We start from the raw sequence: 55,809 nt of genomic DNA, 5'->3' as shown, positions 1-55,809 counted from the left end.
CTCCCAAAAACGCTCTGCCTGTTCTTCAAGAACATCCGGTTCGGTAATCCATTTGCCTTCGTGTCCATCGCTGTAGCCGGGCGGCTTCATCTGCATGAACTGCGCAAAGAATGCGCCGTCAGCAAACAGTTTTACACGGTCGGAGAAAAAGAATTTGTCGCTACCATATTTCGCGCTTGTTGCTGCTAGCCACGCATTCGGGTCACCTTCAACAACCGGGGCAACCGGTATTGCGAGGATACGAGAAGGTGTGTCGTCCCGATCATAAAGGCTTTTGAACAGCGGCGCCTCTGCATCGATTCCACCAAAACCACCAAAAGCGAGATCGGCGCTTGTTGTGACGCCGTTCTCCAGCATCATCTGGCGCATTTCGGCCAGACCTTGTTTCACTTTCTCCGGAGAGAAAAGGTAAGGGCGCAACTTCTCGACGCCATTGAACAAGGCGGTCTCATGGATCACGCCGGTTTCAAAGTCGGCATGGGACGGATCAATGCCGGGCCGATTGAACTCGGCTTCAAAAGCATCGCGCGTTCCGATTTCGAGCATTTCGAGCGCCTTGGTATTGGCGATGATCTCGTGGAAGCTACGCTGCCAAATAACCACGGCGCGTTCGGACGCGATTGCATCGAGCTTCTGCCTGGTCATTTCCCCATGAAAAAGGCGGTGATGCCCCCAGGTGATGAATAATTTCTCTTCGCTCTCTGCAAGCGCTTCGCGCAGCCGTGCCTCATACTCTTCCTCGCCTGTTACGCGAGGATAATGGCGCCCCGGTAAGTCCCAAGCCTCTGGACTGATAAACGGAAGCGGCAGCATCATGATCGTCTGCATCGGATGAATATGAGGCTCGACAAAGCCGGGCATGAGGACTTGCGATGCAAATTGGCGGTCGACCGTTACACGCCGTCCATCGGTCCACGCCGCGAGTTCTTCCAGATTCTCCGCAACAGCGAGTACGATGCCATCGGAAACAGCGACATACTTGGCTTCGGGATAGCCAGGCTCCATCGTGATGATTTTATCAGCCTCGTAAACGACTACGTTGTCGTAGGTTGAGCCGATCGGCCCGCTCTCCGAATGAACCGGACTGACGCTCCCAACACACACTAGCAGTACGGCTAAGAACCAGTATTTCATGCCCCAACTCCTCTCACGTCTTAGCTAGTCGATCGCGCGATGCTGGGCAAACTTGCATGGAACATAATGGATCGGGAGCGGGTACAAGATTGGATCTTCTGTTCACCTTCCGCTTTCCACCCCAAAAACGGGCGCTGAGCTAGCTTAGTTTAATGTCGATAGCCGCCACGCTTTAAAAGTACCGTTCGCTTTGTCCCGGTCCGCGCTTCATCGCAGCGTCTCTTCCACCCATGCAGGCACTAGTTCGCCTGCCAGCCCCTGGCGCGATTCGTCGAACCAATGTGAGCCTTCGCTCCGCTCCAGATTAAGCTCCAGCGTTTGCGCACCCAGCTCCCTTGCGTCGCGCACAAAGCCCGCTGCAGGATAAACCGCGCCGCTGGTGCCAATGCTGACGAACAAGTCAGCCTCTCGGATCGCCGCGTATATCATCTCCATCTGATAAGGCATCTCGCCAAACCACACGACATCGGGCCGTAGCGACGGAGCCTGACAAACTGGGCATGGAGGGCGATTAGACATTGGCGCATCCCACGGGCTGCGCATCTCGCATGAAAGGCACAGCGCACTCTTGAGCTCGCCATGCATATGGAGCACGCGCTTTGCGCCGCCCCTTTCATGCAGGTCATCGACATTCTGCGTGACGATCAACAATTCGCCAGACCATTCAGCATCCAGCCGGGCGAGAGCTTGATGCGCCGCGTTTGGCTTCACCTGGCTCAGCGCTTCGCGCCGTATGTCGTAGAAACCCAGCACGAGGTCGGGATCGCGCGCAAAACCCTCTGGCGTGGCGACGTCTTCCACCCGGTGCTGCTCCCATAATCCGCCGGCATCGCGGAACGTATCGATCCCGCTTTCAGCCGATATGCCGGCTCCGGTCAGGATCACGATATTGCGAATGTCATTCATCTGCCGCATGAAGCACGCGAAACGGAGGCAAGGCAATGACAGATTCTGCAAAGCGGTTCGGCGTGATCGGGTACAAGGGACGGATGGGCCGCGCTTTGGCAGCTGTGATCGCGGAGGCCGGCCATACTATGCAGATTGGTGTGGATGCCGGCGGCAATCCGGTACCGTTAGCGACGCAATGCGATGTGCTTGTCGACTTTTCCGCACCCGAAGCGCTGCAGGAAAATCTCGACGCAGCCAAGACCGCGCGTATCCCGATCCTGGTCGGGACAACAGGGCTACAACAAGACCATTGCGTAATGCTGGCAGAGGCTGCCGATACCATCCCTGTGCTGCAGACGGGCAATACCTCGCTGGGCGTAACGCTGCTCGCGCATCTCGTGCGCGAAGCTTCGGCGAAGCTGGGCCAGGGCTGGGATATCGAGATTCTGGAGATGCATCACCGGGCCAAGGTTGACGCACCATCGGGTACGGCCAAGCTGTTGGGCGAAGCGGCAGCCGAAGCACGCGGGGTTTCCCTGTCCGATACCATGGACAGCGGGCGACATGGGCAAACCGGCGCACGGCGCGAGGGTGCGATTGGTTTTGCAACCCTGCGCGGCGGGACCGTGGCTGGGGAGCACAGCGTTATCTTTGCCGGCAATGAAGAGCGCATTACGCTGTCGCACACCGCAGAGGACCGGATGATCTTTGCCCGCGGTGCAGTGCGCGGTGCGGAATGGCTGATCGGCAAAGCGCCGGGCCGTTACACCATGGCGCAAGTGCTGGGGCTCTAATCGAACCACCATGACGAAAGACCAGATTTTTGAGTTCTTCCGCCGCTTGGCCGAAGACAATCCCGAACCAGAGACAGAGCTGGAATATGGCAATGCCTATCAGCTGGTCGTGGCCGTAGCGCTATCCGCGCAAGCCACCGATATCGGGGTGAACAAGGCAACGCGCGCGCTGTTTCAGAAGGTGAAAACGCCGCAGCAAATGCTCGACCTCGGGCTCGACGGATTGATCGAGCACATCAAGACCATCGGGCTGTTCAATTCCAAGGCAAAGAACGTGATCGCACTCAGCCAACTGTTGATTGACGATTATGGCGGTGAAGTGCCGGACACGCGCGAAGATCTGGTGCGGCTGCCCGGTGTGGGTCGCAAGACCGCCAATGTCGTGCTCAATTGCTGGTTCAAGCAGGAGACCTTCGCGGTCGATACGCATATCCTGCGGGTTGGCAATCGCACGGGATTGGCCAAAGGCAAGACGCCAGAGAAAGTGGAAGAGAAGCTAGAAAAGCGTGTACCGCAACCGTTTCGCCTACACGCACATCACTGGCTGATCCTGCACGGCCGCTACACCTGCAAAGCGCGCACGCCCGAATGCTGGCGATGCCAATTGGTTGATCTTTGCAGCTTCCGCAAGAAAGTGCTGGAGAAACCGAAGGGGCGTTGATCTGGCGCGCCATTTACCAAGTCTGCGCGCAAGGTCCACAATCATCCCCCTGGACGAAGGGCGGATTGCCCATGATTGGCCGCATTATTCTCGCCGCGGTTTCCGTCACTGTTGCGAGCGCCACTGCCAGTTCAGCTCATGCGCAGGCCGCAGCTGAAGGAGCTGTGGCGCTGGCACCGGGCGGGCGTCAAGCGGGCTAGGCAACGCAGTTCGCGGCAGTATCAACGGCGCCACGATCCGGGTCAGTGGGCGGCTACGTAATTCGGCTTCTGCGCGGTGCAAGCTGAATTGCCCGGGAGACGAGCCCGCGGCTCCTGAAGAAGCACAGTTAGAGGCGGTTGGCCCCGAAGAGGAGCTGCCTACCGAAGAGCCAGGCAAAGCCGATGAAACAGCCCGGCCTGAAGCCGAAGCTGCCGAACCCGACTAGGCCCTAGACATCATCCGCGCTGATCATTTCGGCACGGTCAATCTCGTTCGTCAGGCTGGCAACAGTCGTTGCCACTGCCGCGTCACCACTGACATTGGTGGTGGTGCGCATCATGTCCATGATCCGGTCAACGCCCGCCACGAAAGCGATCGTTTCGAGCGGCACACCCACAGCGCCAAACACGAGAGCCATCATGATCAGGCCAGCGCCCGGAATGCCGGCTGCGCCGATTGCGCCAAGTGTCGCAAGGATCGAAATGAGGAAATAATCGCCCCAGCTTAGATCCACACCGAAGATCTGCGCCCCGAATAGTGTTGCGAGCCCCAGATACATTGCGGTGCCGTTCATGTTGATCGTCGCACCCAATGAAATCACGAAACTGGCAACCGAATTGCTGATCCCCAGATTGCGCTCGGCGCAGCGCAGCGTCACCGGCAGCGTGGCGTTGGAGCTAGCAGTCGAATAGCTGACAGCGATCGCATCCACGATCCCGCGGAAGAAATCGATCACAGGCAGTTTGGCGATGAATTTGATCATCGAGGAATAGATCAGACCAATGATGAGCAAACAGCCGAGGTAGTTCAGGAACACCAGCTTGCCGAGTGCGCCAAGCGCGTCCAGGCCAAGCGTGCCGGCCACCCAAGCCATCAGCGCAAAGACACCGAACGGCGTTAGCTCCATCACAATCATCGTGACTTTCTGCATGATGACCGCACCGGAATCGAAGATCCGCTGAACCGGTTCGCCTTCTTCCTTCGCCATCAGGATACCAATGCCGAGCAGCAGAGAAAACACGATCAACGGAAGTACGTTGACGTCCGCCATTGTCTGAACGGGGCTCTGGGGGACGATGCCCAGCAACATCTCGCGCCAGCTCGTATCGTTCGGTGGGGGAACGGCTCCCATATCGATAGAGGAAGTATCAACGCCCGCCCCTGGCTGCATAAAGGTGCCAAGGCCAAGGCCGAGCCATACAGCCATCTGGCCTGTCACAACGAACAGCAATAAGGCGCGCCAGCCGACGCTGCCGAGCTTGCGCAGATCGCCAATGCTGGCCACGCCCGCGACCAGACTGAAAAAGATCAGCGGGACGACCAGCATCTTGATGAAAGCGATAAAGATATCGCCAATGATCTTGATACTTTCCGCGCCCGGCCCCCAGAACCAGCCAGTCAGGGTGCCCAGGATCAACGCGCCAATCACGCGCTGCCAAAGTGGAATTGCAAACCAGGCTTTCATGAGCGCCCCTCTCGTTGTGTTTTATGCCAGCGCGGCTTGCGCAATGCGTGCGTAAATACGGCTTAGCGTGTCGAGGTCAGCCACTGCAACCGCTTCGTCGCGCTTGTGCATGGTGGCGTTGCAAAGCCCGAACTCGATCACCGGGCATACAGCGCGCAGGAACCGCGCATCGGATGTGCCACCCGTAGTCGAGGCTTCGGGCTTCAGACCCGTTTCGGCCTCAACCGCTTGTGAAATGATGTGGGAGAAAACTCCCGGCGGGGTCAGGAAGGGTTCGCCGGAAATAACCGGCCGCGCGGTACCGCCGTGCTTCGTTGCAATCTCAACCACGCGCTTCGAAAGCGATGCGCCCGAATGCTGATCATTGAAGCGGATTGAAATGCGTGCCTTGGCCTTGGCCGGAATGACGTTGTGCGCGCGATTGGGCACATCGACTTCGGTGATTTCGAGATTGCTTGGCTGAAACCAGTCCGTGCCGTCATCAAGATGCAGCTTGTTAAGCTCGGACAAGATTGTGACCATGCGCGGCAACGGATTGTCGGCCAGATGCGGATAGGCGACATGCCCTTGTGTGCCGTCGACCTCGAGCCAGATATTGACCGAGCCGCGTCGTCCGATTTTCATCATATCGCCCAACTGATTCACGCTGGTCGGCTCGCCCACCAGGCACAGGTCAGGCTGAATGCCTTGCTCGTGCATGTAATCGATCAAGGCGCGTGTCCCATGCAGCGCGGGGCCTTCTTCATCACCGGTGATGATGAAACTGATCGTTCCGGACTCTGGCGGGACATCGGCGACCGCCGCAACCATCGCTGCGATCGCGCCTTTCATGTCCACCGCGCCGCGTCCGTAGAGCAGATCGCCGCGAATTTCAGGCTCAAACGGCGCGCTCGCCCAACCTTCACCCGGCGGTACAACATCAACGTGCCCTGCGAAGGCGAAATGCTTCGCGCCTTCCGGTCCGTGCCGGATGGCGAACAGGTTTTCGACCGGTGCCTCGTCTAATCCTTCCTCGCCATCGCCGCGCGTGAAACGGTGCACGGCAAAACCAAGCGGCGTCAGCATCTGCTCCAACACATCGAACACTTCGCCCCTTGCTGGCGTTACGCTCTGAGCGCCGATCAGCCGCTGCGCATAGTCGAGAGCAGCGCTCATCGGCGATCCTCGACTGGCAGGGGGCCGGGCGCAAAGGCGCTCTCCAGCAGTTCCGCGATACGAATGCCCGCTTGCTGCACCCGGCGGCGCGCTACCGGCCCTGCTTCGACAATGTCATCCTGCGTCAGTGCGGTTTCACTGGGCAAATCGCTCGCGCAGGGATCATCCACATCGAAGGCATTGGGGTAGACTATATCACGCGAAATCTGCCAGCTTTCGCGGCCCCAGTCCGCCGGGGTTCCTCCGCCCAGTTCTTTGCGTTCCTCAGCCGAATAACGCCGCAGCACCTTGTCCGGCCCGGTAGTGATGGCGCGTTCTGCCAGTGGGCCATCCCAGATCGAATGCAGATTGCGGTCCGGCACAATTCCATAATCGGTCACGCGGTCATTGCCGCCGCGGTCATCCTTGTCGCCCGAATGGAGCGGCATGTGAATATCGCCTGCGAAATGCACCATGAAGGCAAGTGCTTCGAGGCGAATATGCGCGGGCAGCCTTTCATCTGCCAGAATGCGATGGCTGCGTTCGATCTGCGCCGTCACACAGTTCCCGCCCGAACAATTGGCGCGCGGATTGTATGCTTCGCAAATCGGTGTCGTGCGATAGTGCCAGGCTGCGGTATAACCCCAGCGCCACAAGGTGTTGCGCACACAATCGGGCCAAACCGAAGCCTCCGCGATCGTGCGTATCCGGCATTCAGGCGTGCCCAGCATAGCCTCTTGTCGCAAGAGTTCGTTGATCTTGGCGCGAGTTTGCGGGCTGACATTGGCGTAGGCGATGTCTGCCGTCACACCATGCGCATAAAAACCCCAGGCTCCGGCCTGCACAGGAGCGACAAGTAACGCCAGCGCCGCTACCAAGCTACCGATGGCGCGCTGCATCATTCGCCGACTGTCTCGTATTGTTCGATCACCCATTCTTCATTCTCGGAAGCAGAAATCCATTCCTGCGTCCACTCATGCTCCCAAATGGCTTCCATATAGGCTTGCGCGAAGCCGGGAACGCCAATGCCATAGGTTATGAAGCGAGAAACGATCGGCGCATAGAAGATGTCAGTCGCGCCATATGTGCCGAAAAGGAAGGGTCCGCCGCTGCCATGGCGAGATCGGGCCTCTGCCCACAGTGATAATATCCGCACAACGTCTTGCTTGGTTTCATCGTTGACCGACTGCAATTCGAACCGGCGGCGTACGTTCATCGGCAATTCGCGGCGAAGCGAACCGAACGAGCTGTGCATCTCTGCCACAATAGCCCGCGCCATTCCCCGAGCGCTTTCGTCCTTGGGCCAGAAGCGGTCGCGGCCAACCTTGTCGCTGAGATATTCCATGATCGCGAGACTGTCCCACACAACAGTGTCTCCATCCCACAGGATCGGAACCTTGCCATGCGAGGGCATCATCCCGCCATCTTCGCTTTGTTTCTTCTGCTGCCATTCCTCACCGAACATCGGGACGATGATCTCTTCGAAATGGAGCCCTGATTGTTTGGCCGCCAGCCAACCGCGCAAGGACCAGCTCGAATAATTCTTGTTGCCGATAATCAGTTTCATGAATGCTCCACCTTGCGCTTGAATGCTCGCTTGCCCTAAGTGTTCATTTATTCGCTGTCGAGCCTGAACAGGCTGGGATGCGCAAAAAGGAGCATTTGTCAGATGTCATTGCGCCCATTTCACTTGGCCTTTCCGGTCGACGATCTTGCCGCAGCGCGCGATTTTTATGGCAGTGTGATGGGGTGTGCGGAGGGGCGCAGTTCAGACGAATGGATCGACTTCGATTTTTACGGACACCAGATCGTCACGCATCTCGCACCGGGGCAAGCAGGAGACCGTGCCAGCAATCACGTTGATGGGCTCGGTGTGCCTGTGCCGCATTTCGGCATCGTACTGACGATGGAGGATTGGCAGGCGCTGGCGGATCGTTTGCGCACCGCAGGAACCGAGTTCGTGATCGAGCCAACTGTGCGCTTCAAAGGCCAGCCGGGCGAACAGGCAACGATGTTCTTTCGCGATCCAGCAGGCAATGCATTGGAGTTCAAAGCCTTCGCGGACGATGCCCAGTTATTCGCAAAATAGCCGGTTTGCGACCTAGCTGTCGGCCCAATCAGCGCCCAGCGCATCCTCAATCACTGCAGCGCGTAATTCAGCAATCCCCATGCCCTTCTCACTGCTGGTCACGTGCACTCGCGGGAAAGCCGCGATGTGTTTCTTCGCTTCTGCCGACACGGCAGCAACCGTCTTGTCGAGCTCTGACTTCTTGATCTTGTCCGCCTTGGTCAGGACGATGCGATAGCCGACGGCGCTTTCATCGAGCATCTTTATCATCTCGCGATCGACGTCTTTCAGCCCGTGGCGGCTATCGACAAGCACAAGATTGCGTTGCAGCACCTGGCGCCCGCGCAAATAGTCGCGAACGAGCCGCTTCCATTTCTCGACCACTTTGGGTGGAGCCTTGGCGAAACCATAGCCGGGCATGTCAACCAGACGGAACAATGTGGGTTCGCCAACTTCAAAGAAATTGAGTTCTTGCGTGCGGCCCGGCGTCACCGAAGCGCGCGCAATCGCCTTGCGCCCGGTCAGCGCATTCAGAAGCGAGCTCTTGCCAACATTGGAACGCCCGCAAAAGGCGATCTCCGGCACAGTCGGTTCAGGCAGGAACTTGAGCTGGGGGGCAGACAGCAGGAAGTCCACACGCCCGGAAAACAGCTTGGACGCTGCCCGTTCGCGGTATTCCTGCGCTTTCTGCTCCTCCGGGCTCACTGCCTATTTGCCTTCGCGCGCTTTGGTTCGCTCTTGCTCGGCCTTGTCCTTCTCTGCCTGCGCCCGCAATTGCGGATGCTTGGAATAGAGATATTTCTGCTGCGCGAGTGTGAGCAAGTTGGACGTTACCCAGTATAGCAGCAGTCCAGCCGCGAAAGGTGCCATCACGAACATCAGGATCCACGGCATGAAGTTGAAGATCTGCTGCTGAACCGGGTCCATCGCAGTCGGGTTCAACTTGAACGTTGCCCACATGGTAATGCCCAGCAACACGGCCAGAACGCCAATTCCAAGGAAACCCGGTGGGTCAAACGGCAACAAGCCAAACAGGTTCAGGATCTTTGCCGGATCGGGCGCAGACAAATCTTCGATCCAAAAGATAAAAGGCTTGTGGCGCATTTCGATCGCAAGGATCAGTGCCTTGTAAAGCGCGAAGAAGATCGGGATCTGGATCAGCAGCGGCAAACAGCCGGCGAGCGGGTTGACCCCCTCATCCTTGTACAGCTTCATCACCTCTTGCTGCTGCTTCTGCTTGTCGTCCTTGTAGCGATCCTGGATCGCCTTCATCTTCGGCTGAACAGCTTTCATCGCGGCCATGCTGGCGAATTGTTTTTGCGCAATCGGGAACAGGAGACCGCGAATAATGACCGTCAACGCGATAATCGCGACACCGAAGTTACCGAGGAATTCGTACAGCGTACGCAGCAACCACAGCATCGGTTTCACGAACCATTCGAACCAGCCCCAATCGACCGCTTTGCCGAAATTCTGGATCCCCAGATTGTCGCGATAACTATCGAGCAGCGCGCTTTCTTTGGCACCTGCGAAGAGCTTTGACGAACTGGTCACGCTGCTACCCGCAGGCACCGTCACCGGCGCGTAAATCAGGTCTGCACGGAAGATGTTGTTGCCGAGCGAACGGTACCCGGCTGTGGCATCGCCGCCCTCGCCAGGGATCAGCGCACCGAGCCAATAGATATCGGAAAAGCCCAGCCAATCTGGCGCACCGCCTTCAGGTGTGTGCGTGCCATCTTCGATCAGATCGTCATAGTCAGGACCATATTCGATCGTGTCACCAAACCCACCCATCGGGCCAGCATGCGCAATAAAAGTGCTCGCACTGGCGGTCGCCGAAGTACGGTTGATCAAACCAAACGGGCGAACCACAATCGGACCAGCACCGTTGTTGGACACCGCCTGCTGTGCAGTGATCATGTAGTTGTCATCGATTGACAGCGTGATGGTGAAAGTCTGCCCTTCACCATTGTCATGCGTCAGCGTGACCGGGTTATCAGCCGTCAGAGCTTCTCCTGAAGCCTGCCAGACAGTGTTGGCGGTTGGCAGCGTTACGCCCTGCCCGACCCAGCCGAACTGGGCGAAATACTGTTCCGGCGTGCCTTGCGGCGCGAATAGCTGAACCGGGCCGCTGTCTTCATCGACAATCGCACGGTGATCTTTCAGCTCGATATCGTCGATCCGCGCACCGACCAGATTGATCGATCCTTCGACGCGCGGTGCAGCAATGCGGACACGTTCGGGCGCAGCAAGCGCGGTGGCCAAATCCACAGGTGCAACGGACGCCGCAGTGCCTGTTTCAATGCTGCCCGGAGCGGTAACAGTGGCTGGCGCTTCGTTCCCGGTCGCGACCACTTCGGTCTGTCCCGAAAGCGAGGCTTGCGGATAGAAATACCGCATGCCCAGGTCCCAACCGAGGATGAGCAGGCCGGAAAGTGCTACCGCGAGCAATAGATTACGCTGATTGTCCAAGATGAATGTCCGTGCGTCTGAAAATCAATGGCGTCTTATATAGGTATTACAGTGGCGCGTTCTAGGGTACTGGATCATACCCATGCCCGCCCCAAGGATGGCAGCGCATTAGCCGCTTTGTTGCCAACCATCCACCCTTGATCGCACCATATTTGCTAAGCGCTTGAATAGTGTACTCGCTGCATGATGGAGCGTAGCGGCAAGTCGGCGGCAATATCCGGCTTGGGCCCCATTGCCAGGCCCGTGCGATAAATATGAAAACATGCTTCATTTGCGCTGATCCTTGCGATTGGCCCTGCGTGCGCGACGCCGCGGTGGATCGCCTTTGCCGGCCCTTGCCCGTTCCAGCGCATCGTTCAGCTCTTCGGTCAATTGGGTGAAGTCCCGCTCAATCGCGCCATCGCGCGCGATCAGCACATGGTCGTGATCGGGCAGGCCTTTGTCGGGAAGAGCCGCCCAAAGCAATTCGCGAAAGCGCCGCTTGATCCGGTTGCGTACCACGGCATTGCCGACCTTCTTTGTGACTGTAATGCCGTAACGCTTGCCCTTGCCGCCATTGGGCTGAGCCAAAAGCACGAAACCGGGGCGTGCTACGCGCAGGCCCCGGTTCGCAGAAAGAAAATCGGCGCGGCGACGCATCACCGCGATTTTCTGAGTGTTAGTCGATGCGCTTACGCACAAAGGTTCTTGCGACCACGCTTGCGACGCGCGCGCAGGACCTTGCGGCCACCGGTGGTTGCTTTACGTGCGAAGAAGCCGTGACGGCGGGCACGTACGAGATTGCTGGGCTGAAAAGTCCGCTTCATATCGTCCTCGAATTCAAAAATCTGCTGCCCGTTCCGAGCACCAATAAAAAGGGCCGCCTGATCGGGGCGACCGGAAACATGGCGCGCGGTTAGGCGATGGTCTGCGATGAGTCAAGATATATGCTGCATAGCGGTATGCATCGCGCGTCCGGCCCACAACCCTCGACAACAATATAAAATCCATCCACTACTTTATCGAATTCAAGTATTGGGGGCATGTAATTGGTCGCTCTTGTAAATACCGTTGCCTATTTGGGCCTCGAAGCACGTAATGTAGAAGTGCAATGTCAAGTTGCGCCCGGCCTCCTCCGCTTCATGATTATGGGCCTGCCGGACAAGGCAGTGAGCGAAAGCCGCGAAAGGGTTCAGTCCGCACTTTCCGCCATGGGGCTTGCGCTGCCGCCAAAGCGAATCACCATAAATCTTTCGCCCGCAGACCTTCCCAAGGACGGATCACATTATGATTTGCCCATTGCGCTTGCGTTACTCGCGGCGATGGGCGTGACCGATGCAGAGCAACTGGCGGAGCTATTGGCGATTGACCCAGCGCAGTGGTGATAGTGCGACTAGCTGGCCGCGCCCTTACGGGTCTCTTGCAAATTAGTCACAGAGCCAGAGGTCATACGCTCCAGCGCAATGAAGTCTGGATGGTCCGGACGCTTGCCGACATTCTGCCGCATTGTGAACCATAAGTCCTCATACGTTAAGGTACGCCCATCATGCGCCAGAATCGAAACCGGGCCTATAGGCAACCGGTCCCGTTCATCGACCAGAACCGGGTTCTCTTCAAACTCGGCGCCGTATTTCTGGCCCCATTGACGCAGGGCAAGCATTGCCGGCAGCAAGTCGAAACCTTTTTCTGTCAGACGATATTCGATCTTGCGGCGATCATCCGCGCAAGGTTCGCGCTTCAGAATCCCATGTTTAACCAGCTTGGCGAGTCGGCTCGAAAGAATGTTGCGGGCGATCCCAAGCTCGCTCAGGAATTCTTCGAAATGATGAAGGCCGTTAAAGCTCGCTCGCAGGATCATGAAGGACCAACGTTCCCCCATTACTTCAAGCGCTTGTGGCAGACCACATTTCAGCAGCTCGCTTAGTGGTTCTCTCAATTCGCCCATAGATCAGCCCTCTTCCCGAAACCTATCTAGCGCGGTTTTGCCGATGCCGCAAAAAGATATAAGTTTTTAGTTGCAACCTGAAACCTAATAACATAAGTAGTGATTCGCTACTGGTTTTGATTCGAAACCTGATCGCAGAAAATTGAACACAAATAAAGGAAGCGACGATGACCCTCTCTCTCAATCGTTCAAATCGTCTCGGTATTCTCGCCCTTGCTCTGGCCTATACAGGCGTAACATTTGGCGCGCTCACTTCACCGGCTCCGGCCTTGGCGGCCAATGACGGCCCATATTATGTAGCTGAACTGGCTGCCCCGGCCAGTGAAAGCCGCACTGTGGCTGGTGGCGTTGCCTGGTTCTGCGAGGGCACCACGTGCCGCGCTGCCAAAGGCAATTCAAGCCCGCTGCGGATTTGCCGTGGCTTGCAGCGCGAGTTCGGCGAAGTAGTGAGCTTTACCGCCAAGGGCGAGACCCTGGCCGAAGACAAGCTGGCTCGCTGCAACGGCGAATAAGCAGCTCCCCATCCCCTGCCGGACCCTCTCCAAGAACCGGCATTCTCCAAACCCTCGGCCTCCCCCAAGGCCGGGGGTTTCTTTTTGCCTGCTAGATCAGCCCGCGGCTGGCCAAATCTTCCTCAAGCAGGGCTGCATCAGCAAAATGATGCGTTTGCCAGCCAAGCGCATTCGCTGACGCGATATTGGCGGGATTGTCATCAATGAACAGCATTGCGCCTGCATCTGTCCCAAAGCGTTGCTCGGCCAAATGGAAGATCGCTGCATCAGGTTTCACCAACCTCTCTTCGCCGGACACAACGATGTCGCGGAAATGATCAAGCACCGGCTCAGTCGGGCGGAATTGCTGCCAAAACTCTGCGCCGAAATTGGTGATCGCGAATAGCGGCACATCGCGCGCTGCCAACCGCCGAATCAAATCTGCCGTCCCAGGCACAGGTCCCGGAATCGTGTCGAGAAACCGGTTGGCATAGGCATCGATCAAATGGGCATGGTGGGGAAATTGCGCCTTACGCTCTGGCACCATCTCTGCCAACGGACGCCCTGCATCATGCTCGAAGTGCCAATCTTCGGTCACAACATTCTCGCAGAACCAGTCCAGCTCTTGCTGATCGTTAATCAACTGCCCGAACAGGTGCCGCAGATCCCATTGCACAATCACCCGACCTACATCGAAGACGACCGCTTCCACCTGTTTTCTCAATTCATTGCTCCCCAAACAGCAACGGCCCGCACTCCGGCTTGGAGGCGGGCCGATGATGTTGCTCGATCACCGTTAGGCAACCGGCCAGCTATCGCAAACTAGCCCTGACGAGCCTTGAAGCGACGATTGGTCTTGTTGATGACATAAGTCCGTCCGCGGCGGCGAATAACACGGCAATCGCGGTGACGGCTTTTCAGCGACTTGAGGCTGTTACGGATCTTCATGGTTCAAAATTCCAAAAGTAAACGCGCCGGAGATGCCCCCGACGCGGCCTGTTCGTTGGGCGCCCGTTAGCGTGCGAACAGATTCGGGTCAAGCTTAACCCCCCAATTGCGAAAGCTTTCGTTCCCACGCCAAAGCATGTTCGATGATAGTATCCAGATTGTCATACTTGGGCGTCCAGGGAATGGTCGCTCGTACGCGCGCGGGGTCGGAAACGAGCGCAGGGACATCTCCTACCCGGCGCGGCAATTGCCGGCGTTCGATTTTGGTCTGTGCAACCCGGTCGACAGCATCAAGAACTTCGAGGACTGAAAAGCCGCGACCGTATCCGACATTCATAGTCAAAGAGCGGTCAGGTTCTGCAATCAATGCCTCCAAAGCCAGGACATGTGCCGACGCCAGATCGCTGACGTGGATGTAATCCCTCAAGCCGGTTCCATCCGGGGTCGGATAGTCATCGCCAAAAACAGCCACATGGTCGCGCTTGCCCAGCACTGCTTCGACCGCAACTTTAATCAAGTGGGTGGCGCCTTCGGTTGACTGGCCACTGCGCCCCTGCGGATCGGCTCCGCAAACATTAAAATAGCGTAAAACGCAATGGTTTATCGGATGGGCCTTGCTGACATCGTTGAGGATGCGCTCAGTCATCAATTTACTCATGCCATATGGATTGACCGGCATTAGCGGGTCATCCTCTGTCAGCGGTTTGACCTCGGGCTCGCCATAGACGGTCGCGGTTGAACTAAACAGGATATGGTCAACCCCCTGCTGCAACGCATTCTCGATCAGAGTGCGGCTCTTCGAAGTGTTGTTGTCGTAATATTTAAGCGGGTTTTCGACTGATTCAGGAACGATGATCGAACCAGCAAAATGCATGATCGCCTTGGAACCTTGCTCTGCGACAATGTGTGCGAGCAATTCGGCATCTACGATATCGCCTTCGTACAGCGGCACACCGCCCGGGATTGCGAAGCGAAATCCGGTTGACAGATCATCAAGGACGGCCACGTTCCAGCCGGCATCGAGCAAAGCGAGCACAGCATGGCTGCCAATGTATCCGGCACCGCCGGTCACTAATACGGGGACTTTGCGTGGGACTGTCATTCCATAGCCGTTAGCAACTCGATCACCGGAAGCACTAGCAAATTATAACACCTCGCTCAGATTCGCACGCTAGGCGCAACACCGAAGGCTGGCATGAGGATAGTGAGGCAGCTACAAGCTGCAACAAAGGAGAGCACTATGGCTCAAATGGTTCGCAATTCTTTTGTCGCTCTGGCCCTTGCAGGATTGGCTGCGTGCGCGTCGATCCCGGCCCCCAGTCCGGTAGAGGTCACTCGCTTCCATGATGCAGCAGCGCTACCTGTTACGGAAACTCGAACGGTCTTCATCGCGATTGCGCCGGGCGCAGAGAAAAATGCGCCTGAGCTGTCGCCATACAAATCTGCCGTGGCGCAAGAGCTGTCTCGGCTGGGTTACAGTGAAGAAAGCGCCGATCAGGCAATGTTTGTTGCCCAGGTCAGTGCGGACAGTTTTCGAATTGGCGAAGATGGCGGCAAGCGTGGTCCAGTCAGTGTTGGTTTGGGCGGCTCGACCGGATCCTATGGTTCGGGCGTTGGCCTGGGTATCGGCATCAACCTCCGCGGTGGAGGTTCGAACGAACGCATTGGCCACGAAATGCGTGTCATGATCCGTAACAAAGAAACCAATCAAACCATCTGGGAAGGCCGTGCGCAATTCACAGCCTCGCCCAAGTCTGAATTCGTCAGCCCCGCGCAAAGCGCGACGGTCCTCGCTGAAGCGCTCTTCAGCGAATTCCCCGGCAACAATGGTGAAACCGTAAAAGTAAAGGCTTCTGAGTGACCAACATATCTATCGACGCCGCATTCGACAGCGGGAATATCGAAGTCCTTTCGATTGATGGCGCATGCGCGAAGCTTGCGATCCGGCCGGATAATATGAGTGAATTCGCACAGTGGTTTCACTTCCGCATAGCAGGCGCAGCAGGTGAAGCTCTGACGCTCAAGATCACCAATCTCAACAATTCTGCCTACACCGGTGGCTGGCCGGATTACGACGCATGTGTATCGGAAGACCGCGAATATTGGGCGCGGGCTTCGAGCAATTTCGACAAGGACGAAGACAACGGCACGCTAACAATCAGCTATACACCTGCCAGCAATCTAGCGTGGTTTGCCTATTTCGCGCCCTACTCGATGGAGCGGCACTATGATCTGGTAGCGGAAGCAGCTGCGTGCGAAGGCGTAGAATACCTCCGTCTGGGTGCGACACTTGATGGCCAGCCAATTGATTGCCTGAGGATGGGTGAAGGGCAAGCCGAAGTTTGGTTGACCGCGCGCCAGCATCCCGGCGAAACGCAAGCCGAATGGTGGATGGAAGGGGCGCTGGAATGTCTGACCGATCCGACCGATCCGGTGGCGCTTGCACTACGAAAACGCTGCCGCTTCCATATTGTACCGAATTGCAATCCCGACGGATCACGCCGCGGTCATTTGCGCACAAACGCGCTGGGCGTAAATCTCAACCGCGAATGGCACGAGCCGACTGCGCAAAGCTCGCCTGAAGTCCTCGCAATCCGCAATCATATGGACGAAACCGGTGTCGATTTCGCGATCGATGTGCATGGCGATGAAGCCATTCCCGCGGTCTTCCTGGCTGGTTACGAAGGCATTCCCAATCTGACCGAGGATCATCTGGAGGGATACAACAGCTATCAAGCGATCCTCGATCGGCGCACGCCCGATTTCCAGACCAAGTTGGGCTATCCCAAGGCTGCACCCGGCAAAGCCAATTTGTCGATGTGCACAACACAAGTCGCGCACCGGTTCAAAGCCACCGCGATGACGCTGGAAATGCCATACAAGGATCTGGCTGACGCGCCTGAACCCGAACAAGGCTGGAGCCCCGAACGCTGCAAACTTCTGGGACGTGAATGCATGGCCGCGCTTCTAGAGTGGTTGGACCGCAAAGGCTGAGCGTTGACTCACGCCAGCGTGACCGATGAGGCGTTCGACGGCATCTTTGCCTATATGGGCCGCGAAGAACGCAAATTTCGCGACAATCCACTAGGCAATGTTAGAAAGGCGCTTGGCGACCTCTTTTGATAGATCAATCGTCAGACAGGCTTGCGGGGCCAAATGCCCGCGGAAGCAGCTCGGATAGTCGGGTCTCGACCACATCATCTGAACCCGCGCAGTAAACTATCGGATCGGTTGCCCCCAACTCGGCCAACTCGTTCAAGACCTGCCTGCACCGCCCGCAGGGGGTTACAGGCGCATCGGTATCGCCGATGACCGCTATTTCGTCCAAGCCGCCGCGATGACCATCATCCATTGCCTTCACGATTGCGACGGTTTCCGCACATAGCGTCAGGCCATAGCTGGCATTCTCGATATTGGTCCCTGTCACCACGGTGCCATCCGCAAAACGCAGCGCCGCTCCAACGCGAAACTTGGAATAGGGCGAATAGGAATTCTCCAGCGCCCGTTTCGCCGCAGCGATCAGGCTGTCGCGATTATTGTCTTCACTCATAGTGCGCTTTCCTTCACGGCTGGACCACAACCCATTCTACCGGCACATCTGAAATCTCGCTGCGGCGCGCGGTATTGGCTGTCCATAGCAACCAGGGGCGCCCGGCATAGCGCGGCTGAAACCGGTCGCGGACCAGCCACAAATCGCGCTCAATCCGGCCAGCCAATCCATAACGGGCTTCGAACTCTTCGGAGATGCGCAGGATCACGGGTTTGCCCGAATGCATTTCAACCTGATTGATGAACGTCAGAAGCTCGCTTTCCAACGCCGCGTCGCTGACGGGTGTCTCGCAGTCGTCGGCTACCCATTCAAGCGCAATGGCAGGCGGCAAAAGATCGGGATCGCGCGGTACCATTGTGACAAAGTTGGCCGATTGCCCGTCTGCACCGCTGCAGGGATCAAACCGGTGCACACCGCCGGACAAAAGCCCTGCGCGCCGGGCGGAGGCCAGATTTGCGGCGAATTGTGCGTCCCTTTGGCTCGTTCCCGCACTGGCTTCCAGATAGGCAAAGCTAGCACCCAAAGCCCGTGCCGTATCGAAACCCACATGGCCATGACGCTCACCGACGGAGATGCCTTGTTCGGAAAATGTCGCCTCGTCTGGTGCGAAATGCTGGATATCCCACCAATACCAGATGGCGAAACCCGCTAGTCCCAGAAGGCCAAGCGCGAGAAGCCGGACCCACCATCGATGCTGCAAAGGCTTGCGCTTGCGGTCCATCCTAACCCTTGATGTGCAATACGCAGATCAGCGTGAAGAGCCGTCGCGCAGTTGGAAAATCAGTCTCGATCTTGCCATCAAGCCGCTCCAGCAACAGCTCGGCTGCCTGGTCATGAATTCCGCGGCGCGCCATATCGATCGTCTCGATCTCACCAGGCGTGGCTTTGCGGATCGCTTGGTAATAACTGTCGCAAATCGCAAAGTATTCGCGGATCGGCCGCCGAAAACGCGCCAGACCAAACAGCAGTGTCTCCAGCATCTCCTCCGCCTCGTCACGGATTTCCATCAGCAAGCGACCGTCCTGCACCGACAGCTGCAATCGGAAAGGTCCGGATGCGCCGCGCTGGGCACTGCGGATGGGCTTGAAACTGTTCTCTTCAATGAGATCATAAATCGCCACACGGCGCTCTTGTTCGATATCTGCATTGCGCCAGATAATCGTCTCTTCATCGAGAGCGACATGCGCGATGCGGTAGTCGGCAGAGGAATCGGATGGCTTGGCGGTCATGACGGATATCGCCTTCGCAGATGCAGCGCATAAGTTTCAAGCATTTCGACAATCCATCCACGCTATCCACAAGGCTGTGCGCCAATTTTGCAATCAATCTGCATCATTGCCTCTTGCCTTCTAACCCTGCCAGCGCGCAATGAACATGCATGTCGACCAGCGATATTCTTGAGCGGCCAGGAGCCAATGCAACAAAATCTGCCCGCCTCCCCGCAAACATTGAAGCGGAGGCCGCCTTCCTCGGCGCAGTTCTGATCGACAACCGCGTGATCGAGGAATTGCAAGCTCCATTACGCCCAGACCATTTCTTCGAGCCGCTGCACGAACGGATTTACGAGCGCATTCTCAAGCTGCTTGAGCGCAATGCGACCGCGAGCCCTGTCACACTCAAGCCCTATTTCGAGGCTGACGAGGCACTCAGGGAGCTGGGCGGAACGACCTATCTCGCCGGGCTGACGCAAGACGGATTGGGATTGCTGGCGGCAGGCGAGTTAGCGCAGCAGATCTATGATCTCGCATTGCTACGCGAACTAGTCAGCGTCGGGCGCGGGCTGGTAGAAGGCGCGCTCGACACCAGCGACGATGTCGCGCCGATGGAGCGCGTGGCAGAAGCAGAAGCCCAGCTATACAAGGTTACTGAAGGCGCGGCGACGGGCAACGAGGCTTCCAGCTTCCGCAAGGCCGCGATGGAAGCCATCAAGATGGCCGAAGCCGCGATGAATTCGGGCGGCGGCCTGTCAGGCAAGACAACCGGCCTGGAAGTGATCGATCGGAAAACCTCGGGCCTTCACAATTCGGATCTTGTGATCCTCGCTGGTCGGCCGGGCATGGGCAAAACATCGCTGGCGACCAATATCGCTTTCAATTGCGCAGAAGAGCATTTGAAATGGCAAAGCGACGGCGGCGAATTCCAATATGGCGCACCCGTGGCGTTTTTCAGTTTGGAGATGAGCGCGGATCAGCTCGCGACGCGTATTCTGGCCGAGCAGGCAGAGATCAGCTCTGAATCGCTGCGCAGCGGCAAGTTGACGCGTGACGAGTTCCAGAAACTTTCCTTTGCCAGTCAGCGATTGGCGGAACTTCCTTTATACATCGACGATACCCCCGCGCTGACAATTGCCGCGCTGCGTACCCGCGCGCGCCGGATGAAGCGCAAACACGATATTGGCCTGATTGTGGTCGACTACCTCCAGCTGCTGCAAGGCTCTGGCCGCGCGAATGACAACCGGGTCAATGAAATCTCTGAAATCAGCCGGGGTTTGAAAACGCTTGCGAAAGAGCTGAGCGTGCCAGTGATTGCACTATCGCAGCTCAGCCGTGCGGTTGAGCAACGCGAGGACAAGCGCCCGCAGCTTTCGGACCTGCGCGAATCCGGTTCAATCGAGCAAGACGCCGATATGGTGTGGTTCATCTATCGCGGTGACTATTACCACCTCTCGTTAAAGCCGGACACGCCCGATGGTAGCTCTTCCGAAGACGCGAAGCAAAAATATCGCCAATGGGAAGAAAAGCATGAGGAGCTGGTAGGCCGAGCCACTTTGATTGTCGCGAAGCAGCGTCACGGCTCAACCGGTAATGTGCCGCTGCATTTCCAGGCCGAGATCACAAAGTTCACTTCGCCCAACATCCGCGATTATTCGGACTGGGGTGAAGGCTAAGCCAGCTTACAACCCAAGATTGAGCCTGCGCGCGACTGTGTAGTCGAGCACTGAGACCAGAAACCACGACAATCGCCAACGGATACGATTGATCAAGCTGCCGCGCTCGCCATGCCATTCCTGAGTGATCGGCACGGAACCCTTGGTCATATGCTCGATAACCTCGCGCATCTTCGCAGCAAGTCCGGCATCTTTCACGCGCACCATCAGCTCGAGGTTGAGACGGATTGAACGCAGGTCAAAGTTCGCGCTGCCGAAATAGGTAACATCATCAACCACCAGTAATTTCATATGCAGTTTGCTGGCGTCGAACTCATAGATCTCGACATTGTCGCGCAGCAGCGCTCCGTAAAGTGCGCGCGATGCGCCAATCGTGGTCGTGTTGTCAGACTTGCCCGCGGTTATCAGCCGCGCCTTCCCTTTGCGCGAGACCATGCGGATCAATCGCCTGATGCTCCGCGGAGGAGAGAAATAGGCCATGACCAGATTGAGACGCTCCGCCTGGGCCAGATCCTGCTTCACGATTCTTGCCCACGCACTAGTGATCTTCGATGGGCCACCGAGCAGGAGCTCCACATCGCCCCCGTCTTCATGCCAATCGCGTACCATGCGGCGGATTGCAAAGAATTGGGAGCCTCCATTGCCGACCCATTTTTCCAGTTCGGCAAACCATTCGACAAATCGGCCGACGGCCGCTCCTTCAAGCGCGACGCCCAGATCACACCAGCCGTTTTCCTTCGGAGTCGCGAAGTAATGGTCAGAGACATTGAAACCACCAGTGATAACCCGTTCATCATCGGCGATCACGAATTTCTGATGATTGCGAATAAGGTAGCGCACATTCCAGCGCGACTGGAACACGCTAACCTTTCCGCCGGCACGAATGATCGGATCCATGAAACTTTGCGGAGCATCGCTGCCGAAGGCATCGATAATCAGATGCACCTGCACACCGCGCTGCGCGGCCCGGATCAATGCGCCCCGCACTATCGTGCCCGAGTGATCCGCCTGAAACATGTAGAAACACATTTTGAGCGAAGTCGTGGCACTGTCGATCAGCGCAATGAGCCCGTCCAGCCGCTCTTGCCCTGACAACATGAAACGCAAGTCATGGCCTTTGGCTTGTACCGCGAAACCCGGCAGATCGCGGTAATCAACCTCGGGATCAGGATTGGTCAGTGTTCCGCCAGGTTCGGTCATTGCGTTCACTTTAGCCAAAGGCGGGCCGTTTGTGCAATTTCTTGACTCAATGCGCCGCGCAAACTATCTGGCGCGCTTCCCCGCAAACCTATTTGCATGAGAGGCCTTCATGGCACGCGTTACCGTTGAAGATTGCGTAGACAAGGTTCCGAACCGTTTCGATCTCGTTTTGCTGGCTGCCCAGCGCGCCCGCGAGATTTCCGGCGGTGCAGAAATGACCATTGATCGCGACCGGGACAAGAACCCCGTTGTTGCTCTGCGCGAAATCGCCGAGCAGACCATCAAGCCGAAAGAACTGCATGAAGCGATTGTGACCAATCTGCAGAAGATTTTGCCTGATGACGAAGACGAGGCCGATGATATCGGTTCGTTGAGCCAGTCGGCTGAGGCGATGCGTATCACGGCCTCCGCGCCGACGCGGACCAATTCGATTGCGACCGATTTCGACGGCTGATTTTTCAGCTACTCTGGTTACGAAGAGGCCGCCCCGCAACGGGCGGCCTTTTTGTTTGCGCGAAACCTGCTTATCATTGTTCCCGCGTTCGAAATGCAGGCAGGGGACTGATGAGCGACATTACCGAAGCGTTAGGAACAGCGGCTGAAGGCAGACTGCTCGCTAGAGCTATATCGAGGGAAGGCACGCCAATTGAGAAAGGCCACTTTGCCGAAGGGGCATGCCTCAATTGCGGTACAGAGCTGACCGGCAAGCATTGCCAAGAATGTGGCCAGAAGGCGCACTTGCGCCGCACGATAGGAGCATTTTTCCATGACCTGCTGCACGTTTTCATACTCATGATCCTGCTGCTGTTCTTCCAGGTTCTACTGCTGCTTGGTGCATTTTGAATTAGAAAAAGGCGCCCGGATTGCTCCGAGCGCCTTTAGATAATTCAATTGAACGGCGGGTAGGGTGCTATGCCCCCTGAGGTGCTGCACCACCTTCGCCACCGAACTTCTTGCCGGCCTTCGGAACTGTAGATCCGGAAGTCGGCGCAACAGGTGTCGGGCCGGAAGGGTGATCGGGACGATCAATCTTGCCGTTCTTCATCAGCTGATCGATCTCTTCACCGGTCAGCGTTTCGTATTCGAGCATAGCTTGCGCAAGCAGGTGCAACTTGTCTTCCTGACTTGTCAGTATTTCAGTCGCCCGCTTTAACCCGCCTTCGACCAATTCCTTGATCTCTGCGTCGATCATCTTGTTGGTCTCTTCGCCGGACATCGTGCGCGCGGTCTGCCCCATACCAAGATAGCCTTCCTGGCTTTGCTCGTACTGGAGCGGACCAAGCTTGTCCGACATTCCCCATTTAGTGACCATATTGCGCGCCAGATCAGTCGCATACTGGATGTCGCCAGAGGCGCCGGACGAAACCTTGTCGTGCCCGAAGATGATTTCTTCAGCCACGCGTCCACCCATGGCAACCGCCAGGTTCGCGTGCATCTTGTCGCGATGGTATGAGTAATTGTCCCGTTCCGGCAGGCGCATCACCATGCCCAGCGCGCGGCCGCGCGGAATAATCGTCGCCTTGTGAATCGGGTCAGATGCCGGCTCATTGATGCTGACCAAAGCATGGCCAGCCTCATGATAGGCCGTCATCTTCTTTTCCTCATCAGTCATGACCATAGAGCGGCGCTCTGTGCCCATCATGACCTTGTCTTTGGCGTCTTCAAACTCCTGCATCGCAACAAGTCGCTTGTTGCGTCGCGCAGCCAATAGAGCCGCTTCATTGACGAGGTTTGCAAGGTCTGCGCCTGAGAAGCCCGGCGTACCGCGCGCAATTGTGCGGGGGTTCACATCGGGAGCCAGCGGTACTTTCTTCATGTGCACGCCGAGAATCTTTTCGCGGCCATCGATGTCCGGAATGGGCACAACAACCTGACGGTCAAAACGGCCCGGACGCAGCAATGCGGGGTCCAGGACATCGGGACGGTTGGTTGCGGCAATGATAATGATGCCTTCATTGGCTTCAAAACCATCCATCTCGACCAGCAGTTGGTTCAGCGTTTGCTCGCGCTCATCGTTCGAGTTGCCAAGGCCATGGCCACGCGAGCGGCCGACCGCATCAATTTCGTCAATGAAGAGGATACATGGCGCGTTCTTCTTCGCCTGCTCGAACATGTCGCGCACGCGGCTCGCGCCGACGCCAACAAACATTTCTACGAAGTCTGAACCTGAAATGGTGAAGAAAGGAACGCCTGCTTCGCCTGCGATCGCGCGGGCCAGCAGGGTCTTACCGGTACCAGGGGAACCGACCAGTAGCGCGCCTTTCGGGATTTGACCGCCAAGCTTGGAGAAACGCTGTGGATCCTTCAGAAATTCGACGATTTCTTCGAGCTCTTCACGCGCTTCATCAATGCCGGCAACATCGTCAAACGTGACCCGCCCCTGCCGCTCTGTCAGCATCTTGGCTTTGGATTTGCCGAAGCCCATGGCTCCGCCGCCGCCGCCTTTTTGCACTTGCCTCAAAGCGAAGATCGCAATGCCGAGGATCAACAGGAAAGGCAGCGAATTGATCAGGATATAAGCGAAAATGCCCATCTCCTGCTTTTCTGCCCCGGAATATTTTACGCCATTGTCATCCAATAGAGCTGTCAAACCGGGATCATTCGCCACGGGAATCGTGCTGAAAGTCTCATTGTTCTTCATCACACCGGTAATGCGATCCGGCGCGACCTGAACTTCCTTGACTGTCCCCTCGGCAACTTTCTCACGAAATTCCGAGTATGCGATTGCCGTTCCCGCCGTTTGGCCAGTGTTGCTGAACATCGAAACAGTCAGCAGAAGCGCCATGAATATGCCGCCCCAGATCATCAAAGTCTTGATCATCGGGTTCGGCCTCTCAGGGCCTTGGCCGCCGTTCGAGTCGCGTGGATCGTTCTGGTCGCTCATCGGACAAAGATTCCTTTCGTGCCGCCTAATGTAGGCGCGCACAGGTGAATGGCAAGATAACCGCGCCTCATTGATTTGATACGGTTAGCTGGCACCTTTGGTTGCATAGGCACGCAAGAAAACTTTTACAGCGTTCTCCAGGCGCGCGTGGTCGACCTCTTCGTCGAGATCCATACCGAAACGACGCTCAAGATCGCCCATCCCTTTGACCATCGAAACGAATTGTTCCGCAGCGATGGAGCAATCGTCAATATCAAGCTCTCCTGAACCGACCAGGCTCTCGAGCAAAGCTGTGAAGGCCCCTTTCATCCGGTAGGGCCCGGCATTCAGAAACGCTCTTCCAATTTCGGGATCTCGCTCCGTTTCGGCGGCTACGCGCCGGTCAAACCTGACCAGTTCGGGACGGGCAAGAAACTCGCTCATCCCGGCACCAATCAAGGTCAATCGCTGAGCCAAAGACCCCGCAGAATTCAGGTCTATCGCAAATAGGCCGCGCAGGCGTTCACATTCATGCTCAACAGCCGCACCGAATAGAGAGCGTTTGTCGCCAAAGTGGTTGTAAACCGTAACCTTTGAAACCCCGGCGTCTGCCGCGATCTGTTCGATTGAAGTTGCTTCATACCCGATATCGAAAAAGCTCCGTGCCGCTGCGGCAACCATCGCTTCGCGCTTGGCAAGATCGGCCGGGCGCCCACGCCCCTTCGGCGCAGTAATATCTGCGCACACGGAACTCGCTGGCTCTTTGTCAGTTGACAAGCTAAATGCCTCCGTTCAATTAAACGTTACCGTTCAATAATGGTGTTGTTTCGCACATTCGGCAACCCCACCTAGTCGCAAAGGTTCCTCCCATGCTGTGGATCGCTATCCGCATGCTCACCGGTGACAAGACCAAATTCTATGGTCTTTTGTTCGGTATCGCCTTCTCTACCCTGCTGATCACCCAACAGCTGACGATATTCGTCAATCTTATCGAGCGTGGCGCCAGCGGCGTGTATAATGAACCAAATGCGCAAGTCTGGGTGATGGACCCGGTCAGCCGCACGACCGACGTAAATTACGCCATGCCTGCCACTGCCTTGGATCAGGTGCGAGCAGTTCCCGGCGTCGAATGGGCAGTTCCGCATCTTCGCTCGGTTGCTTCAGTGCGAACGCGGGAAGGTGACCTTGAACAAGTGGCGATCATCGGCGTGGACGATACTACGCTGATCGGTTTGCCCAAGAGCCTGTTCAAAGGATCGCGAAGTGTTCTTTCAGAACCCGACGCCGTGATTATTGATGATGGCGGCACCATCAACATGTTCGGGGCCGGCTTTGATCCCGTGGACGAGCGGTTGGAGCTCAATGACCAACGCGCGGTCATACTGGGTATGGCCGATACGATCCCGGCCTTCACCAGCACCGCGGTTCTTTATACCAAATATAGTCGGGCGCTGAATTTCGTCCCGGGCACCCGCAACCGCATGAGCTTCGTCCTGGTGGGCATCACCGAAGGCGAGACACCCGAAGCGGTCGCTCAGCGTATCGAGGCCCAGACAGGCCTCAAAGCCGAAACCCGTGAGGAATTTGCCAGAGCGGGTGTCAACTTCATCATTCAGAACACCGGCATCCCTACCAATTTCGGGATCACGGTTATTTTGGGATTCGTGGTGGGTGTAGCGATTGTCGGCCTAACATTCAGCCTGTTCATCCGCGACAATATCAAGCAATTTGGCGCGCTGAAGGCGATCGGTGTGACCAATGCCAAGATCCGGCGGATGGTTGTAGCGCAAGCGTCACTGGTTGGTTTCATTGGCTACGCTTTGGGCGTGCTCGGCACAGTCTGGTTCATGTGGTCCTTCAGCGGAAACCCGTTCTTCAAAGGTTTCTATATTCCCTGGCAAATTCCGTTGATCAGCATGGTAGCGGTCGTGATTATCCTTGCGATCACAGGCTGGCTCAGCCTGCGCAGCGTCCTCAAAACAGAACCAGCGGCGGTGTTCAGATGATGATTGATACCAGAGCCATCGGGGGCTGTGACCCGAATGCCGCGATCTGCGCGCGCAATATCTCGCGCGATTTCCAAACCGGTCAGCAAACGCAACGCGTGTTGCACAATATCGATGTCGATATCGAACCAGGCAAGATGACTTACCTTGTCGGCGAGAGCGGTTCGGGCAAGACCACGCTGATCTCGATCATGTGCGGCATTCTCTATCCGACCGAAGGCGATGTTCGCGTGTTCGGAACTGAGATTTACGATCTGGAGGACACCAAACTCGTCAACTTCAGGCTCGACAATATCGGCTTCATTTTCCAGCAATACAATCTGATCCCATCGATCGATGCCGCATCCAACGCGGCTGTTCCGTTGATTGCACGTGGCGAGGATCGCCATAAAGCGCGTGAAAAAGCGGTCGCGATGCTGGAAAAACTGAACATTGGCGATCAGGCGGGAAAGCTTCCCAACCAGCTCTCTGGCGGGCAACAACAGCGCGTCGCGATTGCCCGTGCGCTTGTGCACGAACCGCGTCTGGTTGTGTGCGATGAACCGACCGCTGCGCTTGATGCCACATCAGGGCGGCGCGTCATGGACTTGCTGCGCGAAGTGGCGGTCTCAGAAGACCGGGCCTGCATCATCGTCACACATGACAACCGAATTTTTGACCTCGCTGACCGCATCCTCGTTCTGGAGGACGGACGCATAACCCATGACGGCACAGAGATGCCGAAGGACCACTGATATGGCTATCCTCCCAGAAAATATCAGCTTCTCTCGGAAGGCGCTTCCAATAATTGCCGTGATTGGCTTGATCATCGCGGTGTTCTTCATCTGGAGCAATCTGCCGGATCGAGACTTGGCCGAGCCGGAAGAAACTCCCCTGAAAGCAAGCGGCGAGCTGGCAGATTCGCCGCGCGTTGCTGGAGCTGGCGTAGTCGAGCCTTCGAGCGAGATCATCGATATCGGCACCGCACTATCGGGACTAGTCACAGACCTGCGCGTGGTGCCGGGTGACTTTGTTGACATGGGCGAGCCTCTTTTCGTGGTAGACCAACGGGCGGCGCGCGCGCGCCTCAGCGAAGCGAATGCCGCCATCGCTGAAGCGCGTGCTGCCATCGCTGAAGCGCAGACCGCGCGCGATACCGCTCAGCAGCAGCTCAACCTTTATACCGCAATCGAAGACCCAGCAGCCGTCAGTCGTACAGAAGTGATCCGCGCAGAGGGCTCGGCTGCATCTGCCGCGTCACGCCTGCAGCTTTCGCAAGCCCGCCTCGCGGCGGCGCAGGCTGCTGCCGGCAGTGCACGCACAGAGCTGGAGCGCCTGACTGTGCGCGCACCGATTGCGGGCGAGATACTGGCAGTCAATATCCGGCCAGGCGAATTCGTTTCGACGATGGGCGGGAACAGCGAACCCTTCATTCGCATGGGCGAAACCCGCCCGCTGCACATCCGCATCGACATTGATGAGGATGAGGCGACACGCGTCGCTCAAGGAAAACCAGCAATTGTTTCGCCAAGAGGCGCCGCCGAACAACGTTTCGAAGCCACTTTTGTAAGAGCAGAGCCACTTGTCGTTCCCAAGAGATCACTTACCAATTCAGCGGCCGAACGGGTTGATGTGCGGGTAATGCAGATGATCTTTGCCCTACCCGCTGAGGCTCGCGAGGTCTTCCGTGTCGGCCAGCAAGTCGATGCCTTCATTCTGGCGGCGGAAGCGAAAGAGCAATGATGCCTCGTTCAACATCCTTCTTGGCTGCTGCTTCGCTTGCGCTTGCGGGCTGCGTTGCAGGTCCACCGCCTGAAATCGCGACCCCGGCACCCGAACTGCCGGAAGAATTCATCTATTCGCCAGAAACAAAAGAAGCGGCCAGCTTGGCGCAGTTGTTACCAACGAATGACCCAGCGTTCGAAACGTTCGCTGAACTCGCGCTTCAAGACGCGCCTAGTCTGGCCGAGGCTATGGCACGCGTTGATGCCGCCCGCGCCAATGCAAGCGGAGCCGGAGCCGCCCGTCTTCCGTCTGTCGGCGCATCTGCATCGGTCACAGCGAACCGAACCAATCCTGCACAATTCGGGGTCGATTTACCCGGTGGTGCGGCGTTTGACACTGAGCGAACATCGTATGCAGGAAACCTGACGGCTAGCTGGGAGATCGATATCTTTGGGCGCCTGAAGGCGAGCGAGCGCGCTGCCCTTGCGCGGCTTGATGCAGCCAGCGCCAACTCGGAAGCTGTTCGAATTACCTTACTCGCCGAGATTGCCGGCGCTGTCATCGACTGGCGAACCAACGATGCACGCACGCGGGCACTGGCGCAGGACCTTTATGCAGCTGAACGGTTGGCTGAACTTGCCACCAAGCGCGAAGAAGCTGGACTGGCCCCGGGCTTCGATCGCGTTCGTGCAGAGGCAGCGGCGAGCCAGTCACGCTCGCGCATCGCTGCGCTGTCGGGCGAAAGAGCACGAATTCTCGGTCGGCTGGTAGCACTGACTGCTCAGTCGCCGCTGACTATTGGCAGCCAGCTTCTCGAAGAACCAGAGGATGATCGGGTGTCGGCAGCCCCGGTTGCGCTTCCTTCGCTTCTGCTGACCCACCGACCCGACGTGCGCGTTGCCGCAGCTGAGCTTGCCGCCGCGGATGCTGACCTTGCCGCTGCGGCAAAATTGCGCTTTCCTCGGCTCACTTTATCGGGTGCGCTGGGCCTGTTGGCCTTCGATTTCAGCAAGCTGTTCGACGACGGTAGCGATGTCTACACAGCCGCAGGTAGTCTGACCGCACCATTGCTCGATTTCGGACGCATCGAAGCGCAAATCGATGGCGCGGCTGCCGGTAAACGCACCGCGTTTGCGGCCTATCGCGGTGCAGTATTCAATGCCTTGGGCGAGACCGAATCTGCCTATGGCGCAGTGACAGGAAGCGATGCTCAAGTGGATTCCGCTGCGCGCGAGAATGCAGAGCTGGAGCGAGCCTATGTTCTGGCAGAGACACGCTATCGCGCAGGTCTCGCCGACTTCCTCACCGTGCTGGAAGCACGCCGTGCTGCCGATGCCAGCGGAGAGCGGCTGGCCATCGCAATTGGACAAGCCAACCGGGCACGCGTCCAACTGTGGCTAGCGCTAGGTGGCGACAGTCATGAAATGACCCGGTCGACCAGCCAGTAAGCGGCAGTGATCCCGATCGCATAGGTCGTAAATTTCAGCGCGGGTGCTTCAGCCTTTGGCACCAGCCGTTGAATGGCTGAACGCAGCAGAAGTACGGCTGCGACAACCATTAGCTGTCCTGCTTCGACGCCCAGATTGAATGCCAGCAACGCCGCCGGGACTTCTCCTTCGGGCAAGCCGATCTCGCGTAAGGCTCCGGCAAAGCCAAATCCGTGCAATAGTCCGAACCCGAAAGCGACAATCCACGGCCAGCGCCGCGTCCACGTCTCGCGGTTTGTTGTCGTCAGCTCAACCGCCAGGAAAACAATCGAGAGCGCAATCAGGGCTTCCACCGGGCCTTGCGGCAATCCTGCATAGCCCAGGGTCGACGCGACCAATGTGATGGAATGCGCCACTGTGAACGCTGTGGCCGCCTTAACAACCGCCCATCCCTTCTGCACGAGCAGCACCAGCGCAATCACGAACAGCAAGTGATCCCAGCCAAACAGAATGTGCTCTGCACCGATGACCAGATAGGTGGTGAACACCTGCCACGCGCCCGGTTGCGCGGAGATGGTGACGGAGGGTTCGCTTGCAGTCAGACGATGGGTTTGCGCAGGCGCATCCAGAGGCAGAACTCGCAGCAAAGCATCGGCTCCGCCCAGCAGCTGCGGCAACGCAAAAGCCTGGCCCGCGATGTCACCGTCACACGCTACGTCAGCATGGCCAATGAAAGCGAGATTGACTGTCCTGACCACTGGCTCACCTTGGAGAGAACAATTCTCTGGAATTCGGGGCAGAATGATTTCGGTTCCGTTGAGCGCCGAAACAGGTTGCTTCCAGTTGAGTGCCCAGACGCCTTTTTCTTGTTCCGCGAATTCGATCGAGAACGGCCGAATTTCGTCTGCCATAGCTGGAAACGCGGCAAAAAATGCCAAAGCCAGAGCGAGAAGTGCTCTCACTTTTTGACCGTCACCTTGTAGGAATCCCGCAATAGCTGGAAAGCCTCTTCCTTGCGGCGGGCGATTGTCTGAGTGCGCCAGTGATCTTCAACATCAGACCGAACATTTTCAAACGGAGGCACTTTGGAAGCGTCACGAACTTTAAGCCGAACCAGGTGCCAGCCCAGCCCCGATCCAACCGGCCCCTGCCAATTTTCACCAGGCTCCAGACCATCCAGATTTTGTGCGAACTGCATCCCGAACCTGTCCGCAAGCTCTTTGCTCGTCATCGCATCAACCGATGGTGGCAGGCTGATCCTTTGGCCAAGTTGAAACGCGACATCAGCCGTCTCGACATAGGTCAGGGCTCGCTCTGCACCCTTTCTGTCCTCGAACCACAGCTGATCCAGCGTGTATCTCACGTCACTCGCGAAGGCTTGCGGGTTGGTATCGTAGTACGCGCGCAATGTCTCTTCCGAAGGCTGGACTGTTTCGGCTTGCGAGCTGGCAAGGATGTCCATCTTCTGCGCCATGCGCCGCCGGACCACGGCATCGCCTTGGTCGAGCCCCAGCCGCAAGGCCTCTCGGTATAGGATCTCGTCGCGCACATACGCCTCTATCTGCGCATCCAGCTCCGCATCGGTCGGCGCACGGTTCATCGTCCGCTCAAATACTAAAGCAATTTGCGCTTGCTGTTCGCGGTCGACTTCGATTGTGCGGCTGGCAGGATCGACATCACCGCCCCGCCACGCCAGCAGCGTAAAGATGACGATGCCGGCTACCAGAAAATGTACGAGAGGCTCGCGCGCCCAGTTTGGTAGCGTCATTGTTGCTCCATAATCGCTGGCGGTGCCGGCTTAAGCCATATCGGAGATGAGTAAGCGCGCTCCTGCGCCACTGCATCCGCCATCGCATCTTCAGGCAACTCGATGCCGAAGCGCACCGCATCGAACAGTGTCCAGCGCGGCGTAGGTATCTCGATCACACGCACGTAGTAGAAGGCGCGCTGCCCCTCGACATAATCCGGATCTGTCCACGCTGTTCGTAGCTCAGCGGCGCCAATATCGTTGGTATAGGTCGCGGTGGCGCGATCAACGGTGTCACCTACTGCCGGGACATTTCCGCCCACTCGAGAGCGCTTGTCCATGTCGCTCCAGGATACGTCATACACGCGTTCTTGCAGCTCGCCTGCGCTATCTACCCAGCCTTTGACGACCTGAACACGGTCAAGGTTCGCGCCGTCGGGGTCCTTAAGAGCCGAGATCAGGAAAGTCGGCGCGTTGCCGCGGTCTTCCAGTTCTCCGCCCATAGGTACGCCGCGAGTATAGCCCGCACGCACCCAATCGCCGTCCCAATCCGCCTCAGAGAAATCAAAGCCACCAAACAGGCGCACCGTCATGCGCGGGCCGGTCGTGGCATAGACCTCGCGCCTTTGAAACGCGTCGAATATCTCTGCGCGGGTATTGCCCCGCGCCCAAGCCGCGGCATAGCCGCCAGCCAGATAATGCCAGCCAAAGCGCCCAATGCGCGTTCCTAGATTCTGGCCCTCGAGGGCGCGATCCTGATAGCTCGGCTCATTGCCGGTATGCTTTCCGTAGAAATTGTCCTCGTCGCCTGTTGCCAGCGAAGTGTGGCTGTCAGTCGAGCCAATCATCCCGAAAGCATAGGGATTTACACCCAATTGTTCTTCGAGCGACAATCCGCGCTTCAAAGCCTCGCGTATGTAATTGCCCGCGAGCATATCGTTGGTGGTTTCGCGGGTCAGTGGCAGATTGCCCAGCTCCCAGCCTTTGACACCAAAGCCCGCCATCTCGTCATTGGGTGACAGGAACGGATGCGCTTCGCTGTCTCCTTTAATCTGGGTAACTTCGACCACCGGCTCCGCCGCTGCACGCTTACGTGCGTACTCAGCCGTTATCGGCCCGCCGCCGGGCATAGTCAGTTCGAACATCAAGCCATTAGAGAGGTTCGAATTATGTGGGATAGCAAGCGCCTGCCCTCCCGTTGCTTGCTCGTAGGCAAGCATATAGTCCCAAAGGCCTTCGATATCCGAATTGATTCCCGGGTAAGGCAGGACTTGCCCAGTCCTGTCCAGCCCGTCACGAAACATCACCACGCGGTGGAGATTGTTTCCGTCTGGCATCAGCGTATATTCGAACCCAGCAAAGGCCGTGAATTTACCCGGCTTATTGTAGCGATCAAGCATTTCCAGGTGCGCGCCCCAGATTTCGGCCGTGGCAGCGTCCTGCTCCTCTGGATTGTTCGTCATCGCCTCCGGAAGGGTTCCGTTAGCAGCAGCAGTGATCAACTCGCCGATCGCGCGCTGTGACTGCTCTGGGCTCTCGTGCATCATGTCATACCAACGCAGCATAGTCTCATCGCCCATGGCAACGACGCCAAGCCGAGGCGCATCGTAGAGCCTGCGTGTCGCACCTAGCCCGTCGGAGTGATCCGAGATGACAAGGAAATCGAGCGGACGTGCGAGTTTGGCCCGCATCCCGGTTGTTGCGGTGACTTCCTGACCGCTGGCGAACATCAGCGCTTCTTCCGGTCCAAGCCGCACACCGAAGCCGAAGGCGTCGATAGAATTGTCTGTGTGCAGGTGGGTATCGCCCCAATATGGTCGATCAGGGAACTCTGCGAGTTCGATCGTTCCTTCGCCGGTGCCTTGCTGATCCGCGTCAACGCCTTGACCGCAAGCAGCCAGTGCGAATGTCACGGCCCCTAATAGAAAATATCGCTTAGCCTGCTTGTGCATGCGTTCTCTCCCACTCCAGTGCAGAGTGTGCGCGCATCAGGGGGAATACGTCAAGAGAGAGGCGGTCACCCCGTGTTTGCCGTAGCGTCAGCCTGTGCTGCGCAGCAACAGGGCAGAGCGTTCACAGCGGCAAACCACTTCGTCCCGCTGATTGTGCATCTCGTGAACAAAAGTCACGATTCCCGCTTCGGGGCGCGACTTGCTCTCCCGCAGCTCCTTCACTTCGCTCGACGCTCGTAAAGTGTCACCGATGAAGACCGGCTTCGGCGTCACTACATTGTTGAAGCCTAGATTGGCGACCAGCGTGCCGAGCGTCGTATCTCCAACCGAAAGCCCCACCAGCAGCGAAAACGTGAAGGTAGAATTGACCAGAATCTGCCCGAATCCGCTCTTCTTGGCGGCTTCAATATCTAAGTGCAGTGGCTGCGGGTTGTGCGTCATGGTCGAGAACAACAGGTTGTCGGTCTCTGTTACAGTCCGGTGGATCTCGTGTTCGATCCGGTCCCCAATCTGCCATTGATCAAAGTACCTGCCCGCCATGACCTCTACCCTTCCCCGTTCCAGCGGGCGACAACGTCTGCACCATCCTCAACACTGTCGCGGATCGTACCGGGAGTGCGGCTAAAGCGTGGAGCCGGCGCGGTGTGCCAGACACCTTCGCGCTGCTCATATGCCCCGCGCGCTTTCATGTGAGGGTGGTTGCGCGCCTCATCAAGCGCCAACACAGGTGCAAAACAAGCGTCGCTTCCTTCCAGAAGTTCGCTCCATTCAGACTGGCTCTTGGTCTTGAACAGCGCCGCAAGTTTATCGGTATACTCATCCCAATTGCGCGGATCCATTTGCCCTTCGCGCAGCTCGGCCGGAGCATCTGCCTTCTCCAGAAGCTCGGCGTAGAACTGGGGTTCAATCGCGCCGACTGAAATTTCCTTCCCGTCAGCACATTCATAACAACGATAGAAATGCGCCGCGCCGCTTAGCATGCCTTGCCCGCGTTTTGTGGTGAGATAGGGCCGAGACCGCACACCGAAAAAGAAGCTCATCAGACTTGTCACACCATCCACAATGGCCGCGTCGACGACTTGGCCTTTGCCCGAGCGTTCTCGCTCATAAAGCGCCGCAAGAATACCAAACGCACAATACATTGATCCCCCGCCAAAATCGCCGACAAGGTTTTGCGGCGGGGTCGCTGTTTCACCGGACTTACCGACAGCAGAAAGCGCACCGGTAATTGCGATGTAATTGATATCGTGACCGGCAGCCTGCGCCATCGGGCCTTCCTGGCCCCAGCCAGTCATACGGGCATAAACCAGTCGCTCATTGATCGAGAGCATCTCTTGGGGGCCCATGCCAAGGCGCTCCATGACGCCCGGGCGAAACCCCTCCAGAAGGACATCGGCATTAGCCACCGCGTCGCGGCAGAATTTCTTGCCTTGCTCTGATTTCACATTGACTGCGACCCGGTGCCGCGCGCGTTCAACCACTGGGTTCATGATCTGACCGCCTTGGCGCTCGATCCTGACAACTTCTGCGCCCAGATCGGCCAGCAACATCGCCACATGGGGGCCAGGCCCGATCCCTACGAACTCAACAACTCTAAGACCGGTTAATGGACCATTTGATCGCGACATACACTACCACTCCTCTCACATAGCTCGCATGCCGCTTCGCAGCTTAAGTGACAAGTGTTTCTCGTCCAGATTGCAGGTTACCAGTTGGTGAAACAGCAGGCCAAGTTTTACCAACATCAACTTTGCAAAATTCGGCCCAAATGACCTCCAACGAATGTTAAAAACTTGTGAAGGTCGATGTATGAGTGAATGGTGCCCAGAAGAAGCACCGCACTGACGATTTAAGCCACTGAATAAATTGTTCAAATTATTGAGGCATATTGAAAAGGCCCGGAAAAAGGCCCGCGACAACACGACAGTTCCAAATTTATTGAAATAACTCAATTATTTAGTATGGGTTGAGTTTGCCCACTGTGTTTTCATTGACCACAAAGCGCAGATAATCCCTCCTGCTCTGCCACCTGAGAATTGGACCATTTTTGGGTAGAGTTTTCTGTCGTAGACATCCTTGGCTGGTCGCGGAGTTACGGCATGAAGGCATCGAAGTTTTCGGACGCGCAGAAGGCGTTCGTGATCAAGCAGGGTGAGGAGGGAACGCCGGTCGCTGAGATCTGCCGCAAGGCAGGGATCAGCCAGGCGACCTACTTCAACTGGAAGAAGAAATACGCTGGGCTGCTGCCATCGGAGATGCGCCGTCTGCGCGAGCTCGAAGACGAGAATGGGAGGTTGAAGAAGATCGTGGCCGATCTCATGCTTGATCGAGAGATGCTGCAGGATGTTCTCAAGCGAAAGCTCTGAGGCCGGTTCGGAAGCGCGAGATTATCGACGCTGTTAGGCGGGACTGGCAGGTAACGATCCGCAGGGCATGCGAAGCCCTGCACTTTGATCGTTCGACCTATCACTACAAGTCCCGCCGCACCGATCCGGCCTTTTTGAAGAAGAGGATCAAGGAGATCTGCGAGATGCATGTCCGCTATGGCTACCGGCGCGTGTATTACATCCTGCGCCGTGACGGATGGCAGGTGAACGTGAAGAAGGTCTACAGGCTTTACAGGGAGTTGGGTCTACAACTGAGGAACAATACGCCCAAGCGACGAGTGAAGGCAAAGCTGCGGGAGGCCAGGGCAATGGCGATTAGACCCAACGATGTGTGGGCGATGGATTTTGTGCATGATCAGCTGGCAACAGGAAGGAAGCTACGTATCCTGACGGTGGTGGATACCTACTCCCGGCTATCGCCCGTGATCGATCCGCGGTTCAGCTATCGGGGCGAGGATGTCGTTGCGACGCTGGATCGTGCCTGTCGGACGATTGGCTACCCCAGGACGATCAGGGTCGACAACGGCAGCCAGTTCATATCTCGGGACATGGATCTGTGGGCTTACCAGCGCGGTGTGATATTGGACTTCTCCCGCCCTGGTAAGCCCACAGATAACGCCTTCATCGAAGCGTTCAACAGCAAGCTGCGGAGCGAATGCCTGAACGCTCACTGGTTCCTGAGCCTCGAAGATGCTTACGAAAAGCTGGAGGTCTGGCGTAGACATTATAACGAAGAGCGACCGCACAGCGCGATCGGGAATATCCCCCGATCTTGCTGGCAAACTCAGCCGGTGAAACCAGCCCACCGGACCTGAGAAAGACGGAAAACTCCAGGCCCGCATGGTCCGGGGTAGGGTAGCAGTGCACAACGCGGTCAGGCTCTAATCCCAGCTGGGGGAAAGCTGGGGGTCACGTCAACCTAGCAAGTCAGCCTGAACATTCTAGATCGAACTCGCACCACCAAAGGACGGGACCAAACAGCTAGGCTTCGTGGACAAAGCTTGACTGGGGACTCGGACCTTGATTCAAGGCTGGCTTTTGGAGGCGGCCTTGGGCGAGCGGATTGGGGTTACGGACGAAGAATGGGAAGTGATCGGGCCGCTCTTGCCGCCTGAACGCGGACGTGGCTGCCGACCGGCACAGGATAACCGCCCCTATTTCGAAGGTATGATGTGGATCGCCCGGACCGGTGCGCAGTGGCGGCATCTGCCGGACGAATATGGCAAATGGAACAGCGTGTTCCGGCGCTACCGGCGATGGGTTACGACCGGCGTGTTCGATGCCATGCTCGAGACGCTGGCCGAGCTGGCGGGGCGGGATACAGCCGCCGACATGATCGATAGCACCGTGGTCCGGGCACATCATTGTGCCGTCGGCATAAAAAGGGGACTCAGCAAAGCGAGGCGCTTGGCCGGTCGCGCGGAGGCTTTACCACCAAGCTCCACGCCCGGTGCGATGCCAGAGGCCTCCCGCTCGGCTTCGTGCTGACGCCCGGCCAGGCCCACGATGTGCAGGGCTTCGCCCCGCTGTTCCGCATGATGAGCGACCGGATCGAGGCATTCCTGGCCGACCGCGGCTACGATACCGATGCCATCCGCGAGGAGATCGAGGCCGCAGGCGTCGAGGCAGTCATCCCCGCCAAGATCAACCGGCGCAAACCCGCTCCGCACGACCGGGCGAAATACAAGTGGCGCAACTTGATCGAGCGGCTGTTCAACAAGCTCAAGAACTGGCGCCGCATCGCCACCCGCTATGATAAAACCAAAGAGTCCTACCTCGGCTTCGTCGCCCTTGCTTCAGTCAAACTATGGATCCCCTTTGTCCACGAAGCCTAACGCAAAAAGTAAAACAGAACGAATAGCAGCAAACCCACCGCGGCCAAATATGGCAGCGCACGGCGCAGCATCACCCCGCCAGCAGCTGCTCCGATATCGAGAGCGTCACTACCCGCGTCCTCACGCGATTGATTAGTTTGCATGGAAGCCGTGCCAGCCGTCTGCACAGCTGCGGCGGTACTGGCTGTGTCTTCCAATATGAGACGCTCCAATCGGGCTGCGAATTCGTTCATCAGCTTCTCGCCGACTTCTTCCATCAAACCGCTGCCGAACTGCGCGGCTTTCCCACTTACCGAATAATCGCTGTTGATATGTATCCTGCAGTTACCTGCATCTTCATCGGTCGCCTTCAGTGTCACCTTGGCCTTCGCACCACCGCCACCCTTGGAGTCTTTTGCAGCACCTTCGACTTTCATTTCATGATTGTCGCTGTCCCGATGCGTAAAATGCAGGTCTCCACGATAAGTCATTTCGACAGGACCTAACTTGACCTTGATCTTTCCCACATAGTCATCGCCTTCTCCCGATTCGATCGACGCGCCGGGCATGCAGGGCGCGACGCGATAGACGTCGAGCAGTACGGGCCATGCGCGCTCCGACGGTACCGGAAGAGCAAAATCATACTTAAAGATCATCTAGTTCTATCTCCTCTGCAGGTCCGTCAAATGGTGCCGAGGCGGTTCTGGCCACCTGTAATGCATCATAGATCCGTTGCGGCGATGCCGGGAAAGCTTCGAGCGATGCGCCAAGCTGGGCCAGCGCATCGTTCACCGCCCCAACAATCGCCGCAGGCGCTGAAATCATTCCGGATTCCCCCATCCCCTTTATGCCTCCAGGCACCAAGTCGGATGGAGTTTCAAGATGGGAAATCTGTATGTCCGGAACATCAGCCGATGTTGGCATGAGATAGTCCATCAGAGTTGTCGTGGTGAGCTGGCCATCTGAATCGTGGACCAGCTCCTCAAGCAGGGTCATCCCGATTGCTTGGGCAATACCGCCCCTGATCTGGCCCTCAACGATCATCGGATTGATCATTTTTCCGCAATCCTCGACAGCAAACATCTCTGTCACTTTCGGGATGCAGGTCTGTAGATCGATTTCGACAATTGCCGCATGCCCGCCATTGGCGAGCACGATGTCCGCCGGATCGAAGGCGGCTGTCGCCTCGAGTGCAGGGTCGAAATCGGATGGATGAGTTGCGTCGGCGAAGTACGCAGCGCCCGCAAGCTCCGACAAAGGCATCCCACGTTCCGGATCGCCAAGTACATGAACCCGGCCATCGGAAATCGAGATATTCTGGGCATCGGTCTGCAGCAAATGTCCCGCAAGCCGGCGAATCTTGACCCTGACCGCCTCGGCAGCGCGACCAATCGTCCCTGCCCCGAACACCGCGCCACGACTGGCCACCGTGCCGAAGCCATATGTATTGCGCGTACTTCCCGCCCAAACTGTCACATCTTCGAGCGGCACGCCAAAGGCGTCTGCGGCGATCTGCGCAAAGGTTGTCAGATGCCCTTGGCCGGCAGCGACGAGCGGCGTGGTGACGGTGATCTTGCCGGTTGGCTCAACCCGTACCGACGCAGTATCATGCGTGGTCACAGGGATATGGAGGAACGAAAGCGCCCTTGTCCCCACGCCGCTCACCTCGTTGAATACGCATAGTCCAAGCCCGAGCAGCTTGCCGCCTCGAAGGGCTTCCTTCTGTCGCTGCCTGAAAGCCGGGTAGTCGACCATCCGTTCGAGTTGATCGAGCGTCTCGAGAAAAGTGCCTTCACGGATTACCAGACCAGCGGGAGTGGTATAGGGATAGTCGGCCTGCTCCACGAGGTTGCGGCGCCTGATTTCGAACGGCGAGATTTCCAGCTTGCGCGCCGCCCGATCGATCAAGGTTTCCCTGGCAATATGCCCTGCCGACCAACCCACTCCGCGATAGGCACCGATCGGACACTTATTGGTCACCAATGAGTGGCTCTCATCGAACAAGGCACCGACCCGATACGGCCCGGTCAAAGTGGACGCCCCAACATGCGATTCGACAAGCTGGGTCCAGGGCAGACAGTTGTAGGCTCCGCCATCGGTAAAGGAGTTGTTGCGCATGGCAAGGATCCTGCCCCGTTCATCCAGCGCAATCTCCATTTTGTTTATCTGATGCTTCGCATGGGTCGCCGCCAACAGGTTATCGCGACGATCTTCAATCCAACGAATTGGCCGCCCCAGTTCAAGCGCAAGCGCGCACACCAGTACTTCCTCTGGATGGACATGCGCTTTCTGGCCAAATCCTCCCCCGACCTGAGGGGTGATCACCTCGATACGATCCTCTGAAAAGGCGAGGTGGATCGAAAGCATCGTCTTGAGAAAGGACGGCATCTGCGTGGCGGCCCAAACGGTCAGTTGTTCGCTTGTCCAATCAAAACTTGCGATGCAACCTCTCGGCTCCATCGGCGCAGCACTTACACGATTGTTTTCGAAACTGCCGGAGACTACGCAGTGGGCATCTGCAAATAACTCCGCCACGTCGTCCTGGCGACGATGGCCTGTATAGACGCAATTCTTTGGAACGTTCTCATTCGCGATGGCATCAGCATCCAGCGCGCCGGCAATATCCGCCACCACGGGAAGTTCCTCGTAGTCGACGTCGATCAATTCGAGCGCGTCTTCCGCAATTGCCTGGTCCGTTGCGACCACGACCGCGACCGCCTCGCCAACAAATCGAACGACGTCATCCGCCAATATCGGCTGGGCCGTGGCGACAAACCCCGGCAGGTCCATGTTCGACATCAGCCCCGGACAACGGGTAAGCATGTCGGCACCAGTCCACACCTTCAGGACCCCGGGCAGGGCGCAAGCGGCTCCAATATCTACGCTGAGGATCCTCGCGTGCGCCAATGGACTTCGGAGTATGGCGATCCGCAACATCTCCGGAAGGTTGAGATCGGCGGTATACCTTGCGCGCCCGCTTAATACGGCGGGATCTTCGCGTCGCAGTACGGAGCGTCCAATCTCGCGCGGGCGAACCTCAGGAACCTCCGATTTACCCATTGCCGACGTCTCCGGTATCCATCGCAGCCGGATCGGTGATCGCGTCGATGATCGATTCGTAACCCGTGCAACGGCACAGATTCCCTGATATCGCCTCACGCGCTTCCTCACGCGTCGGACTGGGTATGTCACGTAGGAGCGCCAGTGCAGTTAGCACGATGCCGGAGGTGCAAAATCCGCATTGGAGGCCATGGTGGCGCTGGAACGACTTTTGCAGGGGATGAAGCTTGCCATCTTCAGCAAGCCCCTCGATTGTTTCGATGTTTCGTCCTTGCGCCTGCACGGCAAGCATCAGGCAGCTGCGCATCGGCATTCCATCGACTAATATTGTGCAGGATCCGCAAACACCAATCTCGCACCCCTGCTTGGTACCGGTGAGACCTAAACTGTCCCTTAGTGCGTCCGAAAAGCTCACTCTAGCTGGAACGCGCATCTCCGTTGGACGCCCGTTCACATTCAGCTCTACAAGCTGGAACTCATCCCGCTCAATCATCGATCCCTCCAGCCCGGGACAGCGCTCGCGCTACCAACTCCTGAACCAGCTTCGTGCGATAGTCACCCTTGGCGTGAACATCACTACGCACTCTGATTCCGTCGAGCGCCATGCTTGCTGCCGCTCGCGCAGTGGCCCGATCGAGCGACTTTCCTAGGAGATAGTCACAAGCTGCATCGGCGCGGACCGGTCTGTCGGAAACTCCTCCGACAACGATCGTCGCGTCAGTGCAGACGGCGCCATTCATTTCCAGACCCACTGCGACCATTGCCAAAGCGAAGTCCCCCGGCCGCCTGGCAACTTCTTCGAAGGCCCAGCTCATCCGGTTGTCTGGAATGACGATATGCGTAAGCAGCTCGCCCTGCCTCACAGCCGTGCTGTAGAAGCCCTCAAAAAACTCGCTGGCAGGCACATCTCTTGTGCCTTGCAACCCTTGGATAACCATCACCGCATCAAGCGCAAGCACGACCAAAGGCATCTCAGCGGCCCCGTCGGCATGCGCAATACTTCCGCCGATAGTGCCCCGATTCCGAATCGCCTGGTGAGCCACATGGCCGAGCGCCTCGAAGAGCAAGGGTGTCCGACGTCGGATCAGGTCAGATCGCGAGTTACGATCATGTGTAACCATTGCCCCGATGCGCAGGCCGTCATCTGTCTCTTCGATGGCCATCAGGTCTTCCAGCGATTGCAGGTCGACCAATAGTCCGGGGGAGGCGACGCGAAGTGCCATCATCGGCAGCAAAGACTGGCCCCCTGCTAGAGGCCGTGAGTCTTCATTGTCGCTGAGAAGTCGAAACGCATCGGCTAGGGTGTTGGGGCGGGCATAGGAAAGGTTAGGAAACTTCATTGATCTTCACCTAGTCACATTGCTGGGCGATGCACCCGCCCCATGCTCAAGTCACGGGAACTTGAAACCGACTGTTACGCCATATGTTGCAGGCTGCCCAGCAAACGCTGCAATCGTGTCGTAATCCGTGAAAATATTGGTTACGTAGTACTTGTCGAACACATTCTTGGCGAACAACATGATACGCCATTGGTCATTGTTGAACGATGCTCCTGCCCGAAGATCGACTAACCCGTATCCATCGATCGTGAAGTTTTCTCCGATTGGCTTCGATGAAGCGAAGTCCGGGGTGACGACCAAGCCTGCATCACCACCAATGTTGGCGATGGCATCGCTCCTGACCGAATATACAACCCCAATGAACGGTTCCGCATCTCCAACTTCCCACTCGTAATCCGCCGAAAGCCTCAGCTGGTATTTCGGGGTGTAGGGAATAAGAGAACCCGAGTAGTCGAAGACGCCCCCTGCGGTATCGCGACCGACAAATTCGGTAATCTTGCTGTCGAGAATGCTACCGGAGAGACCAAAGGTGAGGCCCTCGACAGGTGTGAAAGTCGAGTCGAGCTCAAATCCAATCATTCGGGATTTGGGGATGTTGTCGAGCGCATCGAGCACACCAAAGATCGGATCGACGATTTTTCCGCGTAATTGCTTGTCCCGATAGTCATAGTAGAAGGCAGCGCCGCTGGCATTGAAGCGCCCATCCGGCGAGGCATATTTGAACCCGGCCTCATAAGACAATAGGGATTCCTGCGTTACGGGGAGGAATTGTTCAAATGTCGCGGCCGAGGCGATTGGGAAACTGCCGGCTTTGTAGCCCTTCGCCACATTGACATAGAACAACACTTCCGGTGTCGGCTTGTAGTCCAGACCGGCGCGCCAGGAGATATTGTCTTCTTTGAGCAAATCATTGAACTCGCCCGGCAGATATGTAGCAGGCGTTCCGTCGAGCGTAGTGTTATCAAGCGGCGCACAGCCATCGCCAATGGGCGGCACAGGTACGCCCGTCGGAGTAAAGCCGTCAACTGGCACAAACCCAAGTTGAATGGCGTTTGCCAAGGAGTCGAACACTCCACCGAAACTGCCATCGCCTGGATCGCCGGTGCAGGTCGCAGCCGTCCGGCGCGCATTTGTGTATCTTGCACCTGCCTTAATCGTAAAGTCATCGCCTATGTCGTACTCGCCATTGGCAAAGAGCGCATAATTGCGCATGCGCTGGTCGGTATAGACGTAGGCCCCGGTGTATCCAAATATTGCAGCTGTGCTGATCTGCGAGAAGGTCTGCAATTGATACTCGTAGACATGGCTTTTTTCATAATTCGCGCCAACCACCCAACGGAATGGAGCATATCCGCCATTTGATACGCGCAGCTCTTGATTGAACGATTGGACAAAACCGCGATCGACAATGAAGTCATCGACAAACAATGCGGTTCCATCGGTCTCGAAACCCTGGTCCGGGCGATAGTCGACATACGAAGAAATCGCAGTCACGGTTATCTCGTCGGCAACCTCCCAATTTGTCCGCAGCGAACCCTGCAGCAGGCGATTGTCCGCATGTGGTCGCGTCTTGGGGGTCCATGGCGCATTCTCTCTCGCGATTACCGTCGGAGTCCAGTCCGCCGCACGAGCGGTGAAGGGAGCAAAGGGATAGCTCCGAAGAGCCGGATCGGTGGCCGTTGGCGCCTGCGACAGAAGGGTTTGGTATTGCGGTGCTTGAGGATCGCTCTTGTCCTTCCATCCGTTCAGGTTCAGCTCGAAGTTCAAACGGCTTGTGGGCTCCCAGTCAAGAAGCAGACGCCCCGCGAAATAATTGACCTGCCCAAGCGTATCGTCACGGGTGTAGCTGTATTGCCAATCATCCGCATGCGCCGCAGTTACGGCAAGACGAGCACGTAGCGTTTCGCTTATGGGCCCGCTGACGAAGGCATTGACGTCAAAACGATTGAAACGACCATAGCTCAAGTCGACGCCAGCGGCTAACTCATCGGTCGGCTTGGCAGCAACGAAGTTAATCGCCCCCCCCGTCGAGTTCTGACCGAACAGGGTGCCCTGTGGGCCCTTGAGGATTTCGACTCGCTCAATGTCGAAGTTGGCATGAGTACTCAGCGCAGGAAATGCCAAAGGCACTTGGTCAACATAAACGCTTGTGGTGGGATAGGCAGAAAGTGTCGTCTCGTAGAACCCAACACCACGCAATGTGTATACCGGTGTTTGGGTGGCCGAGGGGGCATAGCTCAAACCAGGCACAGCGTTTGCCAAGTCGCTAAGGCTGACGATTCGCTGCTGCGCAAGGGAATCGCCGCTCATTGCTGTAATCGCAAGCCCGACGTCGTTTATCGATTCTTCGCGCTTGTTGGCCGTAACGATGATCGTGTTGAAGGTAGCCGCCGCCTGATCAGCGGCAGAGTTTTCTTGCGCTTCCTCAGTTTGTGCATCCTCAGTTTCAGCAACTGTCTGTGCACCAGCCTGGCTCGCCAGGCAAAGCGCCACCGAAAACGTTATAGAACCTTTAATTTTACGACTTTGCATTTCAACCTCCCATAATGCGCTTCCAGACGACTGCATTCAAGAATGCATCGCTCTGGCTGCTTCACCCGCTCTGCAAGCTGGCTTGACGATCCACGCTCCCAATATACATGGAATTCTATTTGTCAATCGACATTCTATGCATAATCAACAGAGATTCGATTTAATTTTGCGATGAGATTGCACCCTTCCTGAGTGGTTACGATCATGATTGGTGCGGACTTATGTCTGCAGAGCTTACTCCCTCAAATCGCTCATCAATGTCCGATCTTATCCTCTTGGGACGAAGCCTTCTGGCCGGCGGGCCGCCGTCTGTGGATGAGGCATATGGCCTCTCAAATTTCAGCTTTTATTGAGGTATCGATTTAATTTCGATTGATTATCGCTTGAATCTTTAGCTAGCGTGTGCTCAATATACTGTCGCATTCCGATTCGATTGCCCCAAGGAGGCTAATTCAAATGTCGTCAATTCACGTGGATTTGCTGGGAACAGAGGCCCGCTTCATCGATACAGGCAAATACTGCACAAGGGTGCTGTCTGCGCCGGGAGAAGGAGAGGCGGTTTTTCTGCTCCACGGTGGTGGTGGCCATGCGGAAACCTATTCGCGAAACCTCATGAATCTGTCGAAGGTTTGCCAGCCCTATGCGATCGATTTCATTTGGCACGGCATGTCGTCTCGACCAACCTTCTCTGAGAGTCCGCCAGACAGCGCCGACCACTGGCTTACACAGTTTACGGACCAGCTTCTCAACTTGATGGACCACATGGGTATCGAGAAGGCCGTCGTCGAAGGCGAGTCGCTGGGAGGATGGATTGCATACGACATGGCAATCAATCATCCCGACCGCACATCAAAGGTTATTCTGAATACCACTTGGGGGATGCACCTCGATCCTGAGCATGTGCATGAAGGCGAAAGCGATCTAGACGCGTTGCGCGAAGTGTCGGTGAACGCGTTGCTGAACCCCACTCCTGAAACATTGCGCAAGCGTCTTGAATGGCTGATGCCTCTTGGCGGAGTGACGGATGAACTGGTCGATTTACGCCGCGCGCTCTGGACCATTCCCGAAACGCGCGAAGCATTGCTGACGTACTACGACTACTTGTTCCGCGAAAATATCAGCGAGTTCTACTGGCAGGAGGAGGATATCAGCAAAATCTCCTGCCCAGCGCTCATACTCTGGACCGACAAAAATCCAATCCATGGCGAAGATGCTGCTGATCGTCTCGAAGCGATCATTCCAGGTGCCAAAAAGCACATCATGCGCGGATGCGCGCATTGGCCGCAATGGGAACGTCCGGAAGAACACGACGAAGTAGTTTCCCGGTTCTTGACCGGAGATCTCTGATCTGGGTCATCGAGAGGAAATGAGAGGAATTTTATCATGAACGAAGCAGCTCCAATTCGCCGCCGGACCGTCAGAGTCAACGAGATCAGCAAGGCGCGGATGAATGATGAAAAAACCCAGAGCCAATACCAACCCTATAAGGATGCGGAGTGGGGCTTTGTAAATCATTGGTATCCGGCCTTGTTCAGCGAAGAGCTTCCCGAACAAGCGGTGGAAGGAATCCAAATCTGCGGCATTCCGATCCTGCTAAGGCGGGCTGCAGGGAAGCTCTACGCGATTAAAGACCAATGTATCCATCGTGGTGTACGTATGTCCGCAAAGCCGACATGCTTCGACAACAAGTCGATTGCCTGTTGGTACCATGGATTCAACTACGATCTGGAAACCGGCGAACTCAACAATATCGTCGCCAACCCGGATAGCAAACTGATCGGCAAGACAGGTGTAACCACCTATCCAGTCGAAGAAATTGCAGGAATGATCTTCGTCTTCGTCCGAGAGGATGATTTTCCTGATGAAGATGTCCCGCCCCTCGCCCACGACCTGCCAATCCGGTTTCCCGAGAACAACGAACGTTTCCCCCATCCCCTATGGCCGGATACGCCGAGCATCCTTGATGAGAATGCCGTCGCGCTGGGGCTTCATCGCACAGGCCAATCTAACTGGCGCATCGCGTGCGAGAACGGCTTCGACAACGCTCACATCCTGATCCACAAAGATAACGCGATCGTTCACGCCATGGATTGGGTATTGCCCCTTGGCATTGTTCCCGATCATGAGGAACCGATCACGCTTGTCGAAGATGACGACGGCCCCAAAGGCATGGTGCAATGGCTGTTCACAGACCGTTGGAAACCAATACTCGAAAACCCAGATCTGGGCCTCAAGATCGATGCTGCTCACAGCCGCTATTACCGGACTTCTGTTTTTCTGCCTGGTGTGTTGATGGTCGAAAATTGGCCGGAAGATCACGTGGTCCAATATGAATGGTACGTACCCATCACCGATGACATGTACGAATACTGGGAAGTATTGGTCAAAATCTGTCCAACCGACGAGGAGCGCAAGGCGTTCCAGTACCGCTTCGACAACCTCTACATGCCGCTGTGCATCCATGGCTTCAACGATTCCGACCTTTATGCCCGCGAGGCGATGGAAGAATTCTATACCGACGGGACCGGATGGGACGATGAGCAACTAGTAGAGACGGATATTTCACCGGTAACCTGGCGCAAGGTCTCCTCGCGCTGGAACCGGGGTATCGCCCAGCCGGGCAAGGGCGTTCCCAACGCAACCAAGACATCCAGTATCCGGATGCGGAGGCTCGCCGAAGGAAAGGCCCCGGGCTACAAGGTTGAGAAGATTGAGAATGTCAACACCTACTAGGGTCCTTGTAGAGTTCAGTGACGGCGCCGAAAGCGAAGTCCTCGTAAGGGCGGATCAAAGCGTTCTCGACGCCGCCCTGACAGCTGACGTCCCAATACTGAATCAATGTCAGACTGGAAGCTGTGGCAGCTGCATTGCGCGATTGCTCGACGGAAAAGCTGAGCATCGGAATGGCGCCGCAGGATCGCTGATTCCCGGCGAGCGGGCAGAGGGCTATCGGCTCCTCTGCCTGACCCGACCCGATGGCGAATGCCGTTTCTCGCTTGGCTATGACAGCACTGCTGGCAAGAATAGGCCTGTTGAGGCAAAGTGCTTCGTCAACAAAGTCGATCGCATTGCATGCAATGTCGTTCGGCTGGAGCTTGAATTGGCGGAAGGCTATTGGATGGACTTCAGGCCGGGCCAGTTCATCCAGGTCAAAGTACCAGGAACGGAGGAGTTCCGAAGCTATTCGATGGCGACCACTGCCGCCGATCTGCCACGCATCGAATTGCTCATCCGCATCTTAGATGATGGCGCAATGTCAAAATGGCTGACCAGCATGGCCAAGCCGGATGACGTCATCGAGATTAGCGGGCCCTACGGCCAGTTCTTCCTCAAGGAGAAGGTCCGCGCACCGCATATTATGATTGCAGGCGGCACCGGCCTCGCACCAATGATGTCGATGCTTGATGCGTTGCGGCAGGCACCGGGGCGCAAGCCCCGAACCGTGCTCAGCTTTGGTTGCCAAACCCGCGACGCTCTTTTCGCGCTGGAGCAGCTGGATTTGCGACGACAGTGGATGCCGGCATTGGAGACCCGGATCTGCGTAGACCGGGGGGACGCCGCCGATGGAATCCGTATTGGCAATCCTGTCGAAGCCATCACCTCCAATGACGAACTTTCCCCGGACAGCGTGGCGTACCTGTGTGGTCCGCCGGGGATGATCGCTGCCGCGAGACAGCATCTCGAGGGGCTGGGACTCCCGCCTGAGAGCATCTTCGCGGAACAATTCGTGGCAAGCAACTAGGAGAGGACGCAAAATGGGTGTCAACAGTCTGGGATATGTCTGTCTCAACGTCAGCAAAATGGACGAGTGGTGCAAGTTGCTGGAGCGCGTCTTCGGTATGGAGCCGCGACCGCGCAATGGTTCGACCGCGATCGACTACCGGATGGATAGCCATCACCACCGGCTCAGCCTCTACCCTTCGGCAGCCGATGGCATAGCCGCAGTCGGCTGGGAAGTCTCGAGCGAGGAGCGCCTCGACGAGCTTTCTGTCGCGCTCAAGGAACAGGGGCTGGACGTGGTCGCAGGGTCGCCCGAATTGTGCCGTGAACGAAAAGTCCAGAAGCTATATAGCTATACCTGCCCGGTTACGCAGGCCGATAGCGATATCTACTACGGGCCGCTCGTTACCAATGTCGCCTTCACTCCCACACGGGGTATCTCCGGCTATAAGACCGACCATCAGGGGCTGGGTCATATCGTATTCTGGGTCAAAGATCTTGCCGAGGCCGTTAAGTTCTATGAAAATATCATGGGCTTTGGTGTTTCCGATTATATCGCCTGGGACGTGCATGATGCGGTATTCCTACACTGCAATTCACGCCATCACACGCTCGCGTTGATGCAAGACGGCCCCGGACCTGCAGGTGCGGTGATGCATATCATGCTCGAAGCCAATTCGCTCGACGATGTCGGCTCGGGCTACGATATTGTCCGCGATCTCGGCATTCCAGTCATGCTGGATCCAGGGAAGCACTCCAACGACCACATGCAGAGCTTTTATCTGGAGACTCCTTCCGGATTCTGGATCGAATATGGCTATGGCGGTCGCGAGATCGGCCCCGATTGGGAAATCAAATCCTACGATCAACCTATGCTTTGGGGCCATCGTCCGGTCAGCGCCTAGAACATGCGCGTCGAGCAATGCCTGGCCCGCATCGATCTTCGCGATGCCGAAGTGCGCGGTTGGACTCACCTCGACCGAACGGCCGCATCAGGTCAGGGACCGCTTTCGGGCTCGGTACTCGCGGTCAAGGACGTGATCGACGTCGCCGGGATGCCCACCCGGCACGGCTCGCCAATCTTTGTAGACAACGTCGCCAAATGCGATGCGGAAGCGGTGGCTATCCTCCGGGCAGCAGGCGCAGCGGTCCTGGGCAAGACCGTGACGGCAGAGTTCGCTACCTACGCGCCCGGGCCGACAGGAAACCCTCGCAAACCCGGGCACACGCCCGGCGGCTCCTCGAGCGGATCGGCGGCGGTTGTGGCGGACGGACAAGCCGACATTGCATTAGGCACGCAAACCGCAGGTTCAATGATCCGGCCCGCTAGCTATTGCGGGGTACTTGCGTTCAAGCCGACATTCGGCCGGTATCCGCTGGGCGGAGTGCTGGAAACGGCTCCCTCGCTAGACACACTTGGCTTGTTTGCCCGCAATATTGAACTGCTCGAACATGCCGACGCTGTTCTTGCCCATGATGAGGAACAACCCAGCCCATCCCGGCCGCTTCGCGTCGGATTGTGCCGTACGCCTTTCTGGACCACCGCAAGCGATGAAATGCAAAGCGCTGTTCTGGATTTCGCTGATGCGCTTGCGGGCGCAGGACACGAAATCCGCGAGGTAGACCTTCCACCTCCGTTCTTCGGCCTCAATGACGCGCAAACCATTATCCATCGCTTCGAAGCCGCGCGGGCGCTTGGGCATATTCGCCGGGACAATCCGGACGAGATTAGCGAACAGTTCCGCACGCTGATCGATCAAGGCCTTGCCGATAGCGAAGAAGATTATGCGGCGGCAGTTAGGCTGCGCGACGAGTGTCGCAGTTTTCTGCCTGCGATCTTCTCGTCCGTCGATCTGCTGCTGACCCCTGGCGCACCAGGCGCGGCTCCAGATGGCTTGCATGCAACCGGAGACCCCGTCTTCCAAAGATCGTGGACGGCGGTCGGAGCCCCCTGTTTGGGAATTCCCGGCGCTTGGCGCGCTGACGGACTGCCCTTGGGGCTTCAGGCAGTGGCGATGCCCGGACATGACCGCCGATTGCTCGCCAACGCCAAGACCCTGACCGCATTCGCGACATTTAAGGAGATATGAGCATGGAACCGACCAGACAGATGCCCTTTAGCCAGGAGATGTCAGCGGCCTATGAAAAGGCGCGGGGAAAGCTCGACGGCGAACGGCTGAAGCAGCTGCTGTTCGAGATCACGAACATTCACTCTCCTACCGGTGCGACGCGAGATGTCGTGGATTTCATAGCCGGCAGGATGGAGGAGGTTGGCCTAAAGCCGACAATCGATCCTATGACGGAAATTTCCGCGAATGTCCTTGGCGAGAGGCGCGGCTCTGGCGGCGGAGCAACCTTGCTGCTCTACGCACCGATCGATACCCATCTCGAAGGCGATGAGAGCGACTATCCATGGGTTGGCGAAGAATCCTTTATCGATCTCAGACCCAAAGCGAAAATTGTTGGTGACTGGGTTTACGGACTCGGCTCATCAAATCCGAAAGCGCTGGCCGCCTGCAAGATGGAAGTCGCTACCGCCCTGATTGAAGCCGACTTGCCGCTGATCGGCAATCTGAACGTCGGCTTCGCTGACGGCGGAATGCCGGTCACGATACCTTCGCGCAACAATGCCGGGATGAGCCACGGTGTTCATCATCTGCTCAGCCGGGGGATGGCGCCGGACTTCGCAGTAATCATGAAGCCGTGGAACTGGGTCTATCACGAAGAGCCTGGCATGGGGTGGTTCAAGATCAGGGTCAAAGGGACGCTGGGCTATGCAGGCGTTCCCAGAGGCACACCTGGTTTTCGCAGTTCGATCGTCCCCGCAGCGACTGTAATTCAAGAACTGGAAGCGTGGTTGATCGATTATGCCGAAAGGAACCGTTCCGGCGACGTCTATCCGCACGGCTGGATAGGCGGCGTACGAAGCGGCTGGCCCGATCGACCCAGCTTTCCGAGTGCGATTACCGAGATATTCTTTGACGTAAGGATCAACCCGCGGACCAGTCCAGCCGAAGTCAAGGCGCAGTTCGAAAGCTTCATGCTGGATTTTGTACGCCTGCACCCCGACATCGAATGCGACTGGGAAATGTACGGCTCCGTTCCCGGCGGCACGACCGATCCGGAAAATTGGATCATCCAGTCCGCACGGCGAGGCTGGGAACATATAGAGGGCCGCCCCTATACCAAGCCCGATCCTCTTGGTGGCCAGACCGACGGAGCCGCACTTCGGCGACTTGGCGTGCCAACAGCACGGCTTGGATGGCCCTGGCCTGCAGAAGGATCGCCGGAACCGATAGCAGAAGGACTTGGCGGCATGGGCGCAACCTATGTGCCTGACATGATGCCATGTCTTGAGAAGATCCTCTACATCTGCATCGACACGTTGATGCGTCCCCGCGAGGAGCTGGGCCTTTGACTCAAAGTGGCAAGGTCGCGGTGATCACCGGTGCGGGTTCGGGAATGGGGCGTGCAGTGGCGCTCAAGCTGGCGAGCCAGGGGGCAACAGTTGTTCTGAACGGACGCGATCAGAACAAGCTGCAAGTCGTCGCCAATGAAATAGGCGACCTAGGAGCAGCTGCGAAAGTGCGCCCCGGAGATATCTCGCGCCGCAGCGTAGTAGCCGAATTAATGGCAAGCGTTGGAGATGAGTTTGGTCGCATCGACCTCGCCTTCAACAATGCTGGGGGGCATGACAGCTTTAAGCCGCTTCACACTGTCCCAGACACTGAAAGCGAATGGGTCATCAACCTGAATTTCAAAGCTGTTTACTATTGCATGCTCGAACAGCTCAAATGGATGAACGCACAATCCAGTGGCGTGATCGTCAACAATGCATCGATTTTTGGCCTAAAGGGTGTCCCCGGTATCGCTCACTACGTCGCGGCCAAACATGCAGTGATCGGGCTGACCCGCTCTGCTGCGCTCGACTATGCAGGAAGCGGGATTCGTATCAATGCGATCTGCCCTGGTGCAACCGAAACGCCCAACCTGCTCCGAGTATCCGGCGGCGACAGCCACACATTCGACGAGATGATCCCGCGAGGCAGGCTGGGACAACCGTCAGAGGTTGCGGATGCTGTATCTTGGCTAATGTCCAACGAGGCATCCTACATAACAGGGGCCGCCCTATCGGTCGACGGCGGCATGGGGGCGAGTTGATCTGGCGGCTATTTGGACTACTGCCATATCATCAAGACTGACGATTGGATCGATTCAACCTATTTAGAGTGCTCGATGTGCGGGAACACTCTTCGTAAATCCCGGTCAATAGGGATAGAAGGTTTGTCGCATCTTCAACTCGCGTGTCGAAATCGGCAATGTTCTTGAGTTGCTTTATGAATATTTCGCGCCTGAGTTCTGCATAGTCATCAGTTAGTTTTTTTCCGACTTGTGTAACAGAGTAGTTATGATTTTTTGTTCCTTCCTCTTTCAACTTCTTAATATACCCGGAACTTTCTAGTTTTCTGAGACTATATTGAATGTTGGGGAGATCATCGCGATTCAAAAGTCTTGCGATCGTTGCACCACTTTTTGGGCGATTCTGCATGCGAATTACGTGAAGGATCAAGTGCTCCGAATGCTTGAGTTCCGAGAGCCCGACGATCTCGTCAGCCGATGCAACCCAGCGTACGAAAGCCTCAAGTGCCCGCAACATGGCAAATTCCAGCTCGGTAATACGAAACTCGGTGTCGTCTTTTGCCAAATGCCAGTCGCGATAATATGTGGCTTCCATTCTCACCTCGTACTCGTGCCGCTACAAATTTCTCATGCTTATCCTTCAAGCATTGTGAGATGACAAGGCTGCGCCGTATCCTGCTACGACCGGAGTGAGGTCCAGTGATTTGAGCATCTGACGAACCGTGCAACTGGAGGCAGTGACAACAGGCAATCCGAATTTCTGTTCCGCGGCATCTATTGCCGCGGCGGCCGGCATCTGCACGCACGCGGACAAGACGAGTGCCTGTGCTTCAGTCAAGTCTATTCTCGAAGCCTCTTCCAACGCCTGCTCCGGCAGCCGGCGGCCTACGGCGAGGTTGTCGGATATCTCGAGTGCGCGGCTAGCACAAACCTCGATATCCTCGGCCTCGATGTAGTCGATCACAGTTTGAGTCAAAGGCTTCATATAGGGCGCAAGCACAGCCACCCTGGACAGGCCGAGTTCCTTCAGGGTCGTGATCAAGGCGCCCGCGCTGGTAATAACGGGTGAGGTACAATCTGCCTCTCGCGCAGCTGCTGAAAGCTTCTCCTGGCTCTTGCGGTGATAACCAGGGCCCATCGCCATGATCGCCACGAGGCAGGCGTAACCCATGACATCCACTCTTGCATCCGCCAGTTCAAGGGCGCACCGCAGGCTTTGTGCATCCATGGCCGCCAGTTCTTCCTTGACGACATGCATCATGCGCATCCGGCTTGAATGGAAGGTAAATCGCTCCGGACAACTCCTTTCGCGCGCCCGTAACATGGCGGGAATTTCTGTTTCCATCGTTGTATTCGAGCTTGGGACGATCTGTCCGATACGGAATGTGTTTGTCATAATCTGAAACTGAGTTCCCTCTTGAGGAAGGGGGGATGCGAGCCATCAGTCCGACGCCGCTAAGTTGCATGTACATTGATGTTCAATTGAATGTCAATATACACCACTGGGCAGGCGAGAGTGTGATGTGCAGCCTTAATCGACTGCTGCAATTTTGCGGCCAATCTCCCGTGCCAGATCCGAAGTGGATCGAGCGATCTCGCCCATCCTCTTCCCCTTGAGATTGGCCTTGTCAAAAGAGAGCGAAACCGCTGCTTTCACCTCCCCATTAGGCCAGACGACGGGAGCAGCACAGCACACAAGATTCTCTGCAATCTCTTCGCGATCCCAGGCAACGCTCTCTTTGCCGATCTGATCCAACTCGGCACGCAACACCTCCGGATCTGTGATGGTTGCCGACGTTATTCTGACGAATGGTCCGGAATCGAAATAGGCATTGCGCTCTGCTGGTCGCTCATGAGCCAGCAGTATCTTGCCCAGAGCCGAGCAATAGGCCTCCAACTGGCCGCCTTCTCTGGTGAAGGAACTCTCGCGCGCCGAACCTTCCTTCGCCAAATAGGTCACCATGTTATCCCGCAGGACACCCAGATGCGCGGTACACGAGTGGCGGGCGGCAGCTTTCGCCAGAGATGCCCGGCTCAAGGCGACGGTCTTGTTCTCATCTGTAACTATGGCTGAGATCGCTTCCAACCTCGGCCCAGCAATGTACCTGCCGCGTGAGAGCTTTCGTAGATAGCCCGTCTCAACCATGGTCAACACCATTCGATGCGCTGTGGCATGTGGCATGCCAGTCCTCGCGGCGTTCTCGATGAGCGCGGCCTGCCCGCCATCCTCGATGATAGCTTCCAGTAGCTCAAGGGCACGCTCTAGTGCCGCAACAGTGGGGGTCTTTGATCTCGCCATGTGAGATTTATAACATGGCCACGCCTGGTAACAAACCCGCGAATATCATAGTCTGGCGTTCTCAATTGATAGATGATCAACAGCACAGGACCAGTCTAGATGCCTACCTACGAAGAACTGGCCGTCCGGCTACGAGGCGCATACGAACTCGGATGCATAGAACCGCTCCGCGATGCCCTCGACCCGATTGACTCCGACGGCGCTTATGCGGTGCAGACGATTAACACGCGCTATTGGCAGGCGCAGGGCCGCAAGATCGTGGGCCGCAAAGCGGGCCTGACCGCTGAAGCTGTGCAGAAGCAATTGGGTGTCGACCAGCCCGATTTCGGCGTCCTGTTCGAAGACATGCAGATACCCGATGGCGGGAACCTCGATCCCGCACGCACGATCCAGCCAAAGGCGGAAGCCGAGATCGCCTTTGTGCTGGGCGGTGATTTGCCTTCGGTCGAGACGTCTCCGGAAATGGTCGCACAGTCAGTAGCAACGGTACACGCGGCGATCGAGATCGTCGACAGCCGGATTGCCGATTGGAAGATTACCTTTGCCGATACGGTAGCCGACAATGGGTCCTCGGCTTTCTTCGTGCTGGCGACCGAAGGATTGCCCATTGATGGTCTCGATCTCGAGGGGGCGCAAATGAATATGAGCGTAAATGGCGAGGTGGCTTCGGTAGGTATTGGAGCCGCAGCACTCGGCAATCCGCTCAATGCAGCGGCTTGGCTGGCGCGCACCCTCGCTGAAAGGGGTGAACCCCTGACCGCGGGCGATATCCTCTTGGCAGGAGCGCTCGGCCCGATGGTCACACTTGCCCCGGGCGACAAGATCATCGCGACAGTTGACGGAATTGGTTCGTGCAACTTCACATTTGGGGATGACGCATGAGCCGTAAGACCCCTGTGGCGATCATAGGTTCGGGCAATATCGGCACGGATTTGATGATCAAGATCATGCGTCTCTCGGAGGTGCTCGAGATGAGTGTCCTTGTCGGGATTGACCCGGAC

Annotated in this window: 58 protein-coding genes and 3 pseudogenes (2 of these 61 only partly in view); 27 read left to right on the top strand and 34 right to left on the bottom strand. The window is 57.0% G+C overall.

Annotated features, from left to right (window positions below; translation table 11 throughout):
* A protein-coding gene (locus QZ487_RS04260; protein WP_285976532.1) for an amidohydrolase family protein crosses the window boundary here: on the bottom strand, positions 1–1,134 show its 5' portion. It extends 603 nt beyond the left edge of the window; only the first 1,134 of its 1,737 coding nucleotides appear in the window; the start codon lies at positions 1,132–1,134; its stop codon lies off the left edge, out of view.
* 207 nt (positions 1,135–1,341) lie between these two features.
* Positions 1,342–2,040, bottom strand: a complete 699-nt coding sequence (locus QZ487_RS04255; RefSeq protein WP_285976531.1) for an NAD-dependent deacylase — start codon at positions 2,038–2,040, stop codon at positions 1,342–1,344.
* A 35-nt stretch (positions 2,041–2,075) separates the two neighbouring features.
* Here QZ487_RS04255 and dapB point away from each other — a divergent pair, with 35 nt between their 5' ends.
* The 3 genes from dapB to QZ487_RS04240 all read left to right on the top strand — a co-directional run bounded on the left by dapB (position 2,076) and on the right by QZ487_RS04240 (position 3,677).
* Positions 2,076–2,816, top strand: a complete 741-nt coding sequence (gene dapB / locus QZ487_RS04250) for a 4-hydroxy-tetrahydrodipicolinate reductase (RefSeq protein ID WP_296023459.1) — start codon at positions 2,076–2,078, stop codon at positions 2,814–2,816.
* Positions 2,817–2,826: 10 nt separating this feature from the next.
* Positions 2,827–3,477 carry an endonuclease III gene (gene nth, locus QZ487_RS04245; protein ID WP_296023457.1) on the top strand — a complete coding sequence of 217 codons (651 nt, stop codon included), beginning with the start codon at positions 2,827–2,829 and terminating at the stop codon, positions 3,475–3,477.
* A gap of 71 nt (positions 3,478–3,548) precedes the next feature.
* Positions 3,549–3,677 (top strand): hypothetical protein, encoded by a 129-nt coding sequence (locus QZ487_RS04240; protein ID WP_296023456.1) that lies wholly within the window; start codon positions 3,549–3,551, stop codon positions 3,675–3,677.
* A gap of 230 nt (positions 3,678–3,907) precedes the next feature.
* On the opposite strand, the gene QZ487_RS04235 is transcribed toward QZ487_RS04240, so the two are convergent.
* Genes QZ487_RS04235 through QZ487_RS04220 form a run of 4 tightly spaced genes read right to left on the bottom strand, consistent with a single transcriptional unit; the run spans position 3,908 to position 7,844 of the window.
* A complete protein-coding gene (locus QZ487_RS04235; RefSeq protein ID WP_296023454.1) occupies positions 3,908–5,143 on the bottom strand; it encodes a dicarboxylate/amino acid:cation symporter in 1,236 nt (411 codons plus the stop codon).
* Between the two features lie 21 nt (positions 5,144–5,164).
* The gene (gene dapE / locus QZ487_RS04230) at positions 5,165–6,298 is read right to left on the bottom strand and encodes a succinyl-diaminopimelate desuccinylase (RefSeq protein WP_296023453.1); all 1,134 of its coding nucleotides are present in this window, start codon (positions 6,296–6,298) and stop codon (positions 5,165–5,167) included.
* Positions 6,295–7,179: a S1/P1 nuclease gene (locus tag QZ487_RS04225; protein WP_296023452.1), complete on the bottom strand. Its 885-nt coding sequence runs from the start codon at positions 7,177–7,179 to the stop codon at positions 6,295–6,297. The genes dapE and QZ487_RS04225 overlap by 4 nt, the downstream gene beginning before the upstream one ends.
* Complete coding sequence (locus tag QZ487_RS04220) at positions 7,176–7,844, bottom strand: glutathione S-transferase family protein (protein WP_296023450.1); 669 nt, start codon at positions 7,842–7,844, stop codon at positions 7,176–7,178. The genes QZ487_RS04225 and QZ487_RS04220 overlap by 4 nt, the downstream gene beginning before the upstream one ends.
* 102 nt (positions 7,845–7,946) lie before the next feature.
* On the opposite strand from QZ487_RS04220, the gene QZ487_RS04215 reads away from it, so the two are divergent.
* The gene (locus QZ487_RS04215) at positions 7,947–8,366 is read left to right on the top strand and encodes a VOC family protein (protein ID WP_285976524.1); all 420 of its coding nucleotides are present in this window, start codon (positions 7,947–7,949) and stop codon (positions 8,364–8,366) included.
* Between the two features lie 12 nt (positions 8,367–8,378).
* Here QZ487_RS04215 and yihA read toward each other — a convergent pair whose 3' ends face one another.
* The 5 genes from yihA to rpmH all read right to left on the bottom strand — a co-directional run bounded on the left by yihA (position 8,379) and on the right by rpmH (position 11,623).
* Positions 8,379–9,050, bottom strand: a complete 672-nt coding sequence (yihA, locus tag QZ487_RS04210; RefSeq protein ID WP_285976523.1) for a ribosome biogenesis GTP-binding protein YihA/YsxC — start codon at positions 9,048–9,050, stop codon at positions 8,379–8,381.
* Positions 9,051–9,053: 3 nt separating this feature from the next.
* On the bottom strand, positions 9,054–10,817 hold the full coding sequence (gene yidC, locus QZ487_RS04205; protein ID WP_296023449.1) for a membrane protein insertase YidC: 1,764 nt from the start codon (positions 10,815–10,817) through the stop codon (positions 9,054–9,056).
* A 61-nt stretch (positions 10,818–10,878) separates the two neighbouring features.
* Positions 10,879–11,088, bottom strand: a complete 210-nt coding sequence (gene yidD / locus QZ487_RS04200; protein WP_296023447.1) for a membrane protein insertion efficiency factor YidD — start codon at positions 11,086–11,088, stop codon at positions 10,879–10,881.
* Positions 11,085–11,456, bottom strand: coding sequence for a ribonuclease P protein component (gene rnpA, locus QZ487_RS04195; protein WP_285976520.1), 372 nt, complete (start codon positions 11,454–11,456; stop codon positions 11,085–11,087). The genes yidD and rnpA overlap by 4 nt, the downstream gene beginning before the upstream one ends.
* A 32-nt stretch (positions 11,457–11,488) precedes the next feature.
* Positions 11,489–11,623 carry a 50S ribosomal protein L34 gene (rpmH, locus tag QZ487_RS04190; protein ID WP_067602413.1) on the bottom strand — a complete coding sequence of 45 codons (135 nt, stop codon included), beginning with the start codon at positions 11,621–11,623 and terminating at the stop codon, positions 11,489–11,491.
* Positions 11,624–11,845: 222 nt separating this feature from the next.
* On the opposite strand from rpmH, the pseudogene QZ487_RS04185 reads away from it, so the two are divergent.
* Positions 11,846–12,148 (top strand): annotated as a pseudogene (locus tag QZ487_RS04185) (magnesium chelatase domain-containing protein); the annotation flags it as partial.
* 41 nt (positions 12,149–12,189) lie between these two features.
* On the opposite strand, the gene QZ487_RS04180 reads toward QZ487_RS04185, so the two are convergent.
* Positions 12,190–12,741, bottom strand: coding sequence for a helix-turn-helix domain-containing protein (locus QZ487_RS04180; protein WP_296023445.1), 552 nt, complete (start codon positions 12,739–12,741; stop codon positions 12,190–12,192).
* A gap of 167 nt (positions 12,742–12,908) precedes the next feature.
* Here QZ487_RS04180 and QZ487_RS04175 point away from each other — a divergent pair, with 167 nt between their 5' ends.
* The gene (locus QZ487_RS04175; protein ID WP_285976518.1) at positions 12,909–13,253 is read left to right on the top strand and encodes a hypothetical protein; all 345 of its coding nucleotides are present in this window, start codon (positions 12,909–12,911) and stop codon (positions 13,251–13,253) included.
* A 91-nt stretch (positions 13,254–13,344) separates the two neighbouring features.
* Here the strand turns inward: QZ487_RS04175 and QZ487_RS04170 are convergent, their stop codons facing one another.
* The 3 genes from QZ487_RS04170 to galE all read right to left on the bottom strand — a co-directional run bounded on the left by QZ487_RS04170 (position 13,345) and on the right by galE (position 15,282).
* Complete coding sequence (locus tag QZ487_RS04170) at positions 13,345–13,944, bottom strand: HAD-IA family hydrolase (protein WP_285976517.1); 600 nt, start codon at positions 13,942–13,944, stop codon at positions 13,345–13,347.
* 110 nt (positions 13,945–14,054) lie between these two features.
* Positions 14,055–14,180, bottom strand: a complete 126-nt coding sequence (gene ykgO / locus QZ487_RS04165; protein ID WP_006833921.1) for a type B 50S ribosomal protein L36 — start codon at positions 14,178–14,180, stop codon at positions 14,055–14,057.
* 94 nt (positions 14,181–14,274) lie between these two features.
* Complete coding sequence (gene galE, locus QZ487_RS04160) at positions 14,275–15,282, bottom strand: UDP-glucose 4-epimerase GalE (protein WP_296023442.1); 1,008 nt, start codon at positions 15,280–15,282, stop codon at positions 14,275–14,277.
* A gap of 138 nt (positions 15,283–15,420) precedes the next feature.
* Between galE and QZ487_RS04155 the strand changes: the two genes are divergently transcribed.
* Genes QZ487_RS04155 through QZ487_RS04145 form a run of 3 tightly spaced genes read left to right on the top strand, consistent with a single transcriptional unit; the run spans position 15,421 to position 17,303 of the window.
* Positions 15,421–16,041 carry a DUF4136 domain-containing protein gene (locus tag QZ487_RS04155; RefSeq protein WP_296023441.1) on the top strand — a complete coding sequence of 207 codons (621 nt, stop codon included), beginning with the start codon at positions 15,421–15,423 and terminating at the stop codon, positions 16,039–16,041.
* Positions 16,038–17,174 (top strand): M14-type cytosolic carboxypeptidase, encoded by a 1,137-nt coding sequence (locus QZ487_RS04150; protein WP_296023439.1) that lies wholly within the window; start codon positions 16,038–16,040, stop codon positions 17,172–17,174. Before QZ487_RS04155 ends, QZ487_RS04150 begins: the two co-directional genes overlap by 4 nt.
* 3 nt (positions 17,175–17,177) lie before the next feature.
* Positions 17,178–17,303, top strand: a complete 126-nt coding sequence (locus tag QZ487_RS04145; RefSeq protein WP_296023438.1) for a DUF4197 family protein — start codon at positions 17,178–17,180, stop codon at positions 17,301–17,303.
* A gap of 4 nt (positions 17,304–17,307) precedes the next feature.
* On the opposite strand, the gene QZ487_RS04140 is transcribed toward QZ487_RS04145, so the two are convergent.
* The 3 genes from QZ487_RS04140 to QZ487_RS04130 are packed head-to-tail and all read right to left on the bottom strand — an operon-like array spanning position 17,308 to position 18,959.
* The gene (locus QZ487_RS04140) at positions 17,308–17,730 is read right to left on the bottom strand and encodes a cytidine deaminase (protein ID WP_285976512.1); all 423 of its coding nucleotides are present in this window, start codon (positions 17,728–17,730) and stop codon (positions 17,308–17,310) included.
* Positions 17,731–17,743: 13 nt separating this feature from the next.
* Entirely contained in the window at positions 17,744–18,451 is a 708-nt protein-coding gene (locus QZ487_RS04135; RefSeq protein ID WP_296023435.1) for a glycoside hydrolase family 25 protein, read from the bottom strand.
* A 1-nt stretch (position 18,452) separates the two neighbouring features.
* The gene (locus QZ487_RS04130) at positions 18,453–18,959 is read right to left on the bottom strand and encodes a UPF0262 family protein (protein ID WP_285976510.1); all 507 of its coding nucleotides are present in this window, start codon (positions 18,957–18,959) and stop codon (positions 18,453–18,455) included.
* 149 nt (positions 18,960–19,108) lie between these two features.
* On the opposite strand from QZ487_RS04130, the gene QZ487_RS04125 reads away from it, so the two are divergent.
* Positions 19,109–20,617, top strand: a complete 1,509-nt coding sequence (locus QZ487_RS04125) for a replicative DNA helicase (protein WP_296023431.1) — start codon at positions 19,109–19,111, stop codon at positions 20,615–20,617.
* 6 nt (positions 20,618–20,623) lie between these two features.
* Here QZ487_RS04125 and QZ487_RS04120 read toward each other — a convergent pair whose 3' ends face one another.
* Positions 20,624–21,817, bottom strand: a complete 1,194-nt coding sequence (locus QZ487_RS04120; RefSeq protein ID WP_296023430.1) for a phosphatidylserine/phosphatidylglycerophosphate/cardiolipin synthase family protein — start codon at positions 21,815–21,817, stop codon at positions 20,624–20,626.
* A 109-nt stretch (positions 21,818–21,926) separates the two neighbouring features.
* Between QZ487_RS04120 and rpoZ the strand changes: the two genes are divergently transcribed.
* Positions 21,927–22,271, top strand: a complete 345-nt coding sequence (gene rpoZ / locus QZ487_RS04115; protein WP_285976507.1) for a DNA-directed RNA polymerase subunit omega — start codon at positions 21,927–21,929, stop codon at positions 22,269–22,271.
* Between the two features lie 110 nt (positions 22,272–22,381).
* Positions 22,382–22,660, top strand: a complete 279-nt coding sequence (locus QZ487_RS04110; RefSeq protein ID WP_367114429.1) for a hypothetical protein — start codon at positions 22,382–22,384, stop codon at positions 22,658–22,660.
* Between the two features lie 67 nt (positions 22,661–22,727).
* Here QZ487_RS04110 and ftsH read toward each other — a convergent pair whose 3' ends face one another.
* Both ftsH and QZ487_RS04100 read right to left on the bottom strand, forming a co-directional pair.
* A complete protein-coding gene (gene ftsH / locus QZ487_RS04105; protein WP_296023429.1) occupies positions 22,728–24,701 on the bottom strand; it encodes an ATP-dependent zinc metalloprotease FtsH in 1,974 nt (657 codons plus the stop codon).
* Between the two features lie 84 nt (positions 24,702–24,785).
* Complete coding sequence (locus QZ487_RS04100; RefSeq protein ID WP_296023427.1) at positions 24,786–25,457, bottom strand: TetR/AcrR family transcriptional regulator; 672 nt, start codon at positions 25,455–25,457, stop codon at positions 24,786–24,788.
* A 92-nt stretch (positions 25,458–25,549) separates the two neighbouring features.
* Here QZ487_RS04100 and QZ487_RS04095 point away from each other — a divergent pair, with 92 nt between their 5' ends.
* From QZ487_RS04095 to QZ487_RS04080, 4 genes are read left to right on the top strand one after another with little or no spacing between them, the layout of a single operon-like run.
* Positions 25,550–26,686, top strand: coding sequence for an ABC transporter permease (locus QZ487_RS04095; RefSeq protein ID WP_296023426.1), 1,137 nt, complete (start codon positions 25,550–25,552; stop codon positions 26,684–26,686).
* A complete protein-coding gene (locus tag QZ487_RS04090) occupies positions 26,683–27,420 on the top strand; it encodes an ABC transporter ATP-binding protein (RefSeq protein ID WP_296023425.1) in 738 nt (245 codons plus the stop codon). Before QZ487_RS04095 ends, QZ487_RS04090 begins: the two co-directional genes overlap by 4 nt.
* 1 nt (position 27,421) lies before the next feature.
* Positions 27,422–28,408: an HlyD family secretion protein gene (locus QZ487_RS04085; protein ID WP_296023424.1), complete on the top strand. Its 987-nt coding sequence runs from the start codon at positions 27,422–27,424 to the stop codon at positions 28,406–28,408.
* Positions 28,405–29,838 (top strand): efflux transporter outer membrane subunit, encoded by a 1,434-nt coding sequence (locus QZ487_RS04080; protein ID WP_296023423.1) that lies wholly within the window; start codon positions 28,405–28,407, stop codon positions 29,836–29,838. The genes QZ487_RS04085 and QZ487_RS04080 overlap by 4 nt, the downstream gene beginning before the upstream one ends.
* Here QZ487_RS04080 and QZ487_RS04075 read toward each other — a convergent pair.
* From QZ487_RS04075 to QZ487_RS04055, 5 genes are all read right to left on the bottom strand, one after another.
* Positions 29,808–30,728, bottom strand: a complete 921-nt coding sequence (locus QZ487_RS04075) for a HupE/UreJ family protein (RefSeq protein WP_296023421.1) — start codon at positions 30,726–30,728, stop codon at positions 29,808–29,810. The two genes, QZ487_RS04080 and QZ487_RS04075, sit on opposite strands and share 31 nt — an antisense overlap.
* Positions 30,729–30,775: 47 nt before the next feature.
* Positions 30,776–31,585, bottom strand: a complete 810-nt coding sequence (locus QZ487_RS04070) for a peptidyl-prolyl cis-trans isomerase (protein ID WP_296023420.1) — start codon at positions 31,583–31,585, stop codon at positions 30,776–30,778.
* Complete coding sequence (locus QZ487_RS04065) at positions 31,582–33,477, bottom strand: DUF3604 domain-containing protein (RefSeq protein WP_296023419.1); 1,896 nt, start codon at positions 33,475–33,477, stop codon at positions 31,582–31,584. Before QZ487_RS04065 ends, QZ487_RS04070 begins: the two co-directional genes overlap by 4 nt.
* Before the next feature lie 126 nt (positions 33,478–33,603).
* Complete coding sequence (locus tag QZ487_RS04060; protein WP_296023417.1) at positions 33,604–34,056, bottom strand: MaoC family dehydratase; 453 nt, start codon at positions 34,054–34,056, stop codon at positions 33,604–33,606.
* Between the two features lie 5 nt (positions 34,057–34,061).
* Positions 34,062–35,144 carry a CaiB/BaiF CoA-transferase family protein gene (locus QZ487_RS04055; RefSeq protein WP_296023416.1) on the bottom strand — a complete coding sequence of 361 codons (1,083 nt, stop codon included), beginning with the start codon at positions 35,142–35,144 and terminating at the stop codon, positions 34,062–34,064.
* Between the two features lie 471 nt (positions 35,145–35,615).
* On the opposite strand from QZ487_RS04055, the pseudogene QZ487_RS04050 reads away from it, so the two are divergent.
* Positions 35,616–36,762: pseudogene (locus tag QZ487_RS04050) on the top strand (IS3 family transposase).
* A gap of 230 nt (positions 36,763–36,992) precedes the next feature.
* A pseudogene (locus tag QZ487_RS04045) lies at positions 36,993–37,738 on the top strand (IS5 family transposase).
* On the opposite strand, the gene QZ487_RS04040 reads toward QZ487_RS04045, so the two are convergent.
* Genes QZ487_RS04040 through QZ487_RS04020 form a run of 5 tightly spaced genes read right to left on the bottom strand, consistent with a single transcriptional unit; the run spans position 37,735 to position 44,649 of the window.
* Positions 37,735–38,373: an SRPBCC family protein gene (locus QZ487_RS04040; RefSeq protein ID WP_296023415.1), complete on the bottom strand. Its 639-nt coding sequence runs from the start codon at positions 38,371–38,373 to the stop codon at positions 37,735–37,737. The pseudogene QZ487_RS04045 and the gene QZ487_RS04040 overlap by 4 nt on opposite strands.
* Positions 38,363–40,777 carry a xanthine dehydrogenase family protein molybdopterin-binding subunit gene (locus tag QZ487_RS04035; RefSeq protein ID WP_296023414.1) on the bottom strand — a complete coding sequence of 805 codons (2,415 nt, stop codon included), beginning with the start codon at positions 40,775–40,777 and terminating at the stop codon, positions 38,363–38,365. The genes QZ487_RS04040 and QZ487_RS04035 overlap by 11 nt, the downstream gene beginning before the upstream one ends.
* Entirely contained in the window at positions 40,770–41,270 is a 501-nt protein-coding gene (locus QZ487_RS04030) for a (2Fe-2S)-binding protein (protein WP_296023412.1), read from the bottom strand. The genes QZ487_RS04035 and QZ487_RS04030 overlap by 8 nt, the downstream gene beginning before the upstream one ends.
* The gene (locus tag QZ487_RS04025; RefSeq protein WP_296023411.1) at positions 41,263–42,117 is read right to left on the bottom strand and encodes a xanthine dehydrogenase family protein subunit M; all 855 of its coding nucleotides are present in this window, start codon (positions 42,115–42,117) and stop codon (positions 41,263–41,265) included. Before QZ487_RS04025 ends, QZ487_RS04030 begins: the two co-directional genes overlap by 8 nt.
* A gap of 51 nt (positions 42,118–42,168) precedes the next feature.
* A complete protein-coding gene (locus tag QZ487_RS04020; RefSeq protein ID WP_296023410.1) occupies positions 42,169–44,649 on the bottom strand; it encodes a TonB-dependent receptor in 2,481 nt (826 codons plus the stop codon).
* A gap of 471 nt (positions 44,650–45,120) precedes the next feature.
* On the opposite strand from QZ487_RS04020, the gene QZ487_RS04015 reads away from it, so the two are divergent.
* The 7 genes from QZ487_RS04015 to QZ487_RS03985 are packed head-to-tail and all read left to right on the top strand — an operon-like array spanning position 45,121 to position 52,530.
* Positions 45,121–45,996 carry an alpha/beta hydrolase gene (locus tag QZ487_RS04015; RefSeq protein WP_296023409.1) on the top strand — a complete coding sequence of 292 codons (876 nt, stop codon included), beginning with the start codon at positions 45,121–45,123 and terminating at the stop codon, positions 45,994–45,996.
* A gap of 36 nt (positions 45,997–46,032) precedes the next feature.
* Positions 46,033–47,382, top strand: coding sequence for a Rieske 2Fe-2S domain-containing protein (locus tag QZ487_RS04010; protein ID WP_296023408.1), 1,350 nt, complete (start codon positions 46,033–46,035; stop codon positions 47,380–47,382).
* Complete coding sequence (locus QZ487_RS04005; RefSeq protein WP_296024109.1) at positions 47,366–48,391, top strand: 2Fe-2S iron-sulfur cluster binding domain-containing protein; 1,026 nt, start codon at positions 47,366–47,368, stop codon at positions 48,389–48,391. Before QZ487_RS04010 ends, QZ487_RS04005 begins: the two co-directional genes overlap by 17 nt.
* A 13-nt stretch (positions 48,392–48,404) precedes the next feature.
* A complete protein-coding gene (locus QZ487_RS04000) occupies positions 48,405–49,274 on the top strand; it encodes a VOC family protein (protein WP_296023406.1) in 870 nt (289 codons plus the stop codon).
* A gap of 3 nt (positions 49,275–49,277) precedes the next feature.
* On the top strand, positions 49,278–50,459 hold the full coding sequence (locus QZ487_RS03995; RefSeq protein ID WP_296023405.1) for an amidase: 1,182 nt from the start codon (positions 49,278–49,280) through the stop codon (positions 50,457–50,459).
* A 2-nt stretch (positions 50,460–50,461) separates the two neighbouring features.
* Entirely contained in the window at positions 50,462–51,787 is a 1,326-nt protein-coding gene (locus tag QZ487_RS03990; protein WP_296023404.1) for an acetylornithine deacetylase, read from the top strand.
* Entirely contained in the window at positions 51,784–52,530 is a 747-nt protein-coding gene (locus tag QZ487_RS03985) for an SDR family NAD(P)-dependent oxidoreductase (RefSeq protein ID WP_296023402.1), read from the top strand. Before QZ487_RS03990 ends, QZ487_RS03985 begins: the two co-directional genes overlap by 4 nt.
* 31 nt (positions 52,531–52,561) lie before the next feature.
* On the opposite strand, the gene QZ487_RS03980 is transcribed toward QZ487_RS03985, so the two are convergent.
* From QZ487_RS03980 to QZ487_RS03970, 3 genes are all read right to left on the bottom strand, one after another.
* Complete coding sequence (locus QZ487_RS03980; protein WP_296023401.1) at positions 52,562–53,104, bottom strand: winged helix DNA-binding protein; 543 nt, start codon at positions 53,102–53,104, stop codon at positions 52,562–52,564.
* 45 nt (positions 53,105–53,149) lie between these two features.
* The gene (locus tag QZ487_RS03975) at positions 53,150–53,854 is read right to left on the bottom strand and encodes an Asp/Glu racemase (protein WP_296023400.1); all 705 of its coding nucleotides are present in this window, start codon (positions 53,852–53,854) and stop codon (positions 53,150–53,152) included.
* Between the two features lie 186 nt (positions 53,855–54,040).
* Complete coding sequence (locus QZ487_RS03970) at positions 54,041–54,808, bottom strand: IclR family transcriptional regulator (RefSeq protein ID WP_296023399.1); 768 nt, start codon at positions 54,806–54,808, stop codon at positions 54,041–54,043.
* Positions 54,809–54,907: 99 nt separating this feature from the next.
* Here QZ487_RS03970 and QZ487_RS03965 point away from each other — a divergent pair, with 99 nt between their 5' ends.
* Both QZ487_RS03965 and QZ487_RS03960 read left to right on the top strand, forming a co-directional pair.
* A complete protein-coding gene (locus tag QZ487_RS03965) occupies positions 54,908–55,690 on the top strand; it encodes a fumarylacetoacetate hydrolase family protein (RefSeq protein WP_296023398.1) in 783 nt (260 codons plus the stop codon).
* On the top strand, positions 55,687–55,809 hold the 5' portion of the coding sequence (locus tag QZ487_RS03960) for an acetaldehyde dehydrogenase (acetylating) (RefSeq protein ID WP_296023397.1). Its footprint extends 834 nt past the window's final position; only the first 123 of its 957 coding nucleotides appear in the window; it begins with the start codon at positions 55,687–55,689; its stop codon lies off the right edge, out of view. Before QZ487_RS03965 ends, QZ487_RS03960 begins: the two co-directional genes overlap by 4 nt.

The organism is uncultured Altererythrobacter sp., from assembly GCF_913057185.1.
Classification (GTDB): domain Bacteria; phylum Pseudomonadota; class Alphaproteobacteria; order Sphingomonadales; family Sphingomonadaceae; genus Erythrobacter; species Erythrobacter rubellus.
This window is presented reverse-complemented; position numbering and strand designations above follow the sequence as displayed.

Bases quoted from the DNA above. Each gene is read 5' to 3' on its own strand.
- QZ487_RS04255 (WP_285976531.1), bottom strand. From the start codon at position 2,040: ATGAATGACATTCGCAATATCGTGATCCTGACCGGAGCCGGCATATCG.
- QZ487_RS03965 (WP_296023398.1), top strand. From the start codon at position 54,908: ATGCCTACCTACGAAGAACTGGCCGTCCGGCTACGAGGCGCATACGAA.
- rpoZ (WP_285976507.1), top strand. From the start codon at position 21,927: ATGGCACGCGTTACCGTTGAAGATTGCGTAGACAAGGTTCCGAACCGT.
- QZ487_RS04140 (WP_285976512.1), bottom strand. From the start codon at position 17,730: ATGAGTGAAGACAATAATCGCGACAGCCTGATCGCTGCGGCGAAACGG.
- ykgO (WP_006833921.1), bottom strand. From the start codon at position 14,180: ATGAAGATCCGTAACAGCCTCAAGTCGCTGAAAAGCCGTCACCGCGAT.
- QZ487_RS04120 (WP_296023430.1), bottom strand. From the start codon at position 21,817: ATGACCGAACCTGGCGGAACACTGACCAATCCTGATCCCGAGGTTGAT.
- nth (WP_296023457.1), top strand. From the start codon at position 2,827: ATGACGAAAGACCAGATTTTTGAGTTCTTCCGCCGCTTGGCCGAAGAC.
- QZ487_RS04080 (WP_296023423.1), top strand. From the start codon at position 28,405: ATGATGCCTCGTTCAACATCCTTCTTGGCTGCTGCTTCGCTTGCGCTT.
- QZ487_RS03980 (WP_296023401.1), bottom strand. From the start codon at position 53,104: ATGGAAGCCACATATTATCGCGACTGGCATTTGGCAAAAGACGACACC.
- QZ487_RS04125 (WP_296023431.1), top strand. From the start codon at position 19,109: ATGTCGACCAGCGATATTCTTGAGCGGCCAGGAGCCAATGCAACAAAA.
- QZ487_RS04215 (WP_285976524.1), top strand. From the start codon at position 7,947: ATGTCATTGCGCCCATTTCACTTGGCCTTTCCGGTCGACGATCTTGCC.
- QZ487_RS03975 (WP_296023400.1), bottom strand. From the start codon at position 53,854: ATGGAAACAGAAATTCCCGCCATGTTACGGGCGCGCGAAAGGAGTTGT.
- QZ487_RS04240 (WP_296023456.1), top strand. From the start codon at position 3,549: ATGATTGGCCGCATTATTCTCGCCGCGGTTTCCGTCACTGTTGCGAGC.
- QZ487_RS04000 (WP_296023406.1), top strand. From the start codon at position 48,405: ATGGGTGTCAACAGTCTGGGATATGTCTGTCTCAACGTCAGCAAAATG.
- QZ487_RS04010 (WP_296023408.1), top strand. From the start codon at position 46,033: ATGAACGAAGCAGCTCCAATTCGCCGCCGGACCGTCAGAGTCAACGAG.
- dapE (WP_296023453.1), bottom strand. From the start codon at position 6,298: ATGAGCGCTGCTCTCGACTATGCGCAGCGGCTGATCGGCGCTCAGAGC.
- QZ487_RS04035 (WP_296023414.1), bottom strand. From the start codon at position 40,777: ATGGGTAAATCGGAGGTTCCTGAGGTTCGCCCGCGCGAGATTGGACGC.
- yidD (WP_296023447.1), bottom strand. From the start codon at position 11,088: ATGAAGCATGTTTTCATATTTATCGCACGGGCCTGGCAATGGGGCCCA.
- QZ487_RS04020 (WP_296023410.1), bottom strand. From the start codon at position 44,649: ATGCAAAGTCGTAAAATTAAAGGTTCTATAACGTTTTCGGTGGCGCTT.
- QZ487_RS04055 (WP_296023416.1), bottom strand. From the start codon at position 35,144: ATGTCGCGATCAAATGGTCCATTAACCGGTCTTAGAGTTGTTGAGTTC.
- QZ487_RS04175 (WP_285976518.1), top strand. From the start codon at position 12,909: ATGACCCTCTCTCTCAATCGTTCAAATCGTCTCGGTATTCTCGCCCTT.
- QZ487_RS04095 (WP_296023426.1), top strand. From the start codon at position 25,550: ATGCTGTGGATCGCTATCCGCATGCTCACCGGTGACAAGACCAAATTC.
- QZ487_RS04135 (WP_296023435.1), bottom strand. From the start codon at position 18,451: ATGGACCGCAAGCGCAAGCCTTTGCAGCATCGATGGTGGGTCCGGCTT.
- QZ487_RS04220 (WP_296023450.1), bottom strand. From the start codon at position 7,844: ATGAAACTGATTATCGGCAACAAGAATTATTCGAGCTGGTCCTTGCGC.
- QZ487_RS04235 (WP_296023454.1), bottom strand. From the start codon at position 5,143: ATGAAAGCCTGGTTTGCAATTCCACTTTGGCAGCGCGTGATTGGCGCG.
- galE (WP_296023442.1), bottom strand. From the start codon at position 15,282: ATGACAGTCCCACGCAAAGTCCCCGTATTAGTGACCGGCGGTGCCGGA.
- QZ487_RS04130 (WP_285976510.1), bottom strand. From the start codon at position 18,959: ATGACCGCCAAGCCATCCGATTCCTCTGCCGACTACCGCATCGCGCAT.
- QZ487_RS04070 (WP_296023420.1), bottom strand. From the start codon at position 31,585: ATGACGCTACCAAACTGGGCGCGCGAGCCTCTCGTACATTTTCTGGTA.
- dapB (WP_296023459.1), top strand. From the start codon at position 2,076: ATGACAGATTCTGCAAAGCGGTTCGGCGTGATCGGGTACAAGGGACGG.
- QZ487_RS03970 (WP_296023399.1), bottom strand. From the start codon at position 54,808: ATGGCGAGATCAAAGACCCCCACTGTTGCGGCACTAGAGCGTGCCCTT.
- ftsH (WP_296023429.1), bottom strand. From the start codon at position 24,701: ATGAGCGACCAGAACGATCCACGCGACTCGAACGGCGGCCAAGGCCCT.
- QZ487_RS04090 (WP_296023425.1), top strand. From the start codon at position 26,683: ATGATGATTGATACCAGAGCCATCGGGGGCTGTGACCCGAATGCCGCG.
- QZ487_RS04030 (WP_296023412.1), bottom strand. From the start codon at position 41,270: ATGATTGAGCGGGATGAGTTCCAGCTTGTAGAGCTGAATGTGAACGGG.
- QZ487_RS04075 (WP_296023421.1), bottom strand. From the start codon at position 30,728: ATGGCAGACGAAATTCGGCCGTTCTCGATCGAATTCGCGGAACAAGAA.
- rpmH (WP_067602413.1), bottom strand. From the start codon at position 11,623: ATGAAGCGGACTTTTCAGCCCAGCAATCTCGTACGTGCCCGCCGTCAC.
- QZ487_RS03995 (WP_296023405.1), top strand. From the start codon at position 49,278: ATGCGCGTCGAGCAATGCCTGGCCCGCATCGATCTTCGCGATGCCGAA.
- QZ487_RS04025 (WP_296023411.1), bottom strand. From the start codon at position 42,117: ATGAAGTTTCCTAACCTTTCCTATGCCCGCCCCAACACCCTAGCCGAT.
- rnpA (WP_285976520.1), bottom strand. From the start codon at position 11,456: ATGCGTCGCCGCGCCGATTTTCTTTCTGCGAACCGGGGCCTGCGCGTA.
- QZ487_RS04040 (WP_296023415.1), bottom strand. From the start codon at position 38,373: ATGATCTTTAAGTATGATTTTGCTCTTCCGGTACCGTCGGAGCGCGCA.
- QZ487_RS04110 (WP_367114429.1), top strand. From the start codon at position 22,382: ATGAGCGACATTACCGAAGCGTTAGGAACAGCGGCTGAAGGCAGACTG.
- QZ487_RS03990 (WP_296023404.1), top strand. From the start codon at position 50,462: ATGGAACCGACCAGACAGATGCCCTTTAGCCAGGAGATGTCAGCGGCC.
- QZ487_RS04225 (WP_296023452.1), bottom strand. From the start codon at position 7,179: ATGATGCAGCGCGCCATCGGTAGCTTGGTAGCGGCGCTGGCGTTACTT.
- QZ487_RS04155 (WP_296023441.1), top strand. From the start codon at position 15,421: ATGGCTCAAATGGTTCGCAATTCTTTTGTCGCTCTGGCCCTTGCAGGA.
- QZ487_RS04005 (WP_296024109.1), top strand. From the start codon at position 47,366: ATGTCAACACCTACTAGGGTCCTTGTAGAGTTCAGTGACGGCGCCGAA.
- QZ487_RS04060 (WP_296023417.1), bottom strand. From the start codon at position 34,056: ATGGCGGGCAGGTACTTTGATCAATGGCAGATTGGGGACCGGATCGAA.
- QZ487_RS04180 (WP_296023445.1), bottom strand. From the start codon at position 12,741: ATGGGCGAATTGAGAGAACCACTAAGCGAGCTGCTGAAATGTGGTCTG.
- QZ487_RS04085 (WP_296023424.1), top strand. From the start codon at position 27,422: ATGGCTATCCTCCCAGAAAATATCAGCTTCTCTCGGAAGGCGCTTCCA.